Annotated in this window: 27 protein-coding genes and 1 pseudogene (1 of these 28 running past the window's edge); 20 read left to right on the forward strand and 8 right to left on the reverse strand. The window is 40.7% G+C overall.

The features are described from left to right. Positions 1–470 precede the first annotated feature (470 nt). Positions 471–2,147 carry an apolipoprotein N-acyltransferase gene (lnt, locus tag BLU80_RS14755; RefSeq protein WP_091399991.1) on the reverse strand — a complete coding sequence of 559 codons (1,677 nt, stop codon included), beginning with the start codon at positions 2,145–2,147 and terminating at the stop codon, positions 471–473. A 38-nt stretch (positions 2,148–2,185) separates the two neighbouring features. Continuing rightward, positions 2,186–5,062 carry a T9SS type A sorting domain-containing protein gene (locus tag BLU80_RS14760; RefSeq protein ID WP_170831252.1) on the reverse strand — a complete coding sequence of 959 codons (2,877 nt, stop codon included), beginning with the start codon at positions 5,060–5,062 and terminating at the stop codon, positions 2,186–2,188. Positions 5,063–5,925: 863 nt separating this feature from the next. Between BLU80_RS14760 and BLU80_RS14770 the strand changes: the two genes are divergently transcribed. From BLU80_RS14770 to BLU80_RS14820, 11 genes are all read left to right on the forward strand, one after another. Beyond that, a complete protein-coding gene (locus BLU80_RS14770; protein WP_091399999.1) occupies positions 5,926–6,486 on the forward strand; it encodes an RNA polymerase sigma factor in 561 nt (186 codons plus the stop codon). A gap of 68 nt (positions 6,487–6,554) precedes the next feature. Continuing rightward, positions 6,555–8,876: a GH92 family glycosyl hydrolase gene (locus BLU80_RS14775; protein ID WP_091400001.1), complete on the forward strand. Its 2,322-nt coding sequence runs from the start codon at positions 6,555–6,557 to the stop codon at positions 8,874–8,876. A gap of 359 nt (positions 8,877–9,235) precedes the next feature. Beyond that, positions 9,236–10,969: a RagB/SusD family nutrient uptake outer membrane protein gene (locus tag BLU80_RS14780; RefSeq protein WP_244518953.1), complete on the forward strand. Its 1,734-nt coding sequence runs from the start codon at positions 9,236–9,238 to the stop codon at positions 10,967–10,969. Positions 10,970–11,007: 38 nt separating this feature from the next. Next, positions 11,008–11,448, forward strand: a complete 441-nt coding sequence (locus tag BLU80_RS14785; protein ID WP_091400005.1) for a DUF5004 domain-containing protein — start codon at positions 11,008–11,010, stop codon at positions 11,446–11,448. Positions 11,449–11,458: 10 nt separating this feature from the next. Further along, entirely contained in the window at positions 11,459–12,448 is a 990-nt protein-coding gene (locus BLU80_RS14790) for a DUF4961 domain-containing protein (RefSeq protein ID WP_091400007.1), read from the forward strand. 771 nt (positions 12,449–13,219) lie between these two features. Further along, on the forward strand, positions 13,220–15,844 hold the full coding sequence (locus BLU80_RS14795; protein WP_394331869.1) for a SusC/RagA family TonB-linked outer membrane protein: 2,625 nt from the start codon (positions 13,220–13,222) through the stop codon (positions 15,842–15,844). A 3-nt stretch (positions 15,845–15,847) separates the two neighbouring features. Then, positions 15,848–17,617 (forward strand): RagB/SusD family nutrient uptake outer membrane protein, encoded by a 1,770-nt coding sequence (locus tag BLU80_RS14800; RefSeq protein WP_170831253.1) that lies wholly within the window; start codon positions 15,848–15,850, stop codon positions 17,615–17,617. Positions 17,618–17,675: 58 nt separating this feature from the next. Then, entirely contained in the window at positions 17,676–20,738 is a 3,063-nt protein-coding gene (locus tag BLU80_RS14805) for a SusC/RagA family TonB-linked outer membrane protein (RefSeq protein ID WP_091400012.1), read from the forward strand. Between the two features lie 153 nt (positions 20,739–20,891). After that, positions 20,892–22,718 (forward strand): DUF4185 domain-containing protein, encoded by a 1,827-nt coding sequence (locus BLU80_RS14810; RefSeq protein WP_170831254.1) that lies wholly within the window; start codon positions 20,892–20,894, stop codon positions 22,716–22,718. 132 nt (positions 22,719–22,850) lie between these two features. Then, the gene (locus BLU80_RS14815) at positions 22,851–25,238 is read left to right on the forward strand and encodes an alpha-L-rhamnosidase-related protein (protein ID WP_091400067.1); all 2,388 of its coding nucleotides are present in this window, start codon (positions 22,851–22,853) and stop codon (positions 25,236–25,238) included. A 258-nt stretch (positions 25,239–25,496) separates the two neighbouring features. Continuing rightward, the gene (locus BLU80_RS14820) at positions 25,497–27,692 is read left to right on the forward strand and encodes a GH92 family glycosyl hydrolase (protein WP_091400069.1); all 2,196 of its coding nucleotides are present in this window, start codon (positions 25,497–25,499) and stop codon (positions 27,690–27,692) included. A 412-nt stretch (positions 27,693–28,104) separates the two neighbouring features. Here BLU80_RS14820 and BLU80_RS19760 read toward each other — a convergent pair. Both BLU80_RS19760 and BLU80_RS14830 read right to left on the reverse strand, forming a co-directional pair. Continuing rightward, positions 28,105–30,768: pseudogene (locus tag BLU80_RS19760) on the reverse strand (adenosylcobalamin-dependent ribonucleoside-diphosphate reductase). Between the two features lie 108 nt (positions 30,769–30,876). Further along, the gene (locus tag BLU80_RS14830) at positions 30,877–32,733 is read right to left on the reverse strand and encodes a hypothetical protein (protein WP_139188165.1); all 1,857 of its coding nucleotides are present in this window, start codon (positions 32,731–32,733) and stop codon (positions 30,877–30,879) included. 736 nt (positions 32,734–33,469) lie between these two features. Here BLU80_RS14830 and BLU80_RS20150 point away from each other — a divergent pair. After that, complete coding sequence (locus BLU80_RS20150; protein WP_394331870.1) at positions 33,470–33,595, forward strand: glycoside hydrolase domain-containing protein; 126 nt, start codon at positions 33,470–33,472, stop codon at positions 33,593–33,595. 600 nt (positions 33,596–34,195) lie between these two features. On the opposite strand, the gene BLU80_RS14840 is transcribed toward BLU80_RS20150, so the two are convergent. After that, complete coding sequence (locus BLU80_RS14840; protein WP_091400020.1) at positions 34,196–35,926, reverse strand: RagB/SusD family nutrient uptake outer membrane protein; 1,731 nt, start codon at positions 35,924–35,926, stop codon at positions 34,196–34,198. A gap of 34 nt (positions 35,927–35,960) precedes the next feature. Next, a complete protein-coding gene (locus BLU80_RS14845; RefSeq protein ID WP_091400022.1) occupies positions 35,961–39,197 on the reverse strand; it encodes a SusC/RagA family TonB-linked outer membrane protein in 3,237 nt (1,078 codons plus the stop codon). 435 nt (positions 39,198–39,632) lie between these two features. Between BLU80_RS14845 and BLU80_RS14850 the strand changes: the two genes are divergently transcribed. Then, positions 39,633–42,932 (forward strand): glycoside hydrolase family 2 TIM barrel-domain containing protein, encoded by a 3,300-nt coding sequence (locus BLU80_RS14850; protein WP_244518954.1) that lies wholly within the window; start codon positions 39,633–39,635, stop codon positions 42,930–42,932. Between the two features lie 215 nt (positions 42,933–43,147). Here the strand turns inward: BLU80_RS14850 and BLU80_RS14855 are convergent, their stop codons facing one another. Further along, positions 43,148–44,506, reverse strand: a complete 1,359-nt coding sequence (locus BLU80_RS14855; protein ID WP_091400025.1) for an alpha-L-fucosidase — start codon at positions 44,504–44,506, stop codon at positions 43,148–43,150. 541 nt (positions 44,507–45,047) lie between these two features. Here BLU80_RS14855 and BLU80_RS14860 point away from each other — a divergent pair. From BLU80_RS14860 to xseB, 3 genes are all read left to right on the forward strand, one after another. Then, complete coding sequence (locus BLU80_RS14860) at positions 45,048–45,794, forward strand: SGNH/GDSL hydrolase family protein (protein ID WP_211481869.1); 747 nt, start codon at positions 45,048–45,050, stop codon at positions 45,792–45,794. A 248-nt stretch (positions 45,795–46,042) separates the two neighbouring features. Beyond that, complete coding sequence (gene xseA, locus BLU80_RS14865) at positions 46,043–47,548, forward strand: exodeoxyribonuclease VII large subunit (protein WP_091400027.1); 1,506 nt, start codon at positions 46,043–46,045, stop codon at positions 47,546–47,548. After that, positions 47,526–47,747 carry an exodeoxyribonuclease VII small subunit gene (xseB, locus tag BLU80_RS14870; protein WP_091400029.1) on the forward strand — a complete coding sequence of 74 codons (222 nt, stop codon included), beginning with the start codon at positions 47,526–47,528 and terminating at the stop codon, positions 47,745–47,747. Before xseA ends, xseB begins: the two co-directional genes overlap by 23 nt. Before the next feature lie 179 nt (positions 47,748–47,926). On the opposite strand, the gene BLU80_RS14875 is transcribed toward xseB, so the two are convergent. Further along, entirely contained in the window at positions 47,927–50,710 is a 2,784-nt protein-coding gene (locus BLU80_RS14875) for an alpha-L-arabinofuranosidase C-terminal domain-containing protein (RefSeq protein WP_091400031.1), read from the reverse strand. Positions 50,711–51,486: 776 nt separating this feature from the next. On the opposite strand from BLU80_RS14875, the gene BLU80_RS14880 reads away from it, so the two are divergent. The 4 genes from BLU80_RS14880 to BLU80_RS14895 all read left to right on the forward strand — a co-directional run. Continuing rightward, positions 51,487–54,714, forward strand: a complete 3,228-nt coding sequence (locus BLU80_RS14880) for a SusC/RagA family TonB-linked outer membrane protein (protein ID WP_091400033.1) — start codon at positions 51,487–51,489, stop codon at positions 54,712–54,714. Between the two features lie 47 nt (positions 54,715–54,761). After that, the gene (locus BLU80_RS14885; protein ID WP_091400035.1) at positions 54,762–56,291 is read left to right on the forward strand and encodes a RagB/SusD family nutrient uptake outer membrane protein; all 1,530 of its coding nucleotides are present in this window, start codon (positions 54,762–54,764) and stop codon (positions 56,289–56,291) included. A gap of 11 nt (positions 56,292–56,302) precedes the next feature. Further along, positions 56,303–57,406, forward strand: coding sequence for a DUF4859 domain-containing protein (locus BLU80_RS14890; RefSeq protein ID WP_091400037.1), 1,104 nt, complete (start codon positions 56,303–56,305; stop codon positions 57,404–57,406). A gap of 63 nt (positions 57,407–57,469) precedes the next feature. Then, a protein-coding gene (locus BLU80_RS14895) for a hypothetical protein (protein ID WP_091400039.1) crosses the window boundary here: on the forward strand, positions 57,470–57,671 show its 5' end (the start). The gene runs 842 nt beyond the window's last position; the window shows 202 of its 1,044 coding nt (coding positions 1–202); its start codon is at positions 57,470–57,472; its stop codon lies beyond the right edge, outside the window.

Below are 57,671 nucleotides of genomic sequence, written 5' to 3' on the forward strand. Positions count from 1 at the left end.
GGTCCTGGAAGGAAGTTTTGGCAATGAGAAAAATCACTATCATTTAAATAAAATCAAAGCCAGGAACCAGTCTACCGAGACCTGCTGGATCTTCTTTGGCATCCTTACAGCAAACGCATCCATTATCAGCAAAAGAATGCAACAGGCCGCACAGATTAAAAGCACAGCGGCCTAGAATTAACACGCTTATCTTATCCAACCGGGCTAAATAACAGCTCCGATGGTCTTGCTATGTCCCGTCTACAAAAAATCCTCTCTTTAATTCCGTTTTATGGAAAAAAGAGAGGATTTATTAGTTTAATATTTAATATGTGGCAACTCCTTTTAAGAGTTTACAGGAACACCCTACGTATATATTTAAATCCAGCGTCTAGTGTTAGATTGTTTAGCGCTGGTCATCTTTGCTGTACTTATAAATGGTGGCTGGCTCTTTATGGAAGGGAAGCCTTATTTTAACCATTAGCCGTCCGCTATATGCCTTTTTTAATGGCAGTAAAGGGAATACATAGCACTGTAAGTAATAGCAAGGCATAAAAATATAAGGGCAGGTGGGGGTATCTACTGATAAAGGGTTTGATTTGATTGGGAGACACGTCTACTTGATAGACCCTGGGGGCCGCACTCTTTTGCTTTAGCTGGATAGCGCCGGATGCCTGAATCAGGCCGCAATAGCCCATATTGCTATTAATGGCTAAATCTTTTCTACAGCTAACGGCTCTAAGTCTTGCATGGTAAAAATGCATAGGCATTAAATAGGTATGACTAAACCACCCGTCGTTGCTTAAATTACATAAAAACTGAGCACCCTTTTGGACAGCTTTGTATGCCAGTTTGGGATCAGTGGACTCATTGCAAATAAGAATGCCTGCCTGGCCATAGGGTGTAGGTAACGGGCTATTTTCTTTGCTGCTGACAGCCATAAAGCCATCGCTGCTTCTAAAGGGCATAGCAAGTCCTAAAAACGAGTCTTCAATGACCGATAATAATGTCTGTTTGTCATATCTGCCAATTACCTGTGCATCTGGCAATATGCTATAGACTGAATTATGGACAATACGCATATCAGCAGTGGCTGTATTGATGCCAAGTAAATGGGTAATATGCGCTGAAGCTGTGTTTTGTAATATTGCATTAACCAGGTCGTCATTTTTGCTGTAGGTCCAGGGAATAGCAGATTCTGACCAAAGGGCCAGACCTGGTTTTGCCTGCGCGGCTTTTTTACTTAAATCTAATAACCGCTGCGCCAGGGCATTGCCCGTATGGTCATCCCATTTTGTTGCAGGGGAGATATTTTCTGACAGTAGCGCAATTTTAATGACCGGTGTAACGGCACGCTTATTAACGGCTTGCAGCATACCATAACCTATACAAAAATAAAGAAAAATATTGCCCAGTGATAACAGGCCCAATTGCCAGCTTTTATTCAGTAAGCATTCAGCCAATAGAAAATTTATCAGAATTACCATAAATGATAATCCGCTTTGCCCCGTTAAAGAGGTAGGCTGAATCAAATAAATATTTTTAGCAAGCGGCAAGCCAGCGATAAAATTAAACCAGGGAAACCCTGAGCTCACACTACAAAGCGCTGATTCCCAAAGGCAATACAGGCTGGCTACGGCTAAGGCATTCAAAAAAACGAACCGTAGGTTTTTATCTGTTCCGGTAGTTCTCCGTCTTAATACCACCAGGCTTATAGTGGCTACGAGTAAAGCGAAGCTTATTGCAAGAATAACCGTTGACAGCAGATACGCTATCCAGCCATAAAGACTACTATTGCCTGTAAAGCGCGCAGCCCCGGCTACCATCCAGTTAAAAAGGCATAATCCTATAACAGCGCCAAACAAGGCGCCCGTTTTTGCGCCTTGACAGGCAGCTGTTTTATAATCTTGCTTTGCTTTTTTGCGATTAGCCGGTAGCAGTTGTCCACCTTTAAGTACGGCGATAAATAAGGGGGCAAATGCCCCCCATATAAATACCTGATTTAACTGACTAAAGCTGTAAGCAGTGAGCAAGCCTGATAGTACAGTAAGACCTGTGACCGGATGACTAAGATTATAAGGCTTTGCCCGTCCAGCACTTTGCCCATATTGTTCGGGTTTCGTTTGCTGCCCCCTTAAACCGGGTTTATGGCTACTTTGTCTAGTCATCAGTCATTCATTAAAAATATGTTATTGTATACATCAGGTTAGGGCACGATTAGTTTAACTGCCTGACGTACATTATCTGCCGATACTGCTAAAAAGTAAATGCCACTGCTTGGGTAATGATCTAATTGGTAATACCCATTCGCGTTTACAGTTAATCTTTTTTGCTCCAGTATGCTTCCAGACATATTTATTAAGCGAACGTTAAATGAGGTGCCGGTGTAATTTTTTAAGGAAAACCGGATGGCGTCTTTGGCGGGGTTAGGACTGACCAGCAACCGGATGGCATTATCCTCCAACAAACCCATTCGTATTGACCGAACCTGCGATTTAGTTACGGCTATGCCCTCATGATAACTTAGCCGGTAATAATTAAGGCCGCTGGCGGGCGCCTTATCCACAAATTGATAAGTAGCAGTAGCAGAACTACGGTCTGCTGCCATAACACTACCTATGGAAACAAAGTTTTTATTATCCGTGCTTCTTTCAATGATGAACGTCTCATTCGCTGTATTTTGAGCCATTTGCCAGCTTAGTTTTACATTTGATGCACCATATTTTTGCGCCTTGAAATACGTTAGTCCAACGGGAAGTGCGGCAGAGGTATTTACCTGAACGGCATCTGTATAACGAAGCTGGTTGTCCATATTATAAATACCAACCCTATAGTAGTTAAGACCGGTCGCTGGAGTTAGATCTGTGGCTTCATAATGGGCCAGACGGGTCGAGTCTGTACCCGGAACGGACGTAAAAGTGGACCAGTTGATCCCATCTGTGCTGCGCTGAAGATCAAAAGATAAATTGGTTGAGGTGGCAGTAGTCCAGTTTAACGCCACCGTTGAATGAACCAACTGTCCGGTGAGGCTTACCAGTGAATCGGGGGAAGACAGATTGGAGTAAGGGGAGAGCGCTAATAGTTTTGCCCTGGCATATATGGGTAAGTAGGTGGATTTTACGGCCATCTGCATCGCCACAGAGCCTGAACTTCCATTGGATTCATTGACAAATGGATAAACAGAGTAAGTGAAAGTATAATAGCCGTCTTTTGGACTGGGGTCCAAATGACCTTCATAAGCCAATATGCCTTCCTGTGCAGGGATATTATAAATGACCGTTTTATTCCCCCAAGGGCCATATGGTGTAGGGGCAAACCAGGCATCGATCTCGTTGCTTAGATTAGGTACCCCTGACATCACATAGTTGCCTCGTGCTAACTTAAGCACATTACCTGCAGCTACGCCTGCTACTATTTGTTTAGCCTGGCTGTAATCAGTAGACCAGCTGTCATCTGTCTGTAAGTATTCCCAGGGAGTCTGTGAATCAAATTGTCCAATGGGCACTCTGGCTACAATGGTATGCATTTCATAGGTGCCGCTGGACTGCCCAAAATAGATATAATTATATAAGCTGTCGCTTATTATACAATTAGGGCTCACGTCTATGGTGGCTGGTAGTTTGGTTAATCCTGTCGGCGTTAAGTCTGGCAGAGAAAGTGTTCCTACATAACTATTACCCGTATAGTTGCCGCCACTGATTTCTATTAATAAAACCTTTAAGCTGCCATTTTCAATAATGCCGCCACTTTGCCAAAATAGGTTACCATTGCCTGGACTAAAAAGGGAAGTGCTATTAGGGGCTGTGCCTCCATATATGGATTGAAGCTGATTATTTTCTTGTTTTACAATTAAATTATTGATAATATGGCCTGAACTGATAACGTTCGTATTGGGGTTAATATCTCCCATGAAGGAGTCGTTATATACCCAGGCCACAGATCCGTCTGGCAGCAGCACCGGATTATTATTGTCTCCGGATAGCCAGCCATAGGTTTCATTGAAATTATTTTGCCAGTTATAGGTTTGTTGCACATCAATATTGGGGTTTGTTTTTTGATTAATCAGCTCAATATCATCCAGGTAATAAGTAGCCGTGGAATTAAACTGAAACTTTATATTTAACTGATTTTCTGTTATATGAAAAGCATATTGATACATTTGCCAACCGTTGCTGTTGTCATCAAACCTGTCATAAATTTGATAATGATTGGTAACACTTGTCGTATTGGTACTTAAATTAAGGTCTAGCTGGGCATTTCGGGTATCACTGATGGCCCAGAATCTGAGAATATATATTCCGGTATCTTGTAATGTTACAGGAGCCGCTTCCAGGGAAACACTGTTCGCGTTACCAGGGTTGGTTACCTGGACGGCCAAGGCCTTAGCTCCTGTGTGGTACTGTAAATCAGTTTGTGTAATGGCTATAGAAGCTGCGCTGCCGGCACCTATAGTGGAGCTCCAGTTATTTAGATCGTTTTCAAAACCTCCATTTGTAAGTAAGGCGGCAGGTGCAGCCTTAAATGCCGTTCCTGTTGTTGTAAGAGCGGGCAGGGTAGAAGGCGGATCGCCTGCGCTGGATTTAAAGTAATAGGTTGTTCCAGCAAGGATTTGCTCTGTTGGCTTTATACACCATTCGTATTCTCTTTTGGTATCATCTAAGACGGTATCTGTTAGCTGGTCTTGACGGGTAATGATGATGCCTGGCACAAAACTTTGGCTGGTTCCCGTCATTTGCTCCGTCGTTGGATCGCCATGCGATATATAGGCATTATCACCTCCCAGGACAAAAGCATTAATGGCAGAATTATCGGTAATGGTATACCATGGCCCGTCAGTAGAAGTAGCATACTTCAGCGTATGGTCCATGGTTTTGGTATCTCCTGTAGTATTGGCAAATTCTATGCGAAGCCTAATGGCCTTATAATCACTAATACTGACAGCGTTATCCTGGTCAGCCTTCCAGGTAGCGCTGGCCTCAGATCCGTCATTATTATGCCAGCGCCAGTGAGTTTGCGTTAGATTGGCAAAGCTGTAATGAATAGAAATTAAAATAAGTACAATGCAAAGCAGGAACTTTTTCATGGATAATCCAGGTTTTGAAAGTTGATAATAGCGCATCGGTAGCAGGCTTAATAGATATAAGGTTACAGTTTAAGTTGGGGCGGCTCGGAAAATAGCGCTTGAATTGAATATGAAATGCACCGATGCTATTTATACAAGGACACATCTTATACTGTCTACCGCCATTTAGCCCCGGTTATTTTTTTTCGTTTTTTTTAAACAGCCGTTTATAATTGGAAGCAAATTCTGTTTTTCCTGGGTTTGTTTTTGCCTTGCTGAATCCGTGGGAGGCGAGGGGATAAGCCTGGTTACATGTCTTGGACAAATATCTGAAAATTTAATGAAGGATGATCAACCGTTGCCATTTGTGCATCTGACATATTGCCTGGCTAAAAGTGTCACGGTGGGATGTTGTAATTGTTGGAAGTCTGCTAGCCCGTTCTGGTACCTAATGATCGAAGCAGGATTAATTGGCTGGATTTTACTTGGTTTTTTTCATTGGCTTTTAATCGATGTTGACGTTGATATTAATTGGCAGATAATGGCCTGGTCGTGATAAATTTGCAGCCAAATTTTCAGATGCTGCCTGGAACATTCCCCATATTATCAGAGGCAAAAAGCTCAATCGGAAATTTTCAATTATTTTTCTATCTAACTCGCTTTATGTTAACAAAATAAAAAATAAATTTAAAAATTTTTAGATAAATTGTTTGCTAAATCGATTTAATGGCCTAATATTGTTCAGGCTTTCAATAATACCATCAGGATCTGATAAAATAATCAAGGTAAATTAACAATACTTTTATAAAGCAAATGATTAATATTTGCACCATATTTTCTTAAAATAATAAAACTTTTGCTTTCACTAACTAAATGTCTAAGTAATGAACACTTTTAAGATATGTACGGATTTGGAACTGTTTGATGCATTCAAAACAGGCGACAATTTGGCTTTTGAACAAATTTATAACCGGTATTGGAATAGTTTGCTTAGTGAAGCTTACCGGCTTACCGGCTCCAAGGCATTATCCAAAGACCTGGTACAGGATATATTTGTGGCGATTTATCAGAAGGCTGCCAGAATTGAAATTAAATATTCTTTTAAAGCTTATTTATTTCAGACGCTCAGATATAAAATTATTAATGCCAGAAGAGATTATTTAATCCATGACCATTGTCATCAGGATATCTATTATAGATCGATAAGCGAAAACGTTTTTCCAAGTCCGCTTGAAACCAAAGAATTACATCAACATGTCAGGTCTGCCGTCGCAGAGCTTCCCAAAAAATGTAAGCAAGTATTTTTATTAAGCAGGGAGGAGCAGTATTCACATAAGGCTATATCCAGACAACTAAATATTTCTACTTCTACCGTAGAAAAGCATATCGTTAAGGCCCTTAAGATTTTGAAAGTCAAACTTAATTACCAGCAGATCAGATGCTAGTGATTGACCATACTGCCGACTATTACGGATCCTTAAAAAAATGAATCATCTACAATACGTACTCTGTCATGAAGTCTTTATCCTTATTTAGATATACCGGTTTATTATTTGCATGTGTACTGCTGGGCATGATATGTAGCTCCGTATATGCGCAACAGACAGAAGCTGATTTAGTGCAATATGTCAATACCCTGCAGGGGACTGCCTCCAGCCCCGGATATTCTACTGGCAATGTCTACCCAACGGTAGCCCTGCCTTTTGGGGTTAATTTTTGGTCTCCACAAACCGGCCATAACGGGGATGGCTGGAAATACCGGTACGATGAGCTGTCTATCAGGGGATTTGGACAGACACATCAGTGTAGTCCCTGGATGAACGATTATGGTGTTTTTACCTTGATGCCCATAACGGGGCAGTTGATTGTAAATGAAGATAAAAGAGCCAGCAGCTTTACCCACAAAAATGAAAAAGCTGCTCCAGATAGTTATGAGGTTCGTTTTGATAATGGTATAAAAGCTGGCGTTACGCCTACTGAAAGAGGAGCTGTATTTCAGTTTGATTACCCTAAAAATAACCAGGCCTATCTTTTACTAGACGGGTATACGGGTTTAAGCGATTTTCATATAGATCAAAAAAGAAAAGAAATTACAGGCTTTGTGAGAAACGGTCTATTTATCCCGGGCAATTTTAAAAATTACGTGGTTGTACGTTTTAATGTACCCTTTGAATCCTTTGGTAGTTGGGACGGTAAAACGGGCGAAATAACAAAGGGCGCCCTTCAGGTCAATGGGGAGAAAAAAGGTCTTTTTTTAGGTTTTAAAAAGGGAACAAAACTGGAAGTAAAAGTTGCTTCTTCCTATATCAGCCTGGACCAGGCTAAGTTAAATCTGGACAGAGAGATCGGTGTCCAATCCTTTCAGCAAATTAAAAAAGAGGCGCATAAAATCTGGAATGAAAAGCTGGGGCAAATTGAGGTCAAGGGCAAAAGTGAGCCAGATTTGCAGACCTTTTATAGTTGTTTATTCAGATCCAGTCTTTTTCCCTGCAAGTTCTATGACCTGGACGCTAAGGGAAATCCTTATTATTACAGTCCAAACGACGGAAAGCTTCATCAGGGGTATTTTTATACGGACGACGGTTACTGGGATACCTTCCGGGCGAAATTTCCGCTCTATAATATTTTGCAACCTACGATGCAGGGCCGTTATATGAAGGCCATTTTAGCCGTCAAAAGAGAATGTGGCTGGTTGCCGTCCTGGTCTTTCCCGGGAGAAACGGGTGGCGTAATGATTGGCAATCACGCTATTTCTGTTTTAACGGACGCCTGGATGAAAGGCATTCACAGTTTTAACCCGGATACTGCACTGGCCTATTATCTGCACGAGGTCAGCGGTTCCGCTCCTGACGGCAGGTATGGTAGAAAAGAATCTGCCGATTATTTTAAACTGGGTTTTGTGCCTTATAAGTCTGGCGAAGTAGGGTCTACGGCAAAAACCTTGGAATATTGTTATGATGATTTTTGTGCCTACCAACTGGCAAAAGCAACAGGTAACCGTTTTTATGAACAGATTTTTGCCCGTCAACTCTATAACTATAAAAAGGTCTTTAACCCTGCCACTGGTTTTATGGAAGGCAGAGATAGTCTGGGCAGGTTTGATCCAGATTTTAATCCGTTTAGCTGGGGTGGACCTTTTGTGGAAGGTAATAGCTGGCATTATAGCTGGTCTGTTTTTCATGATGTGGCAGGGCTGATTCAGTTAATGGGCGGCAATAAAGCCTTTATTCAAAAAATAGACCATTTATTTAATGGGCCAGATAGCATTATTGTGGGTAGTTATAGAGATACCATCCATGAAATGCGGGAAATGGTGACAGCTAAAATGGGACAGTATGCCCAGGGCAATGAACCTATTGAACATTTACCTTATTTATATAGCTATGCTGGTGCACCCTGGAAAACACAGCTGCATGTGAGAGCTATTATGCGAAAGCTCTTTAATGCAGGTCCCGAGGGCTATCCCGGAGATGAAGATCAGGGCCAGATGTCTGCCTGGTATGTGTTAAATGCGCTGGGATTATATAGTGTGTGTCCAGGGACTAGCCAGTATGTAATTGGCAGCCCTTTATTTGATAAGGCCACGATTCATCTGGAAAATGGCCATGATTTTATCATTGAGACCCACCATAACAGTGCTGAGAATATTTATATCCAGTCTGCCTTGCTTAATGGAGAACCTTTTACAGCGAATTATCTGGATTACAACACACTTATGGAAGGAGGGACCCTGGTTTTTGAAATGGGGCCGCTGCCAAATAAACAAAGAGGAACTGGCACACAGGATTTGCCATATTCTTTGTCAGACCTTAAGCCGCAGGTGGAGAAAAAGTAGATGATCCAATACTTGTAGGGCAATATCAGACAGGTCTTGCAAAAAAATGATAAAAATATAATGGCGGCAATCTATAATAAATGTGTCCTTATTTTAATAACTGAAGTCTGATTAAAAAGAAAAATCAGGTAAGCAGTAAGCTGCACCGGTCCAACGAAAGGAAAGTTGAGAAAAGTAAGTGACAATTATATATAAGATTTTGAGAATCTTATTGGCTTGTAACGGTTTATGGAATTTATGGGTTGCAAACGTAATGGATATTTTAAAAGGAGGAGTAAAAAGCCAATCCTCAAGGAACTAACTGATGAATTTTTAATATTTATAGGTTCATAATAATAACGAATATGAAAAGACAGTGCATGTATAGGATTTTATCCATTGTCGGCTTTTTGGTGATCTTTCAAGCCTGTCAGAAATCCGGATTCCTGGACCAAACGACAACAACGAGTCTGAACGAGGAGTCTACATTTTCTGACAGCGCCAATGCGATGGCCTTTTTAAATAATATTTATTCCAATATGGGCTTCGCCAGTGATCCTAAACGCTTTAATGGAGGAAGCTACGCAGCAGGCCTGGAGGCGAGCTGTGACGAGGCAGAAGGGCCCAACGCCTCTAGTTCCAATGGATTTATTCAATTTGCTACCGGAACGGTCAACCCGACAGTGGTGCCGGATGACGCCTGGCGGGCATCTTATAATAATATTCGGGCCGCCAATCAGTTTTTAAAGCATCTACCGGTGATTCCATTTTCTAATTCCCTGAAACAAACCAGTAAGGCAGAAGCACATTTTTTAAGAGGCTGGTATTATTTTATGCTGCTGGAACATTATGGCGGGGTTCCCATTATTGGCGATTCCATTTATACCACTGAAGATCAAATGCCCCAAACCAGAAATGCTTTTAGCAGTGTTGTGAATTACATCCTTGATGAATGCGATTCAGCGGCGGCTTATTTACCGGTAACCCAAACGGGTTCAAATTACGGCAGGGCCAGTAAAGGGGCAGCATTAGCTTTAAAATCCAGACTTCTATTATATGCAGCCAGCCCTTTATTTAATGATGGTGGCATAGCTAAGGGGATAGATGGCCTGGATTCTATTGTGGCATATCCCGATACGGATCCTACCCGTTGGGCTAAGGCGGCTGAAGCCGCTAGAAATGTAATTGCATTAAATGCCTACTCGCTTTATGTAGATTCCACTACGGTTTCCGGGCAGCTTGGGTATGGATTTATGGATCTGTTTACCAAACGCTATAATACAGAGTATATTCTGGCGCATATGATGGAGAGTAATAAGTATCTGGAATCTTTATGGGACGTTCCCTCCAGAGGTGGGTCTGGCGGTCCGGTTCCATATCAGGAAATGGTGGATGCTTTTCCGATGGCTAATGGATTGCCGATTACGGATCCTAATTCTGGATATGACCCTCAAAATCCATATAAAAATAGAGATCCAAGATTAGATTACAGCATTATCCATGATTCCACACTTCGTATTACCTATGGTGCCAACCAGCCCACACCGGTTACCTTATACTGGAATACGAAAGTATCTCCCGCGGTGGCTGCCAGTGGCGACGCTGTTCACAAGGGCACTGCAACCGGATATTATATATTCAAAATGATAGATCCAGATATAATCAATAATGGCATTGGTACATCGCCGCGCTGTTTACCGCTGATTCGGTATGCAGAAATACTGCTGAATTACGCAGAGGCCCAAAATGAATCAGTCGGTCCGGATAATTCGGTTTATCAGGCAATTGAAGCAATTAGGCAAAGGGCAGGTCTCCGGCCTTACACCTTGCCAGAGGGCATGGATCAAGGCCAGATGCGGGAGGCCATTAGAAGGGAAAGGCGTGTGGAACTGGCTTTTGAAGGTTTCAGGTTCTTTGATGTACGCAGATGGATGATTGCGGACTCTACCGATAATCAGATGATGCACGGAATGGAGGTAGACAGAGGCACAACGGTAAGTTATAACGAGTTCAATGTCCGTAAACACAATTTTAAAAAAGCAATGTATCTGTGGCCCTTACCCTTGTCTGAGATTTCTAAACTCCCCGGTTTAAAACAAAATCCACTTTATTAAAAACATTAGGCCCATAACTAATAAAGAAATCATGTATTATGAAAAGAAACTATTTATTATACCTGTTGCTTTTTTTGCTGGCAGGCTCCATTTTGGGGCTGGCCTGCAAAAGGGAAGTCAATATAGTGCCTAAAGAGGCCAGTAAAACATTAAATGGCAGTTGGCAAATCGTAAAAGCCACCAGAAACGGTACTGATCTGACGGACCGGTTTGATTTTTCAAAGTTCAGGATTGTCTTTAAGGATAGTAGTTATACTTTGGAAAATCCTGTTCCGTTCCCGGTATCAGATAATGGATCTTTTTACCTGGATGATCCTAAATATCCCTTTAAAATTAACCTGGAGCAGACGGGTGGTAATAATCAGGCGCTGGATATGCAATTTCCAATTACTGGTGGAGTCCGAAGTATTATCATCGATTTTTCTCCGGGATGTTCTGAGAATACTTATGAATACACCCTTCAACAAGTAAAACAGTAAAACCAAGATAATGCAATTAATTCAGCAAATTAAAACCGCTAAATGGTGGAAAGTAACCTTACTGATGGCGCTCACCGTGCTGATCATTATCAGCTGTAGTACTTCCATTGACAGCATAGATATGCCAGATAGCGTCAATGCAGGAGAGAGCTTCACATCGACCATTCACGTTACCATACAGACCAATGACAGTCGTAGTAATACTAAATTTATGGTGGCTTTATTAGTGCCTAAAGTGTGGAATGTTACTAAAAACTCCAAAATTACCTTTACCAGCAGTATTACTACAGGCACCCAGACCATGAGTGCCATTGCGACCGGTACAGCTGCGCCACAAGCGAACGGCAGTGACTGGCCCACTATTTTAGCAGCTAAAATTGGGCACGGTGGCAATCTGCTGGCAGGCTGGGAGTGGGTGGCTTTTTACTCTGACAAAGCTTATGATGTTAATTCCAACGATAATATTACCGTTACCATTACTGTAAATACAAAGGTCAGCAGTGATAACCTGTCTTTCAAACTGGGCTATGTCGTAGCCAATAGTTCTGACGGGCTCTCTGACGCCCAATATTATGCCTCTTCATTCCCGGGTTGCTTCCGGGTTTTTGGAGACGGGGATTTAATGGATTATTGTAATCCTCAGTTAGGAACGGTAGATCCGCTTGATGCCCTGGATAACGATATCATTACTTTGGGTTTTGATGCGGGCGTGATTGATACGGGCCTCTCGGATGCAGATGAAGTATATCTCTGCTTAAAAGGGGTAACTGCTACCGGAGACACCCTGGACTTTTGTGGCCAGACGGGCCAGACCAGACTTAGTACTTATGCACTCAAAAAATGGCGCATCGATATCTGGCCCCGTGGTTTTTTCCAATTAACTAAAGACCAGGAGTTAAGCAGTCTTGTCTATTATTTTACAGATAAGACGGGTCAGGTAGTTGTTGGAAAGGACGGGACCCCCGCTGTACCATTTACTTACACGTTTAAATGTCAGTAATATTTAAAGGAGCGGCCCATTATGGAGCTCACTGACTTTAAAGTGATATATATACATCCAATAAATGTCTGACAAACTATTCGGGTAACAACCAGACAATCATCTTGAATCTAATTTATTATGTATAAACAGTATTTTCGGTTTTCTATAAATAGATTTTTAACTAAAAAGGCCATAACAACCTCATTTGTTGTACTGGTGATTTTGGGCAGTTCACCGCTGGTAACCAAGGCGCAACCAGAACTGACTGCCCAAAACAATAAAAATAGTATTGCCAGTACAGATCAGAGAACCGGTAAGGTAACAGATGCTTATAACAAACCTTTGCCCGGTGTTGTTATTAAAACATTGAACGGCCAGGCCTTAGGTGTGACAGATGAAACAGGAGCATTCTACCTGGAGATGACCCCGGAAATGGGAAAGGGGGGTAAGTTAGTTTTTTCTCTTAGGGGATATCAGCAGCAGGTAGTCACGCTTAACAAAACTCAAGGCAATCTGATTCGACTGGAATTGAGCTTTTTACCTGGAAGTAACATACAAAATGGGGAGAAGCAAGCAATCACAGATACGAACCTGGTGGTCCTGGAAAGCGCTACTGCCCAGAAAGGAGAGATGGACGCATTGTATGGCGCTGTACCTGCCTATCGTTTTTTAGGGTCAGCGGCCACTACTACGCATAACGAGCTCAGTTATACCCCGGCTCCAGCATACAGCTACGCCTTACCTGGCAGGCTTGCCGGACTGAATGTGATACAAACCGAGGGCTTTTATATGCCATCATTAGCCGCACAGACTGATGTGGATATTTTTGTGGGTAATATCCCCAGTAATAGCAGCGGCACAGGGCCCACAGATAATAACCAGTTTACCATTCAGCTGCGCGGTCACAGTTCCTCTCAAGGGCAGTCTCCAGTCGTTATAATTGATGGCATTCAAAGAGAAATTTACTCACTGGACCCCGATCAGATTGAGTCTGTCACGGTATTAAAAGACGCCTTGTCTACCATATTGCTAGGGCAGAACAGCGCCAGGGGAGCCCTGGTGGTGAACACATTAAAGCCTAAGGCCGGACCGCCACGCATTGGATTTACGGCCCAAACAGCTATTCAACAGTCCTTACAACTACCGAAACCGTTGAGCGCTGCCAAATATGCTTATTTACTCAATGAAGCCTTGCTTAATGATGGTAAAAAGGCAGCTTATACGGACGCTGACTTTCAGGCCTACTTAACGGGTTCTGATCCATACGGGCACCCGGATGTGAACTGGTATGACGCCCTTATTAAAGATAACCCGCTCATGACACGCTACAACCTGAATATTACAGGGGGCGGCAAAAAGGCAAGCTATCTGGTGGATTTAGGCTATTTGGATCAAGATGGCATGTTTAAGGGATCAAACGATCATACCTATAAGACCAATACCAGTGAGAAGCGCTACAGTATCAATTCTAAAATTAATTTTGAGGTTAACAAGGATTTCAATCTTGGTCTGAACTTAATTGGCCGGATCATCGATAATAACCAGCCGGGCGTGGGTACTTCTACTATTTTAAGTAATTTACTAACAACACCTAATAATGCTTATCCTATTTATAACCCTGACGGTTCCTTTGGTGGGACTTCCAATTACACCAATAACCTGATGGCACAGGTATTGGAATCCGGGTATTTGACCGAGCAGGAAAGGGATATCATGGTAAATCTTGATATGCGTTATAAATTGGACAAATGGCTACCCGGTTGGTGGGTAAAATTAAATGGGAATGTTTCTGTTGAGTCCGCTAGCTTTATTAATCGCAGTAAACAAGTGCCGATCTTCCAGATGAGTTTGGGAGAAGACGGGGATACGACTTATAACCGGTTCGGAAGCACTGTGAATCAAAATAATACCTTTCAGTCGACTTCCTGGGCCAGATATTGGTACGCGCAAGCTTCTACAGGATATGATAAGACCATTGGTCTAAATAGCTTTGGCGCCAAGCTGTTTTATGACCAAAAACAAACGCTTTTTAATTTTGATCTGCCTGCCGTCCTTAGTAATTATGCCTTTCAGGGGAATTATAATTATGCCAGAAAATATTTTGTAGAAGGCGCGTTAAACTATAGCGGATACAGCCGCTATCAAAAGGGCCATCAATACGGACTATTTTACGCCGGAGGTCTTGGATGGGACCTGGCTCAGGAAAACTTCATTAAAAATAATGCACATTGGATTAACCAGTTAAAACTCAGGGGCACTTATGGCAGGACCGGTAATGCCAATGTGGATAAATACGGTTACTATATCTGGAATGCACATTTTGAGAATGTCAATCTTTCTTATCCTATTGGCAGTGAATACCCGGGGCCAATTGGTGTACAGGAAGGACAAACGCTGGCCAATGTTAATGCGACCTGGGAAAAGGCCGATAAACTAGATCTAGGACTGGATATAGACTTATTTAATCACCATTTGCAGGGAAGCTTTGATTACTATCATGAGAAGTATAGCGATATCATGCAAAACAGGGGCAAGAGTATTGCCTTAATCGGCCTTAACTATCCGGCAGAAAATATAGGCCGTGCATTATATAAAGGATTTGAAGGCAGTCTGACTTATCAGAATGCAGCCCATAATTTCAATTACTATATCACTGGTAATGCATCGCTTCAGTATACCAAGGTCTTGTTCATGGATGAGCAGCAGCAGCCATATCCCTGGAATGTACATACCGGCTTACCGGTTGGACAGCGATTTGGTTTGATTGCAGACGGATTTATAGCGTCTGCTGACGAGGCCGCAACCTATGCCACAATTCCTGGGTATACTTTAAGGGTAGGGGACGTGAAATATAAGGATCTCAATGGCGACGGGGTCATTGATCAGTTTGACGCGACAGCCCTTGGCAAAACCGGACCGTTACTGTACTATGGACTAAGTGCGGGATTTTCCATAAAAGGCTTTGAGTTTAATTTTTTAATCCAAGGGGTTCAAAACCGGGATATATACGTGGATAATTTAGTAATGGACGCTGGATTTCAGGGGCAGAATAATGGATATGGCCAGGCCTATGAGCAGATTCAAAACCGCTGGACGCCAGAAACAGCCGGGACTTCACAGGTTGTGTATCCTGCATTAAATGCAGGAGGGAACGGTTATAATTATAATCCGCTTTATTTATCCAGCTCACTTTTTTTACATAATGGGAATTATCTTAGGTTAAAAAATGTAGGGGTTGCGTATAACCTGCCTGCAGTATGGACGGAGCGTTTAAAACTAGGTAGTGTTAAAATATTTATCAATGCGCTGAATCTATGGACCTGGGCAGCTTATGACCAGGTGGATCCCGAGATTTCTTTACCTAGTTACCCTATGCAGCGCATAATTAATACAGGCATCAACATTAAACTTTAAGTCATGCAACTCATTACTGAATATACGAAAGGATTACATCGGCATTATAAATTAGGAAGCCTTGTGCTGATTTCTGCCATGCTGTTTTGTTCCTGCGCTAAGGACTATGAAAATGTTCCCTTAGGGCAACAACAGACCCTGGATCTGACTTTTGATACAAAAGACTCCGCAGGAACCTATGCGATTCGTTACCTGAATCAGGTGTATAGCGATGCCTTGGTAAATGGACATAACCGCGTCTCCGGAGATTATTTAGATGCAGCTACTGACGACGCTCTATCTTCATCCTCAAGTTTATCGGATGTTGAGAAAATTGCCAATGGTGCGTACACATCTACAAATACGAATGCAGATGACTGTTGGGCAAGCGCTTATGCTGCTATCCGGTCAGCCACTGTATTTATTGTGAATATAGATAGAGTTCCATTATTAGAGCAGCTTCCTGACGGCAGGCCTGCAAGGTCGGCCTATAAGGCGGAGGCCCGTTTTTTAAGGGCCTGGAGCTATTTTAGGTTAGTTCGACGTTATGGAGGGGTTCCTTTGTTAGGAGATCAGGTTTATCAATTAACGGACGATATGGAGCTGCCCAGAAGTTCTTTTGGGGATTGTATTGACTATATTGTCAGTCAACTAGACTTAGCTGCTGATTCTCTGCGTTCCCAGACCGAAGTAAATAGTACCAGTTATGGACGCATTACCAAAGAAGCGGCAATGGCTGTCAAGGCAAAGGTATTGCTTCTGGCTGCCAGTCCGCTGTATAATGGAGAGAATGTTGATCCTTCCAATAACTTGACGGGTTATGCCAGTTATGATAAAAATAGATGGCAATTGGCAGCAGACGCTGCTAAAAAGATCATTGATCTTGGATATTACGCATTAATGCCTTCCTTTAGTTCCGTCTTTTTAAACCAGAACCAACCTGTTGGTAGTAATACGGAGAATATATTCTGGAGGCAAGTAGGCAATAATCAAGATGTTGAAAAAAATAATGCCCCAATAGGCTATACGACGGCTGGTGGCAATGGGCGAACAAGCCCTTCTGAAAATCTGGTGGAAGCTTTCCCAATGATTAGTGGACTATCTATAAATGACAATGGTAGTGGGTACAATCAAAGTGATCCCTATGTTAATAGGGACCCTAGATTAGCTGCCACCGTATTTTTTGACGGTCAAAGCTGGATTAACCGGTACGTTGAACTTTTTGAAGGAGGACTGGATAGGCCAGGAGGCACTGTTCAGCAGACGAAGACTGGTTACTATATGCGTAAGTTTATGGGTGATTTTTCCAGTGTCTCTGGGAGCCAGTATTCCAACACTTTACATGACTGGGTGTATATCCGCTATGCCGGGATATTACTGGATTATGCGGAGGCCTTAAATGAACTAGGTGGCCCCTCATCCGATGTTTACCAGATTTTGTTTGACTTAAGGCATCGTGCAGGCATTGAGCCTGGTGATAACGGTTACTACGGATTGTCTACTTCTTTAGATCAGACCAGTATGCGGGCCGCTATTCATAATGAACGCCGAATAGAAATGGCCTTTGAAGAGCAGCGTTACTGGGATTTAAGACGCTGGAAGGAGGCTTCAACAGTTTATAGCCAACCTGTTTGGGGGATGGATATTCAGAAGACGGGCAGTGGCCAGCTATATTATAATCCGGAAATAGTATTTACCCCTTCATTTGACGCTTCAAAAATGTATTTCTATCCCATACCTTATAACGAAGTGGTGAAAGATGAGCAAATGATACAAAATCCTGGCTGGAAATAAGCAGCGGACTAGCACGAAAAAAATTATTACCACAGAATTTATAAATATAAGTAGATTCATGAAGAAATTATTATTTATCCTTTTACTGGCAGCATTTCAAATTGGCTTGTGTTATGGCCAGGGCAAAACCGTAAGGGGCATTGTCAGGGATTCGCTGGGGCCGGTACTGGGTGCAACGGTTAATGAGCTATCCTTTCCTACCAATATGGTGACGACAGATTCAGCAGGTGCATTCCAGCTAACACTGAAGTCATCCTCAGATTCTATTATGGTCTCCTTGGTTGGTTATGAAAGCCAGCAAATTGCTTTACAGGGAAGAAGTTCAGTAAATATCACATTACATCAGACACCCACTGCCTTAAATGAGGTGATTGTCATAGGATTTGGCAAAACCAACCGTATTACCAATACAGGGTCTGTCGCTACTATTAAAGCCGAAGAAATAAGAAGAATACCCACATCAAGCGTTCAAAATACACTGGCAGGACGTATGCCTGGCTTTTTTGCCCAGCAGCGTTCTGGTCAACCAGGAAAAGATGCTTCTGATTATTTTATCCGTGGTGTCAGTTCACTGAATTCAGAAGGTAATAAACCTTTAATTATTGTAGATGATATTGAGTATACCTATGAACAGTTGGCTCAGATCAACGCCAATGAGATTGAGAGTATCTCCATTTTAAAGGATGCGTCTACAACGGCTATTTATGGCATCAAAGGAGCCAACGGGGTATTAATTGTAACGACCAGAAGAGGGGCGCTGGGACGTCCGCAATTTAATTTCAGGGTGGAGACAGGTCTTCAGACCCCAGTTAGAAAACCTGACTTTTTAAATGCGTATCAGACGGCACAATTAGTGAACGAAGCCTACGAAAATGATGGTTTAAATCCCCAGTTTACCGATGAGGATCTGCAACATTTTAAATCAGGAGATGATCCTTACGGTCATCCAGATATTAACTGGTATGATAAGATAATCCGCCCTTCTTCCTTGCAACATAATGCTAATTTGGATATTTCCGGGGGCTCTCAGGCTGTCAAATACTTTGTTTCTGGTGGTGTATTTAGTCAAAACGGGAATATTCAGGATTTTTCCACGGGAGAAGACGGCGTGAATACCAATTATTTTTACAGAAGATATGACCTGAGAAGTAATCTGGATATCCAGGCTACACAGAATTTCAGCCTTAGATTAGATGTTACGGCCAGATTCGGGGATATTAATTCGCCCTATAATCAGAACGTCACCAGTAATCTATATGATTTTTCTAAATATCATCCTTATTCAGCGCCTTATATCAATCCTAACGGCACTTATGCCTATGCCTATGATACGGAGGATCAACTGCCAACGCTGAATGCGATGCTGGCTACGGGCGGGTACAGCCGTCAGCGGAGCACTGACTATAATGCGCTGATAGGATTCAAAGAAAAAATGGACTTTATTACAAAGGGTTTGTCTTTGACAGGCAGATTGGCTTACGCCGGCGTTGAGGTCAATTCTTTAAACCTGGCCAGACCTTACGCCTTTCCGCCTTCTTATCACTATGATCCACTCACGGATTCCTATAGTTTAAATACGGGAACTAGTTCTGGAGGATATACACTGACTGAGTACCGTACAATAGGCAATACAGATAAAAAGGACCAGAGGGTAAATATGCAGCTTTATCTAAATTATGTACGTAATTTTGGTAAGCACCATTTTAATTCTTTGCTGCTATATAATCAGGAGAACTATACGAATTACCAGAGTGCAGCTGCACCGCAGAAATTCAGGGGCTTCTCTTATAAAATAGGTTATGATTATGATCAGAAATACCTCATCGATTTTAATGTGGGTTATAATGGATCAGACAGGTTTGATTCAGATAAACGTTATGGCCTATTCCCGGCCATTGGTGTGGGTTGGAATTTAAAACAGGAAAAGTTATTTGAACATATGTTAAAAAACTTCAGCCTGTTTAAACTACGGGCTTCATATGGGGTAGTCGGGTCAGATGTGGCTCCTGGGGATCAATACCTGTATCAACAGGTATATGTACAGGGCTCAGGTTATAGCTTTGGGCAATCGCCTCAGTCTCAATCTACAGTATATGAAGGCTCTTTAGGCAATCCTAATGTAACCTGGGAGAAAAAAAGGAGCTTTGATGTAGGGCTTGATATCAATACTTTAAATAATAAGCTTTCTATTACAGCCGATTATTTTCATGACTACCGCTATGATCAGCTGGTCACCAGAAACGATATCCCTTTAATACTGGGCATTGGCGTTTCTCCAACCAACGTAGCCAGAACGGTCAACCGCGGCTTTGATGGACAGGCTACTTATCATGATAAGGCCGGCCAGGTGGACTATAGTATTGGTATTGTCTGGTCCTACGCCAAAAACAAGATTTTATATGAGGCGGAAGCCTCGCCAACCTACCCTTGGCTGGCAGTCACAGGGCATTCTATTGACCAACCGTTCGGCTACAAAACCCTTGGTTTTTATACCCAGGCTGATATTGATAATCCAGATGTTGCTAAACCCACTACCGCCATCCCAGTCCAGGCAGGTGATTTACGCTATAAAGACTTAAATGAGGACGGCGTTATTGATGAAAATGATAGAACCGCTATAGGAAGACCTAATTTGCCTAATACCACATTTGGGCTACCTATTAAAATCGGATATAAAGGACTGGACATCAGTATATTATTTCAGGGGGCTTTTAATTATAGTCTGTATTTAACAGGTACCGCTATAGAGCCTTTTCAAAGTCAGTTTCAGCCCATTCACCTAAAAAGGTGGACGCCTGAAACGGCGGCTTCGGCCGAGTTTCCCAGACTTACCAGTAACCCGACCACGGTCAATAGCCCAGCGGTCTATGCTTCTGACTTTTGGCTAATTAATGCTTATTATGTGCGGCTAAAGACTGTTGAACTGGGGTATCAGTTTCCTAAAAAATTATTGCCGTTTAAAATCAATAATGCCAGACTATATTTAAGTGCTTATAATCTGGCAACAAAAAGCAATATCAGCAAAAAATACCAACAGGATCCGGAAGTACAATCTAATAGTGCGGGGGATGCCTATCAAAACCAAAGGGTCGTAAATTTGGGGCTTCAGATAGGATTTTAGATTGGGAAAAGGCCTTTTTAAGGCAATAGCATATAAGGGATGTAAACTATGAATGAAAATCAGCGAGAAATAATTAGTCCACAAAAAATATATTTTTTAAGTCACAACTGGTTTAAACTAATAAGCCAAAGCTTAATAGCTGTCATTGTTAGTATGCCAGTTACGCTTAAGGCAAATGGAAATGACGGCTATAAAATAGAGCGCAATGACAGTTTGTGTCAATATGTGAATAATCAGACTCCAAGCCCGGCCTTACCTGATTACGGAGCTTTTAGCTTACAATTAACCGGTTATATTATTAACAAAAAAAGGTCTAGTGTCCAACCCGGCAATCGTCAAAAGGAATTTTTAAGTGTTTCTGGCAGCCTCTTGCAAAATGAGAAATACAAAGCCCTGCAAAAAGTTTCGGTAGACCTGCTATCGGAGAACAGCTCTGTTGATAATAGTAGCATACAACCAGCTGATCTCAATATAGTCACTACATACCCAAAAACTCAGTTAGCGGACTGGCAAAAATGGCATATTATTTATAAGAGCAGCACTGGTGGGCAGCGCTTTTACCAGATCCGTAACGCTTTTAGTGGGCAGATGCTTGGTATCTCTAAAGCCTACAGCAGCGGCAGCGCTAATAACAGCAGTAATAATGGCCAGGAATTACAATTAGTCCAGACCCGTGTCACCGCGCAAGCTGCTGATAGCAGCTTATGGCAAATATTACCTTACCCTGCAGCAAAAAGTCAGGACAACCCCGACGGATATATACTGATTAATAAAGCCACGGGGCTCGCTATAGGAACAGACCATAAAATAATCCATAGTGAACAAAATAAAACAGCACCCTTAGCCTTTAGCTTTGTAAATCCTGGCGATGCGACTAGTCAGATAGCTATTTGGAAATTATCCCCATTAGGCGCTACTGCATACAGGGATGACGCTGTCGTTGGCTTTTTTGAGCGAAATGAAAAGAGTCTGGGCTCAGTGGCCTTCGATCAGGGAAATACCATCCAGTTGAACTGGGGCCCTAATAAGGGTAAAGTACTCTGGATAACAGAAGATGCCTGGGATGGGGAGCAGTTACAAGATAACCATCAGTTTAGTTGTAAGGATTTTTTCAGGTATCGTAATTCGGTATTGATTCAGCCATCGGCTTCTGACTGGAACCCGAATCATACTTTAAACATTACCAGAAATGATAGCAGGCAACATATGCCCAGGCAAATTTGTGATTTAATTGAAGGATCGGAATTTGCATGGCCGTCTGTGGGCATTGAGTTGGGAAATAAAGTGTATTTGCAATGTGCAGAGGGAGACGGGCTTGGCCCATTAAAATCTCAATCACTGTATGAACTGAGCGAGACGGGCGGGCTAGAGTGGCCGGTTAAAAGACTTATGCCAGGCCAGATGACCATCGAAACAAGAATTAATTATTCTGCAGGAATGATAGATGGTGGCGATGGATTTGTATATGTTTTTGGTTTTCAGGGAAAGGGGTATGGATATAGCTTAAATCTTCATGTTGCCCGTTTTCTAAAAACGGATCCCATGCAATGGCGTTTCTGGAATGGCAGAGCCTGGGCGCAAAAACCTGCAGTAGGAAGTGACGCCAGCATTGCTACAGGCAAGGCTACCGTGTCCGTTGCCAAGGTAAATGGTAAATACGTAATGATGACCATGGATCAGGGTTTTGTCTGTGATTCTATCCGTAATATTTATTTGGCGACAGCCGATAGTCCTACAGGGCCTTTTACACCACTTAAAAAAGTGTATGCAATCAGAGAGTTTCTCTATGGCAAATTTGCCAGGTATTATACACCTGTTATCCATCCGGAATTTGATAATGGCCGCAAGGAATTACTTTTAACCTATTGCCTGAACTTTTCCGGATGCGGGGTTCCCGATTGCAAGGACGGCTATCTGGATCCTTATTTTTACCGGATAAAAGGCATCCGGATTCCTTATTCGATCTTTGGCCTTCCGTAACACGAAGGATTCTTCTTAATAATTTTAATTACCGGGAGCTATCACAACACTTCAACTTTAAATTTAACTATGAAAAACCGGACTGTTATAAATACAAAAATTATTTACTGTTTTTGCCTGGCAGCATTAATAATGGGAGCTATCAGCGTTGTAGGTGCACAGGAGACGAAGACCAATGAAAATGGGCTATCAATATATGGTAATCAACCTTGGGCAGCTAAATGGATTGCTCCGGCCGGAATCACAGGCCATGAATACGGGGTCTATCACTTTAGAAAAGTCATAGAACTTGCCGCAAAACCTGACGCTTTCCCTATCAACGTATCTGCAGATAACCGCTATAAACTCTTTGTCAACGGACACCTGGTTTCTCTAGGACCTGCCAGAGGGGATCTGCATTATTGGAACTATGAAAAAGTGGACTTGGCCCTTTATTTAAAAGCAGGAAAAAATGTGCTGACGGCACTGGTCTGGAACGAAGCGGAATACAGTAATGAAGCCCAAATGACCAACCGGACAGGATTTATTATGCAGGGCAGCGATAAAAATGCCACTATCTGTAATACAGATAATTCCTGGCGTTGTGTAAAGGATCCGGCCTACAGTCTACTGCGACAATTTTTTATTGCAGGTCCTGGTCAACTGGTAGATATGCACCTTGTCATTAAAGGCTGCGATGAACCTGACTTTGATGACTCCAGCTGGCCTACAGCACAAGAGATAGCTAATGGGAATCCTAAAGGGAGCTCTGATGGAGGCTGGATGCTGGTGCCGTCCATTATCCCGCAAATGGAACTACGCTATCAAAGAATACCTGAACTCAGAAAAGTAACCGGGATGGATAAAAATAGGACTACTGCATTGGAAGGTTTCCCTGAGAAGAAAAGAAGTATCACCATTCCTGCCCATAGTACGGTTACTTTATTGTTGGATCAGAGTTATCTGACAAACGCCTATTTTACCTTGAACTTTTCAAAGGGCAACAACGCCAATATTGCTATCGGTTATGCTGAGACGCTTTATCTTAATCCGGATCCAGACAGAGATCGAAATAGTCTGTCCAGCCATCCGGCCAAAGGCAACAGAAATGAGATTAGTGGTAAGTTTTTTACCGGAATGACAGATAGCACCATATCTGATGGCAGTAATAATCAAAACTTTACCACGCTGTTTTGGCGCACCTACCGTTATGTGGAGCTGAGGATTTACACCAAGGATGAGCCATTAGTCATTGAAGATGTATATGGGACTTTTACAGGGTATCCATTTAAGCAAAATGCCCGTTTTAGCTCAAACGTTGATAGCTTACACCAAATCTTAGATATTGGCTGGCGTACCGCCAGGCTAGACGCCATGGAAACTTATATGGATTGCCCTTATTATGAACAACTTCAATATATTGGCGATACCCGTATACAGGCAGAAGTTTCTTATTTTAATAGTGGAGATGACCGCCTGGCCCGTAATGCGCTTAATCTGATGGATCATTCCAGGCTGCCGGAAGGAGTTACCATGAGCCGCTGGCCGAGTCATGGTACGCAGATTATTTCTACTTTTTCGCTCTGGTATATCGGCATGCTCCACGACTATTGGATGTATAGGCCTGATAGCAGTTTTGTGCAGCAAAAATTACCTGGTACCAGGCAGGTGCTGTCGTTTTTCCATCAGTTTGAGGGCAAGGATGGCTCATTGGTTAATTTACCTTACTGGAAATTTGTGGATTGGGTAGGAGGGCCTGGATGGATGATGGGTGAGGCTCCTAAAGGATCAGACGGCTGTTCTGCCATGTTGGATCTGCAGCTGTTAAAAGCTTATCAGTGGGCCAGCGCTATGGAAGACAGGTTGGGAATGAAGGCTTACGCCGATTTATATCAAGATAGGGCAAAGCGATTAATCCAGACAATTAAAATCAAATACTATAATAAAGAAAAAGGCTTATTTGCCGATACCAAAGAACAAAATACCTATTCACAACACGTAAATGCCCTGGCCATATTAGCTGGACTGGTAGATAAAGCTGATCTAAAGGCCTTTGGTAACAAGGTATTAAAGGACAACAGCCTGGTACAATGCACCATTTATTTTAAATATTACCTGAATCAGGCGCTGGTAAAAGCTGGATTAGGCGACGATTATTTAAATTGGCTGGGTATCTGGTGGGATAATATTAAACTGGGACTAACTACCTGGGCGGAGGATTCTAATTTACAATATGCCCGTTCTGATTGTCACGCCTGGGGCGCTAGCCCAAATATAGAATTCTACCGCACTGTGCTAGGCATTGACTCGGATAGCCCCGGTTTTAAAACAGTTCGTATCACGCCTCATTTAGGGAAGTTAACCCAGGCCGGAGGTGAGATTCCCCATCCGGCAGGCACCATTAAAGTGGCCTATCATTTAAAAGCGAATGCCAATAAGTGGCAGGCCGATATTGAACTTCCTCAAGGTATTACCGGTCACTTTGTATGGGCAGGCAAGAAAATGAGCTTAAAATCAGGAACAAACCATTTTGATCTCTAGCATGGGGTTAACCTAATTACAGGGCAATACTAAAGCAAAACTTAAGGGTTTGCCGGGAAACGCAGTGCCTGTTATTTTTGATGGGTACTATTGGCCTGGGAGATTTTGGGCGTATTGATATAAAATAGGACCGTTTGATTAGGATAGAGGGTAAGCCGTAAAATTTTAAGAAAAATAATGCATTGTAAACAACAGTTGATTAATATTGGTGTAAGAGCAAAGCTACACCTGATAAATTTGAATAATAAAATTGGGAATATGGAAGTATTCAGTAAGTCTGTACAGCTCTTACTGGGCGTATGCTTAATAGGGGGGAGTTTGCCGGCTCAAAATACCCACCAGTCAAATCAACAAGTCCCGGCTTCCAATACAATAAATTATGCCAGCTTAGTCAACACCAGGCTTGGGAATGCAAATGCAGGTAATACCTATCCGGGCGCTACCTATCCGTTTGGGATGGTGCAGTTTACCAGGACTTACTTTGATAAACAGCAGGGGTTTATTGTAAATCAGCTCAGTGGTGCCGGCTGTGATCATATGGGGAATTTTCCCGTACTACCTTTAAATGGGCGGTTAAGCATCTCTCCAGACAATATTAAAGACCTAAGGGCGGATATTCAAAAGGAAAAAGGTTCGGCAGGTTATTATGAGGCGACCGTTAATAAGAATATTGATGTAAAGCTGACTGTTACCCCCAGAACAGGGTTTGCCCGGTTTGTTTTTGACGCAGACAGTACGACGGCTACCATTATTATTGGTGGCGGCGTAGCCTCCACACCACTTGCAGCTTCCGCTCTTGCCATAAGAGGTAAAAACAGCGTGGAAGGTTATGCCGATGGGGGCTCTTTTTGCGGGATAAAATCGGCATATAAGGTCTATTTTGTAGCAGAATTTAACCAGGACGCCACAGCGGTAGGTACCTGGAAGGGGAACGAACTAAATCCTGGGGCAAGATTTGTGGAAGGACAGCATACGGGTGCTTATTTTAGTTTTGATATTAAAAACAGTAAGGAAATATGTTATAAAATAGGCATTTCCTATGTTTCGGTAGAGAATGCCAGAGAGAATCTTACAGCAGAGAGTGCGGGCTGGGATTTTAATAGTTTTAAGCATCATGCAGAAGCTGCCTGGAATCATTACCTGTCCAAAATTGAAATTGAACAGGATGAGCAGGATGATCCAAGCCGTAAACAGCAGTTTTATACCCATCTTTATCATAGTTTTATCCATCCAAATATCTGCTCTGATGTAAACGGAGAATACATGGGGGCTGACAATAAAGTCCACCGCTCTAATCGTCCAGAATATACATCCTTTAGCAATTGGGATACTTACAGAACACAGATCCAACTGTTAAGTATCCTGGCGCCGGAGGAAACTTCTGATATGGTCTATTCCCTGGGAGAGTTTGCTGAACAGGCGGGTGGCGGCATGCCACGTTGGGTACTGGCCAATAGAGAAACAGGGGTCATGCAAGGAGATCCGTCTTCTATATTAGTAGCCAACGCCTACGCCTTTGGGGCCAGGAATTATGATGCCCGGAAACTACTACGGATTATGGTGCATGGCGCAACAGATTCCACGGCTCATGCACAGGGCTTTTTAACCAGGCCCGGATTAAAGCAGTATCTGGAAAAAGGCCATTATGACGCCTCGATTCAGCTGGAATATAATAGTGCTGATTTTGCCATTTCAAGGTTTGCGCTGGGCGCAACGGATGACCAGTATCTAAGCGGAAGCTTACAGGGTAGGGCTCAGAGTTGGAAAAACTTGTTTAATCCTGCCAGAGGATGGCTGCAGTCCAGAAATCCGGATGGTAGCTGGAAGCCGTATTATGAGGACTGGCGGGAATCTACCTTTAAAAACTACTTTTGGATGGTTCCATTTAATTTACGGGGGCTTATCGATATTATTGGCGGTGATAAAGTGGCTGAAGCCAGACTGGATTCTTTATTTGTCAGGCTAGACGCCAATTATGGGCAAGAGTGGTTTGCCAGTGGCAATGAGCCTAGTTTTGCCATTCCCTGGGTATATAACTGGGCCGGAGCTCCGTATAAGGCGCAAAATGTCGTACACCGGATAATTAAGGAGTGTTATTTTAATGGTCCGGGCGGATTACCAGGCAATGACGATTTAGGCGCTATGGGCGCGTACTATGTTTTCTGCACAATAGGTTTATATCCAGAAGTGCCCGGCGTGGGTGGCTTTTCAATCAATAGTCCCTTTTTTAAAGCCGTTAAACTGCATTTACCCGGTGGGACAATCAGTATTAGTGGCGGTAGTTCTGCAAAACCTTATATTCAGTCTTTAAAAATTGATGGTAAGCCTTATTATAGCACCTGGATTCCATGGAAGCTGTTAAAGGGTGGTGCAAATCTGCAGTATCAGCTGGGAAGTAAGCCTGATAAAAAATGGGGAATAGCAGGCAAACCAACGCCGCCTTCTTTTGATTAGTTATTTGGAACTTAACTAAAAATTTTAAAGGATTATGTATTCCAACGCAAACGGCATAGTTTAAGTTCTTCATAATTGCGAAAGAAGGATTGCCGAAAAGATGATCCATAAAAGGCTGCTACATTTGCATAGCGATATATAAAACACCTGTTATATATCGCAGGCTGTTACTATATATGCCTGATCTGGACTCCAGCCAATCATTTGTATAGCCTGATTAACGATCTTACCGCCATCAGATATTGCATGATACTGACTGTATCAGGCTTCGCAGGTGCGAATAAAAAAGCCTCTAAATATACACATATGTGGATTAGAGGCTCCCGGACGTTTCACTCAAATGGATGACACTATGTGTTTAAAGTGAGGAATCTTTTCTCCAAAGTTGAAATGCGCTGCATGTAATTAGTTTTTATTCGCATTTGGAATGACCGCAATCCTGACAGATTAAACAACCTTCCCGGTATTGTAGATGATGTCCCCCGCACTGTTGACATTGGCCCCCCATGATTTGAGTATGATTAGGTATAAATCTTCTGAGTGCTCTGGCTATACCATTTTTCCAGGTATTTATATTGTCGTCCTTTAACTGTAATCCATTTACCAGCTTTACGACCTTTTCTATTGACATGCCATGTCGTAAAATGCCTGAAATAAGTTTTGCGTAATTCCAGTACTCAGGGTTGAATTTATGAGACAGGCCCTGAATGGTGATTTTGTAGCCTTGTTGATTTTCGTATTGAAAATCATATCTGGATGGGCCGTCTGTCTGGTGGACTTTAATAATAACGCCTTGTTTTACCCACTTTGGAAGCAGTATGCCTAGGGTGTCATCAGCAATACCTGTAAATATTTCATAAGGTTTTTGATCGATTAGTCCGATAAAGGCAATCCATTTTTCTTCTTTGTTTTTAAAGTGTATGACTGCAGCCTGAATTATTTCAGGGCGTTGCAAGGGAAAACCGGGTGAAGTCTTGGGCGAAATATGGGCAGTAGGGGGATTAGGGGAGGTAGCTGCCATGCTATTGGGAGGGTGACCGCCGGTAGCTGCTGCTACTTCTTTTTTCTCCTCTTCTGCCTCTTCTTCCTTTTTCTTATTATTATCAATACCCATGAGCACCCCATAGCGGCTCCCTTCCCTGTAAACAGTGATGCCTTTACATCCAAACTGCCAGGCTTCCATATATAAATCGCCAACGAGCTCTTCATTCACAGTTTGCGGCATATTGATGGTAACGCTGATGCTATGATCCACCCATTTTTGGATGGCCCCCTGAAGTCTTACTTTGGCCTTGTAATCTACGTCACTGGAGGTAGATTTATAATAGGGAGATTGGCTGACCAGATTGTCCAGTTCTTGCTGACTATAGTTTTTATTAGTGTCATGACCGGATATCATCATCCAGTCTTTAAATTTATGATGAAAGACCCTGTAGGTTTCCCAATAGTCGCCAAGTTCGTCTTTAAAGTGCGTGATGGTGTTTTTGTCACCAGGATTGACTTTCCTGCGCCTTTGGTAAACAGGCATAAAAATGGGCTCTATACCAGAGGACGTCTGGGCCATAAGGCTGGTAGTGCCTGTTGGGGCAATGGTGAGTAAGGCTATATTTCTGCGCCCGAACTGGCACATTTGTTCATATAAGGATGGGGCTTCTATTTTTAAGCGATTTATAAATGGGTTTTCGCTTTCACGGCTGCTGTCATAAATGGGAAAGGCCCCCCTTTGCTTAGCTAACTCAACGGAGCTGGTGTATGCATTAAGGGCTAATAGCCTGTGGATTTTGGTCGAAAAAACAATACTCTGCTCACTGCCGTATCGCAGGTCGAGGGCGGCTAACATATCCGCCTCTGCGGTTATACCAAGACCTGTTCTGCGCCCCTGCATAGCTTTTAACTGAATGGTTTCCCATAATTGTTGCTCCACCTGTTTAACTGCTGTCGGTTCTGGATCTTCTTTTATTTTCTCCAAAATAGCGGCTATTTTTTCCAGTTCAAGGTCTATAAGATCATCCATCAGTCTTTGGGCCTTTTGGACATGGTCGCTAAATAAGTTTTCATTAAAAGAGGCTTTTTGGGTAAATGGATGCTCGACCTAGCTGTATAAGTTGATGGCCATTAACCGGCAGGAATCATAAGCGCATAAGGGTATTTCTCCACAAGGGTTGGTGCTGAGTGTTTTAAACCCTAAATCAGCATAGCAATCTGGAATTGATTCCTTTATTATAGTATCCCAAAAAAGGATACCCGGCTCAGCACTCTGCCAGGCGTTATGGACGATTTTCTGCCAGAGCATGCCGGCATCAATTTCTTGTCGGCAAACCGGTGTCTTTGCGTTTACGGGATATTGTTGCGTAAAGGAAGTCTTGTTTTTTACGGCCTGCATAAATTCATCTGTTATGCGTACAGAAATATTAGCGCCCGTAATTTTTTCCAGGTCTGTCTTGGTATCTATAAATGCTTCGCTGTCAGGATGTTTAATTGAAATCGATAGCATTAAGGCGCCTCGCCTGCCATCCTGAGCCACTTCTTTTGTAGAATTTGAATAGCGTTCCATATACGGGACGACACCTGTGGAGGTGAGGGCGGCATTTTTCACACGGCTTCCCTTTGGCCGGATGCAGGAGAGGTCATGGCCTACGCCACCTCGGCGTTTCATTAACTGCACCTGCTGCTGGTCTGTTTGTAGTATAGCACCATAGGAGTCGGCGTGGGTATCACTGCCGATGACAAAACAGTTAGATAATGAACTAATTTGAAAAAGATTACCGATACCTGCCATGGGGCTGCCTTGCGGGATAATGTACTTGAAATGGGAAAACAGATGAAAGATTTGCTCTTCCGTCATGGGGTTAGGGTATTTTTGTTCAATGCGGGCAAACTCAGCGGCCATCCGGTGGTGCATATCATCCGGTGATTTTTCATAAAGATGACCCATTGAGTCTTTGATGGCATATTTATTTATCCAAACCCTTGCGGCTAATTCGTCCCCTTTAAAATAAGCTAAGGTGTTTTCAAATACCTGCTGATGGGTATAAATGTTGCGTTGCTTTGCTGCTTCTGAGATATCTGTACTCATGTATAATTAATTTAATATGAAGGGTATTACAGAGAAGGAGTTGGTGATAATGATGTTAGCGGTCTCTGGTGTAAATAGAAAAGTAATTGGTCATTTCCTCTATGCTGGCTAAGCCTGCAGAACTGAAGATGTCGAGGGCATACTCGGGCCACAATGCTTAATTGATTGAGTAAGTTCCGCAGCAGCGATATCTAATTGGATGATAAAAGCCGCTATCTGAGACTCATTGTAGTCATTTATGATCGTTGCTTTTTTTCGGTAATAGGTAATAGCCTCCTGAATTTGCATATAGAAATGCTGGATAAATTTTTTCCTTTTTTTGTCCGGGCTTTGGAGCTCTTTTACTTGGTTCCTTAAATACTCAATATAAATATATAGTTCGTTAATAAAGAAATGCGGTCTATTTACTTCTGTAATTATATTTGTTTTTCCATAGATATGACCTACCATTTGCTGTAAGGAAACGACTTTAGAAAAATAAATAATATTGGGCCCGGGACAGATGGCTACAGCCGTCAGATTATTTAAAAAAGGTTGTTGATATTGGATTGGCGCAGCGTTGCTTAATCCAATACACAGGCATTCCTTATCCATTATCGATTTTTTGGCGGTCTCATACTCCTGGGAAGGAAGATGTAAGCTTTTTAATTGGTTGAGCTTCAGCTGCTGGTATTTTACCGATGCTGTGCAGATGGGTAATTTTGTAAATTCTGTATTATTAACTAAATGCCTTTCTGTACAGGGGCTACCTGGACGCTTTTGGGTTATTCTGCTATGTTTTTCCAAATCGGAACTAGTGCCTTTTAAATAATAAAAGGGTACTCCCAGCGGGGAATTCGGGCTGATTTGTATGGAAGATTTTTGCGCCTTTTGTAATAAGGTAAGGGTGGGCAGATCGACCGTTGTAGCTTCGGGAACGAGTAGGAAGGGGGTGCCCCAACCTGCAGCGTCTAAACCGTAATGGTTTTGAACAAACAGATGCTCTTTATTTGTGGCAATGCCGCCCTGATAGGTTATTTTTATTGGATGTGGAGTCTGGTAAGTCGGACAAGATTTTGCTGCTAAGGCTTTATTATATAGGTCAAACAAGGTGGCACATAGCTCACTGCGTTTGCTTTTAAACTCCTCCAGCGTTGGCCCTATTAGGTTGCCATCGCCCACAAAGGCGTGACCGCCGCAGTTTAATCCGGATTCAATCCTGAACTCACTGACCCAGACGCCTTTTTTAGCAAGATATTTCCCCTGAATTAATGCAGATCTGTAATCACTGACTTTAAGTGCTATTTTTTTATCAAATTTACCTGGGGCTTTAGCATCAAATTGTCTGCATTTTTCCAGGTAATTAAATAATCTCGGGTTGAGCCCTGCTGAGAAGATTATAGTAGAGTTGGTCAAATCACTTTTTGCGTAGCCTCTTAACGCTGATACGGCGTCTGAGCTGTCTTCTATGACCGCACCGTCCTTGGTATAATTATCCTTATCCACTTTGGTCATAATATTTACATCAATGCTGCCTGCTCTGACATTGGCCTTTAATATTTGTTTGAGCCCCTCTTTTTCCAAGGTGTCGTTTGAGGCTTGCATATAGCTATATAACATACTTAAGTCGCTTTTGTTAGGCAGCATTTCAAAATATTTGACAAGATCAGAGCCTGCCTCGAAGATTGATTTTTTGATTTTGTCAATTTGATTATTGACGACTCTGTTGATAAGGTTTAGATAATCTGTAATTCTATTTTCCCGGCTATTTCCCTGTTTGGTAGGGATGGGGATAAAGGGCTCTTCTATGGCGTTGTAATAATATTTACGCATGGTTTCGATGAGTCTGTCCTCCATAATGGATATCGCGGAACTAATACCGAACTTGGCTACTTTTAATGGTGAATCTATGGTGAAGGCCAGACCCATAACTGGAATATAGAATTGGTGTGGTGGAAGTTGCATTTTGTATATAGGTTGTTGCATCTGCAGATAAGAAATTTAACTTTAGTGATTGAAAAGCAAAACTATTAAAAAAGGATATCCAAGTCTTTTATTAAGATATGATTTTGGTCATATGGTTGATTTTATCCAGAGCGGTTGCGTTGGAGTTGCTACATGGAGATTAAAAGTCTTTTTGTGTCTTTAGTAATGCGTAGTGATCTTGGGATTTCCAGTGTTCGGCTTCTGCCTGTAATCCATTCAGATGCTGGAAAAAGGAGGAAAATGTTGCAAATCAGTTGTCGCTCAGACCCCATGAGGCTGAATAAACATGCGAAGCGTTGCTGGTATATTGCTTTAATGGGCCTCAATTTAAAAGTGCATGGCAATGTTTTGTATCGGGAAATTAAAACGACTAAGTCAGGTATATATATTGCTGTTTTTGCAATGTTTCGATTTCCGGGTTTGCTATAGGCGCAACGGATGACCAGTATCTATACGGAAACATACAGGGGAGGGCTCAGAGTTGGAAAAATTTATTTAATCCTGCCAGAGGGTGCAACAGTCCAGAAATCCGGATGGCAGCTGGAAGCCGTGTTACGAGCACTGGAGGGAATCTATCTTTAAAAACAACTTTTGGATGAACCCGATTAATTTATGGGGGCTTATTGATATTATTGGGCATGCGTAGTTTGCCAGTGGCAATGAGCCTAGTTATGCCGTTCATCGGGTATATAACTGGGTCGGATTACCGTAAAAAACATAAAATATCGTCCAAAGTATTATTAAGAAATGCTATTTTAATGGTCAGGACGGATTATCAGGCAATGATGATTTAGGCGATATGGATTCTTACTATATTTTTTTCACGATAGGGAAGTACCTGATGTTGGTTGATTTTTTATAAATAGTCCTTTTTTTTAAGCCATTAAACAGCCTTTATCCGACGGAACAATAAGCATTGCTGGCGGTAGTTCCACAAATCCATTTGTTCAGTCTTTAAAAATTGATGGTAAGCCTTTCATAGTACCTGGATTCCATGGGAGCTGTTAAAGGGCGGTACAAATTTGCAATATCAGCTGGGAAGTAAGCCTTATCAAAAGTGGGGAATAGCAGGCAAACCAGTTCCGCCGCCATTTGATTAAGTGGTCAGGCATTTATTGTTGAATGGCGTATTTCCCCTTATATGGTGCGATGCGACCCAACTATGGCCAAGGGGGCCGTCCAAAATGATTGCAGTCAATTTGAATAGTATCTGCCACTGTATTATTAAGCCCCGTCTTTGAACACAAATCAATCGTTTGCATAGCCTTATTAACGACATTGCCGCCAAAAAATATCACTGTGAATAAAGGTTCATCTTGTTTTTTTAACCTTCCTTTTATTTTAGTAGCTTGTTTGGGTAGTTTTCCTGTTTAATTAAAATCGGGACCTCTTATTAAAAAGAGTGTCCCGATTTCCATTTTCATATAATAAACTAGTCCTTTGACAAGTCATTTTCTTACCCTTACTGACCTGCAATATTTTGGATTAAGACACCACCTGAGCGGTCGATTTGCTCCTGCGGTATCGGGAAGATCTCATCCTTGTCCTCAAAAGTAATGGTCTGAGAGGCAGAGACATATTCCTTCTCAAAATTCTGATAGCTTTCTATTACAGATTTTGCCAGGCCCCAACGAACCAGGTCATAGAAACGGTGACCTTCCAGCGCTAATTCTAATCTTCGTTCTGTCTCGATGGCAGACATGGCATAGTCTTTACTGGCAAAACTGGGGTAGGGTTTTATCAAGTAATTAGCAGCGTTTTTGCCGTCTATTTTAAGTGCCGGCAGTGAAGCGGCTCTGTTGCGAACGTCATTTACCCGGTCAAGTGCGTATCCTAAGTCGCCTGTTTGGGCGGCACATTCAGCTGCCATCAGATAAACGTCTGCCAAACGAATGATATTAACATTTAGGCTGGTGATTTCTTCAGTACCTGATACTGTATTGCCGCCAAAATCAGCTTTGTCAATCATTTGTTTTTTAGAGACAAACGGTCCTCCAAAGGCTGCTTCACGAATCCATGCATCTCCGGGAAAGATGCCCCAGTCTTTATAAGGAACCCCTCTTCTTCCTACGGTATAATCCAAGCGAGGGTCAACTCTAAGTGTCTGATCCACCTTGTAGTTTTCCTTAGCTGCTCCCGATAGCCCTAAATCAGAGACATATGGATCGGTCCTATAAGCAGTTACACTTAACGGCAAACCATCGGCTCCAGTTCTATAGGCATTTACCAGATCAACAGATGGTTGGAAAAATCCACAGCAACTAATGGGAGCTGTACCGTATAATCCAGAAAGCATATCACCGACATTGCCATTATCTCCCGAACCGTCTGGATTGATAATATGCTGAGCGGCAAAAATACTACCAGGTCCATTTTCTTTGTTCACATCAAAATTATCAGTAAAGGCAATGGTACTCAGTGCTGGTTTCTTGGAGATAACATCTTTAAATAGCACTAAAGCTTCACTGTATTTTTCTTCATACAGATACAATTTACCTAGATAGGATTCTGCTGCGTATTTATCTACTCTTCCGGCTTCGCCATTGGGTTTGTCGAAGCTTAAATTGTCTACTGCAAACTGAAAATCTGCCTCAATTTTTGGCGTGACGTCTACGTCATTGGCAACTTTTGCCGCTTCCGCTGTTTCGGTAATAGATTCATCTATGTAAGGAATTTCGTTGCCGAATACCCTGGTTAAGAAGAAATAATAATGTCCTCTTAGAAATTTGGCCTGGGCTTCAATTAATTTAGCCTCGTCATCAGTAAACTTATCATTTTGATCAGTAGCCTGAAGGGCAGTTAATAATTTAAGTGTCAGGTTACAACGGATTATTCCTTCATAATAATTGGTCCACATGGTTGGTAAATTGTCATTACTAGGAATAACCTTGTGTAACTCAATGTCATTCATTGGAGATTGGTCTGCATTGCTACTGCCTTTATGAGCATCATCAGCCGCAACTTCACCGAATAGCCATTGGCTGGGAGCAGAGGAATAATTGCCCCAGGTTCCGTTAATATTGCCATTTACCAAGCCATAGGCACCTATCAAAGCACTATTGACGGCATTTGTTGTCAATAACTGATCTTCGGTAATCTGCGCCTTAGGCGTTGTTTCCAAAAAGCCCTTTCCGCAACCAAAAAGTGCGAATAGGAGGCAAAGTGGAAGGATTATTTGATTGATCTTTTTCATAATTAATACGAGTTTAATGGTAATTCAATTAAGCTTAGAAAGTGACATTCAGACCAAAAATGAACTGACGAGAAGCGGGATATACCCCTAAGTCAACACCTGGTGCAGAGAATGTGCTGGAGAACTGGCTAACTTCTGGGTCCAGGCCAGAATAACCGGTAATGGTAAACAGGTTGCTGGCACTGATATAAGCCCTGAGGCTTTTAACCTCTTTGTTTTTAAACCAGTTTTCTGTTGGGAATGTATAGCCTAACTGAATATTTTTCATCCTAAAATAACTGCCGTCCTGGATATAATAACTGTTGGATTCTAGCTCCATGGCAGAAGGGTTTCTGTAGGGAGCAGGAACATGACTTCCAGTATTTGTTGGGCTCCAGGCATTAAGAAGTCTTGTGGAGACAGCTCCGTCAAAGGCGCTGAAGTCCGTATAGTACCTGGTAGCATCAAATATATCGTTACCCTGAGATGCATTAAAGAACATGGACAAATCCCAGCGTTTCCAGGTGGCATTAAAAGATAAAGAGTAAATGAAATCCGGATGTGGGTTTCCAATTATTGTTCGGTCATTCGCATCAATTACTCCGTCGTTATTAATGTCTGCATATTTCTGACCACCAACTCTGGCTCCGTCATAAGAAGGGGTGTTGGCAATGTCTTCCGTACTTTGATAAATGCCTGTTACCTTATAACCATAAAATGCTCCAAATACTTCCCCTGCTCTGAGAATAGAAGTGTTGATGCTTCTAAAGGAACCATAAATCTGTTCCGTGACTGTGGGAGCTAGCTCTACGAGTTTATTGATATTTTTGGATATATTAAAACCAAGGTCAAATTTAAATTCATCTTTTCTGGCATTTTGATGGTAATGATAGTTTACGCCAAGTTCAACCCCTTTATTGGTCATGGAACCAATGTTTACATATGGAGATGATCCGCCTCCAACGGCTTGAGCCGGTTGTGGAACAGGATATAGCATATCGGACGTCTTCCTGTTATAGAAATCTAATGATCCATCAAAACTATGGTCTAATATGGTAAAGTCCAGACCTGCATTCCAACTTTTAAGCTCCTCCCATTTAACATCCGGGTTACTATAGCTATTCGACCAGATACCGCTTGCCAGGCTAGTACCTTCGACTGGATAAGAGGATGTGTTTTGAGATGCTTGGAAGGTTGTTAGATACTGAAAGGATGGGATACTTTGGTTACCAGTAGCGCCATATCCAACACGCAGTTTTAGGTCGTTGATCCAATCTGCACCTTTCATAAAGTTTTCATTGGAGATTCTCCAGGCCAGACTGGCTGCCGGAAAATTTCCGTAGCGGTGATTGGGGCCAAAATTTGATGATCCGTCCCTGCGAATGGTGGCACTCAGTAAATACTTATCTGCGTAATCGTAATCTGCTCTGGCGAATAAGGAGTATAAGGAAGATTCATAACCACTAGATCCACTGGATTTGTTCGTACTTGCGGCATCCAGATAATAATAATTGATATCGCCGAATATAAAGAAACTGTTTCCTGAACCGCTAAGAACTCTGCCTGTACTGTTGACAGCTTCGGTACCCGCAAGTAATGTCAAATCATTTTTTTCGGCAAAAGTATGCTTATACGTGAGTGTATTTGTCCAGGTCCATTCAGTTGCATAACCTTGTGACTCATTCAATGGGTTATTGGTATAGTTACCCTCGGAAAATTCTGGGTTGGGATATCCAATACTAAGATTGGTGTAGTTGTCATAACGCAGACCATAGGTAGTCTTTAAATTTAATCCTTTTAGGATTTCTAAATCGGCGTATGCGCTACCAAAGAATTGATTATCGGTATTAATGTTGTCTTTAGCTCTGTATAATACGGCCAGCGGGTTTTCTGCATTTCCCAGCATGGAACCTTTAGTGCCGGCAAAATTGCCCTGGATGTCATAGACGGGGATTATGGTCTGGATGCGATAAGCCCAACCAATAGGAGAGCCTTCTCCCTGGTAGCTGCCTGCAGTATTGGTGTTTGTTGAAAAACCATTAAATTTCGAGCGTGAATACTGCATGTTTTCTCCAATGGTTAAATGGTCATTTAATGTCTTAAATTGCGAGTTTGCCCTAACCTGTGCTCTTTCGAAACCTGTATAACGAATCGTACCGTCTTGCTTAAAATAACCTCCACTGATTGCATAATTAGCGTTTTCTCCACCACCCAAAATGCTAATCTCATGACTTTGCATAGGTGCTTTATGGGTAATTACGTCAAACCAGTTAGTTCCCTGCTGATTAGCTTTGGTTATCTGGTAAAATGTAGAGGCATCCTGAGAATAACGATATTTGGAAGGATCGGCGTCTGCGGCTGTAACTTCCTGGCCTGTTTTTGAACCTGCCAGCAAATATTCAGGCAAAGTAGGTTGGTCCCCAGTTCCATAATTAGTACCTACAGATTTTCCATCAATAGCGATACCTGCATTTTTAACGGCAGCAAAAAGATAATCTGCATACTGTTGCGGATTCATATAATCAGGGAAGGTTCCCTTGTTGGGCGACTGAATCCCATAATAAGAAGTGATTGAAATTCTAGGGGGACCCGTTTTCCCTTTTTTGGTTGTGATGATTACAACGCCGTTATTTGCTCTGGAACCATAAATAGAAGCAGCGGATGCATCTTTCAAAACCTGCATGGATTCAATGTCCTCAGCACTTAACCAACTGAGTTTTCCTGTATAGGGCATACCATCAATGATGAATAGCGGGTCATTGTTGTTAATGGTACTAAAACCACGAATGCGAATCTGCGGAGTAGCGCCAGGGGAACCGTCATTAATGATTTGGACACCAGCAGCCTTACCCTGCATCGCTTCTACAGGGCTGGCTGCGGGCTGATCCTTAACTTCATTCATGTCAACTACCGCCACTGAACCTGTCAGGTCTTTTTTCTGCATGGTTCCATAACCAACCACAATGACATCGCTTAGGTCAGAATTTGTGGGCGTAAGTTGCATGTTGATTACCGGATCATTGCCGACGGTAAAACTGGCTTTTTTATAACCTACAGATGAAAATTGCAGCACATCACCTGTTGCTGCCTGGATACTGTACTGACCATTTTCGTCTGTGGTCGTACCTTGATTCTTGCCCAGTAATTCTACTGAGGCGTTGGGAAGGGGAGCTCCCTTTTCTGATGTTACCTTTCCTGAAACGGTTTTGCTTTGCCCAAATGCCTGGAGGCTAATGGCAAAACAAAAGGTTAGTAGGAAAAGTAACATGGCAGTGGGGTTAAATCTTTTCATACATTACAATGTTTTAAAGTGTACTGATTTTGATGCAAATGCATCTCTAAGGTATGTTAACATTATGTGTTAATGAAAAATAAAAATAATAGGCGCTGTGTAAAATGTGCTTAATAAAAAAATCATTTATTGCTTAAAATAGTTGTTTTAGATATAATTAAAAAATGTAATATAAGTAATGCATTCTTGATTATACTTTAATTTACTTGTTATTATTTAACAATTGCATTGCTTTAATAAGTCTGATTTATCTGCTTAATAATTGTTAATTTTCCCAAGAATTATTGTGGAAAAAAAGATGATTTTTGTTTTTATGACTTTCAGAAATTTTCATGAATTGTAAATAAAATATCAATAATCTGATAAAAAGTATAGATTTTTTAACTTGCCTGACATTTCTATTTTTTATCATTGATTTTAAAAATAAAAGCTAGCATGCATTCAACTTTCTTGAAATTATCAGGCTCAGGGGGAGGCTCTTTAAACAGGTTTTATAACAAGCTTTCTAAATTAAGCTCTGTCTTTGTCTGGGGCTGTTTATTATTTCCAAGTATTCATTTAATGGCTCAAAATACTTCTTCAGCAGGGAGTCATCTATTTTCCAGTTCAGATACGGCAGCTGTGCCATCCGAAATTCAGGATCCGGAATGTTTAGGTATTAATAAAGAACCTTACCATGCAACTTTAATGCCTTATAAAACCACCACAGAGGCATTAAATGCGAATAGAATGGCCTCAAGTTATGCCTTGAGTCTGAATGGAATCTGGAAGTTTAATTGGGTAGATTGGCCTCAGAAAAGACCAGTTGATTTTTATAAGGAAGATTATGATGTGTCAAAATGGGCTGATATCCCGGTACCTTCAAACTGGCAAGTTCAAGGATATGGGACACCTAATTACAGTAATTATAATTATATCTTTCAAAAGGATTTTCCAAATGTTATGTCAACACCATCAGTAAGTTTTACTACTTATGAGAAAAGAAATCCAGTAGGAAGCTACCGCAGAGTTTTTGAATTACCGGATAATTGGGATGGCAGAGAAATATTTGTAACATTTGATGGGGTGGACGCAGGCTTTTTTCTTTGGGTGAATGGTAAAAAGGTTGGTTATAGCGTTAATAGCCGTAATGCTGCTGAATTTAACCTGACAAAGTTTGTTCATCCCGGGAAAAATATGATTGCAGTAGAAGTTTATCGTTTCACAACTGGCAGCTATCTGGAAGATCAGGATATGTGGCGTTTGAGCGGCATCTTTAGAAATGTTACCCTTTGGAGTAGCCCTAAGGTGCATGTCAGAGATTTTTTTATAAAAACAAAACTGGATAAAAATTATCAGAATGCAACTTTGGATTTAACGGCAACGGTAAAAAATTACAGTGATAACCAAATGAGCTCCAGAAAGCTCTCCTTAAGCTTATTTGAAGGAGATATATTAGTAAAAGGAGTAAATGCCACAATCGATGTTCCTCAGTTAGCTCCGGGAGAGGAAGTGCAATTGCATTCAACAGTATCTGTCAACCGTCCTAAAAAATGGACCGCGGAGACGCCGATATTATATACTTCAGTTTTAAGGCTGTCTACAAAGGAAAAATCTGACAAGAATAGTAAAACAGATGGCGGAAATGGTGAAATTTTGTCTGCCAGAACTGGATTCAGGGATATTAAAATTCAAGGACGCGAGTTATTGGTTAACGGGGTGCCAATCAAACTTAAAGGAGTGAATCGTCATGAAAATTGGCCAGATGATGGTCATGCTGTGACAGAAGCGCAGATGATCCGAGATATTGAGCTCATTAAGCAAGCGAATTGTAATCATGTAAGGACCTGTCATTATAGTGATGATCCTAGATGGTATGAACTTTGTGACCAGTATGGTTTGTATCTGGTTGCAGAGGCTAATTTAGAATGTCATGGTGCGTGGGACGAGTTTAATGAGGACCCAAGAATTAAGGCTGCCATTATTGATCGGAATGTAGCCAATGTTGAGAATTTTAAAAATCACCCTAGTGTTATTATCTGGTCACTGGGAAATGAGTGTGGAAGCGGCGGTACAAATTTCAGAGCAGTGCTTTCAAAAATCAGAGAAATCGACCCGACCCGACCTACACATTATCAAGGCTTTGGTATTGGGGATAAAAATCCCGCAGATATTGACAGCGAAATGTATACAAGCATTGACGGAGTAGAAAATCATGCAAAGGATAAAACGCTGACTAAACCATTTTACCTTTGCGAATATGCTCATGCCATGTTCAATTCTATGGGATCAGTAGATTTATATAATGACCTGTTTGATAAATATCCTGCACTATTGGGTGGTGCTATCTGGGAATGGCAGGATCAAGGAATTTATAATAACAGAGATCCTAAACATCCCATAACTGCTTATGGAGGTGGTTTTGGGGAAGTACCCAATGATCATTATTTTATTCACAAAGGGGTTGTATTCTCAGATCGGAGTCCTAAGCCACATTACCCTGAACTGAAACATGCTTATCAATGGGTAACGATCAAGCTAAAAGATACATCCAAACAGCTTATTACGATTAAAAATCGTTATCAGTTTACCAATCTGGATCAACTGACTGCAACATGGTCTGTTGCTGAGGATGGTAAGCAAATAGCCAGTGGCCCTTTAAATATAGGGAATCTTGAACCAGGTAATGAAAAAGAAATAAAGGTTCCTTATCAGTTGGAACCAATTCCAGGTAAAGAATATTTTGTCCGAGTGGCTTTTCAACTTAGTAAAAACGAGTTGTGGGCAAAGAAAGGGTATGAGGTTGCCAGTCAGCAATTTGAGTTGGGGATTCTTAAGCAACCAATTAACAGGTTAATCTCCGGACAGTTAAAAGTTCATGAGGATGATCAAAATATTACAGTCAATGGTCCTGATTTTGGCCTGATGTTGGATAAAAAATTAGGGGTATTTACTCAAATGCAAAGTCATGGAGAGGACCTGTTAGAGGCGGATGCCAAAGGTCCTTATCTACATTTGTGGCGTGCACCACATAGAAAAGATGATATGTGGGCTTATCCTGAGTGGCAAAAATATGGTCTGGATGATTTAAGATGGTCTGCCTCTGATGTTAATGTCACTGAGATCGGCGCGGGAAAAATAAAACTCGATGTAATGCTGCTCGGAAAAGGAAAAAGAGATTTTACAGTTACACATCATGTTATTTATACGGTTACTGCTAATGGAAAACTTACTGTTGAAAATCAGGTTCATTTCAGTAAGCAGGATATTCCTCTTGGAAGGTTGGGCATCCGTTTATTTTTAAACAAAAAACTGGATAATGTAGAGTATCTGGGCCGTGGGCCAATGGAGAATTATGCAGACCGTAAATCTGGTTTTGATATAGGTGATTACAGTAGTTCCGTTATGGAGCAAATGACAGGTTATGAAAAGCCTATGGACTGTGGAAATCATGAAGATGTAAGATGGGTATGCCTAACCGGTAAAGCTCTACATAATGGTTATGGCTTAAAAGTTTTCCATGTCGGTGAGGATTATTTACAGTTTACGGCTTTACCCTACAGTGATGAACAGATGACGCCTGTAGAGTATAAAATAGACCTTCCTAAATCCAATGCAACCGTGCTGGTAATTGCGCATAAAACGCTAGGGGTAGGTTCCTATGGATGCGGTCCTAAGCCCTTGGATAGATTTATTCCGAATTCACAGGATGCCAGTTTTAGCTATGGTTTGGATTTAGTTAATCCTGTGAAGTAAATGGATTAGGAAAGAACAGTGAAGGGAGATTTTTAGTAAGGTTACCATCTGGACAATTTAAATGTCTTTGACCTGAATATTAATTATTATACATCTGTAAAGAAAACAAAGAGCCAGTGTAAGTTCGAAAATTCAAACCTTGCACTGGCTTTTATTTAGTAAATATTGCTGATTTATATATTACTTATTCCGTTTATAACAAGTATCTTAAATGATTATTGCAAAAATAATTCAACTACCGGAATATCATATGGAGGACGTACTTTGGGCATATTGAGTATTAAGTCCTGTCCCTGCTGCGTGTATGTTAATTCTGAAGCGTCATTTAGGAGCTGGGCATATTTGATTTTACCGGTATAACCGGTTAGTTTCAGTTTGCCGTTTTCTGGAATATCGTATAAGCAAATATATAGCCTCTTTGTAGTAGGATTGTAAGTGAGTTTTGTGCCATCTGGGACCTGGTAGCTATCCGGTGCAAATGTGCAGCCATAAATGGCTCTGTTATTAGCATGCATCCAGTAGGCTATACTGTCCAAATGGCTGACCGCGCGATAATCGAATTCTCCCCTTGCCGTCGGACCCACATTTAATATCAAATTTCCTCCATTTGAAACTGATGATATTAATAAATCCAATAATTGATGATTCGTTTTCCATGATGTCTCATCCCTATAATAACCCCAGGAGCCAGAAAAGGTCTGACAAGTTTCCCAGACCTTGCCTCTGTATTTCGCCAAGGTTTGTGCACTAACTTGTTCAGGCGTTTCAAAATCGTAACCATCGCTATAGTCATTCAAATCCAGTCTATTGTCCACTATAATTTCCGGTTGAAGTTGACGAATCATTTTAAGAAGTTCTTTGGAATGCCAATCTTGATGCCCTTTACCGTTTTTACCAGGGAAAGAAAAATCTAACCAGAGAATATCAATTTTTCCATAATTCGTAAGAAGCTCTCTGACTTGATTAAAAAGGTACTTGCGGTACTTTTCCATATCGCGGCCCTGATTAATCTTAGCATAAGCCAGGCTATCCCCATTGTCAATGCGTTGCGGATGGTTCCTGTCAATCGTATAGTCGGGATAATGCCAATCCAGCAAAGAATAATAAAATCCTACCTTAATCCCTTCCGCTCTAAATGCATCAACGAACTCCCGGACTAAATCTCTGTGCGCTGGCGTATTAGTTGCTTTATAATCAGTGTATTTGGAATCAAACAAGCAAAATCCTTCATGGTGTTTAGTGGTAAGAACTGCGTATTTCATGCCAGCAGCTTTTGCTTCTTTAGCCCATTTTTTTGGTTCAAAATGATCTGGATCAAAATTGTCAAAATATTTTTGATATTGTTGAGTAGTTAGTCTTTCTCTGTTTTTAACCCATTCATGCCTGGCTGCTTCAGAATATAACCCCCAATGAATGAACATGCCAAATCGAGCATCGGTCCACCATTGCAAACGGTGGGACTTTTGTTGAGCAGTTTCATTGAATAGCTGTTTGGTCGTGTTTTGAGCTCGACTAATAAAAGAGACTGTCAATAAGAAGGCAATTAGGATACAAGGAATATTCTTTTTTTGCATACGAGTTTTGATTAATTAATTAAATAATATTGTTTTTATATCCAAGTTTTTATTAAAACCAACAGGTTCTAACATTCGTGTAGGCGAGATGATACTCAAGTTTTCTGTATAGGGTTCTGATCAATTATAATCCAGAGTCTTGTATTGAACCCAATAGCTTAAAAGAACCAAATAAAAATAGGGTATATTATTATGTTCAGATGATGATAAATTGGCTTTCAATTAAGTTATTTTAACCAATTTCCTTTAGCGTGGTTATCGAAATGTAGAATATCGCTTTGCTAAGAGAAAACGATTGTGGAATTTGGAGCTGCAATTACAATGATTTGTTAATGATAGGAGAACTTGCGGGAAAATAATTATTTTAATGTTTCAAAACAGGCGATTTGTGCTTCATTTTTTTGGAGTTTCAATTACTTGTTTTGAAAATTTGAGGAAATTAAAATTTTATAAAATTAACCGGAAACAGTGTGCTCAATTTCTATCAGCGTATATGCAACTTTAATGAAATTGAGTGAACCTATCTTCAAAAATGATGGCAATGATTAAAACAAAGAAATCAATTTTTATCGCCGAAAGTCAAAAGGCTTCTCTTTCATTTGCAAAGTTGTTGGCTTTTGGTATGCTGACACTCGGACTAGGTCTATTTAATGGAAAGCTCCTGGCTCAAAAAGGGGACTGGGCAAATTTTCATAAGTATGAGGCTTCTAATCAAATTTTAAAGACGCAACCTAAAAGTGAAAGGAGCGTTGTTTTTTTAGGTAATTCTATTACGGAAGGTTGGTATAATACGGATAGCAGTTTTTTTAAAAGTAATCATTTTATTGGGAGGGGTATAAGTGGACAGACAACTTCTCAAATGCTGATCCGTTTTAGAAAAGACGTTATTGATTTAGCTCCCAAGGCGGTGGTTATACTGGCAGGAACGAATGATATTGCTGGAAATACCGGAGATATTACACTTGAGAATATCCTTGGTAACCTTGCATCAATGGCAGAATTAGCCAAAGCTCATGGCATTAAGGTCTTTTTGTGCTCATTGACACCTGCCTTTGACTATCCATGGAGTAGAGGGAAGGACCCTAACGTAAAAATTCCTAAGCTGAATAAAATGATTCAGGATTATGCCAATAAAAATCATTTTACCTATGTCGATTATTTCTCCAAACTAGCGGATAGTCGTAACGGACTACCTGAAAATCTAGCAAAAGATGGGGTGCATCCGACTCTAGAAGGTTATAAAATTATGGAAAATATTGTGACTCAATCACTTGGGAAAGTGCGTTAGCAGGATTCATGATGTTTGATTCTGTAATAAATTAATAATCAGAGATTTTAGCCAGCATTAAATAAGTTTTATTTTGCTGGCATTTTTGTATTATTTATTTCGGGCTATTTAGGCATTATAAAGTCCAAAGCCATAATTAAGGTTACAAAGTCGACTTGTTGTACTTTTGTAATAAGAAGCACATGAGTATGGGAGACTCCTTTATTTTGTAATAACCAGCAAATTGTGCCTGAATTTAAGTAGAAGTCATGCATGATATCCTTGACAATGGCGGAAGATTGCCAAAAAAAAATGGTCCTGATACCACCGCACAAAACGGTGGGGTGAGTTTTATCAGACTGTCTGATCTGGCAGCTATTGTAGGTCAGGTCCTGGATATGCGGTTTAGCCAGACGAGTTATTGGGTCTTAGCAGAAGTCTCGGGGCATCAATATAAATCACAGAAAAATTATCATAGTTTTGAACTAATTGAAAAAAAAGAGGATTCTGATGGATTGATGGCTAAGTTTTCGGCGAAGGCGTGGGGGGTGGGAGCTTCAAAGATTCAGGAATTTGAACAAAAGACTGGCCAACGATTCACAAGTAATATACAGGTGCTAGCCAAAGTTAAAGTAGTCTATCATCAGCAGTATGGACTTGCTCTAGATCTAATAGATCTGGATGCAGCTTATACTGTTGGTAAATTATACGAAGCTAGACATTTAACTCTTTTAAAACTGGTTACAGAAAATGATTTTATTGAAAAAACGTCGGAAGGCTATTGGTCAAAAAACAAGTCCATGCCGCTTCCTGTCGTCATACAAAGACTAGCCATTATTTCTTCCTTAACATCAGCTGGGATGGAAGATTTTATACATACTCTTGAAAAGAACCCTGAAGGGTATACTTTTAAAATCGATAAATATTTGACAGTGGTTCAAGGGGTAGATAATGCAGATCAGGTTGTCGATCAACTAGTTCAGATTTTTAAATCCAGCAAATCCTATGATGTCGTTTTATTGTTAAGGGGTGGAGGTGCTCAGACTGATTTTATTTTATTTGATCATTATTCATTGGCAAGGGCTATTGCTAAATTTCCTATTCCGATTATTACAGGTATTGGTCATCAGAAGAATGAAACTTTGGCAGATTTGATGGCTCACACTGCGACCAAGACCCCCACCCAGGCAGCTGAATTTATCTTGCATAATAATCGTCTTTTTGAAAGAACATTATTAGAATTTCGCCAAGATATCGTATTAAAGTCCCAGGTAATAACTTCTTTTGCAGGCAGACAACTAATTCAATTAAATAGTAAAATAATAAATAGGACAACTGAATATTTACAAAGACAAGAAAGGCTGCTGTTTAAATGTCAGTCCAATTTTACTCAATCAGTAACTACAATCACTCACAATCGAAGTCAGCTTTTGCAGCAAAGGAAGTTGAATATCTTCAATGCGGCCAGATCAATTTTGAATTTTCAAAATCAGCAACTAGTCAGGCAACAGGAGAAAATAAGATCTTGGCCTAATTTAATCTTTAAAAATGAGCAAAATAAGATAAAATTTCTGCAAAACAGCATTGCATTAATGAGCCCAGAGCGGATACTTCAAAAAGGTTTTGCTTTGCTCAAAGTGGATGGCAAGATCGTCACTGATTCAAGTAAATTGCAAATAGGTCAATTAATAGAAATTAAAACCAGCCAAGTAAGTCTGAAGGCTATTGTTCAACAAAAAAATGAAAATCAGGATGGAACAGAATTTAACCTATAGTGCCGCGTATGCGGAATTGGAAAATATTGCTCAGGCAATGGAAAATGATTCCATTTCTATTGACGAACTAGCAGTGAAGGTCAAAAGAGCGGCCGAGTTAATAGAATTTTGTCAAAATAAGCTTCGTTCCACAGAAAAAGAAGTGGCGACGGTTATGTCCAGTATGGAAGAAGGGAAAAGTCATCCTTTATCTAAATGACAACCGGGACATTAATGTAAGAAGGTTGCCATTAAACTATATAACCAATCATCTCCTTTGTTGCGATCTTTTTGAAATAATGTAATTACTCATCGAAATAATTTGTTATCCGAAGTGCATAACAATTACGGAAGAATTGTTATGCATCACCAAAAGCAATGCTTCTTTCCTGGTTTGTCTTATGGTATGTTTTGAATACGAATTATGTTTATAGAACAGGCAGGTATGCTAATTATGGGATTGCTTGACTTTATATCTATAATTTTACTGTGGGGTATAAATTCAGTAGGCTGATTAAGAGAATTTTCAGCGTCCAAATCTGGAGCCGATAAAGTAGTTAATCTTGCTGATTTGGGTAATCTTTTAATCCTGGACAGTTCCAATTGAACCGTTTTAATCGATGCATCTGCATTTACTAATTTGATAATTAGGTCCCCGCTAGCATTATCCTTGCCCGCCAGGGCAAACATCTTTTTAGGTTCCTGGTAGGTCATTAAGAGCTTTCCATCTAGATAGCAAGAAACGGAATCTGGCATGACTTTCAGTTGGATATTATACCATTGTCCAGCTTTTATTGGATCAGACAAAGGTTGTTGGGTGATTAAATCTGCCACGTCATATCCATTTGTTACTTTTTCAATAGTGGCATGCGAATTAACCCAGGATCCAATATGTGCTCTGTAAAAACTATTTGAATCTTTTATTCCAAAAGGTATAATAAATGCGTTCGTCCCACTTAATTTTCTTGCATTGACGTCTAGTGTATAGGTGTCAAAACTATGATTTTTTAAAAATGCTAATGTTTGCGGTCCTTGAGCTGTTTCACTAAGGGAACTGTCTGATATGTCCCATTGTCCTCTTAATAAATTCCATTCTGTCGGCCTATTTTTAAAGTCACTTTGATAGAGAATATGTTGATTTTTATCTTTAATAACAAGATCTTTATATTCTGTCTGGGTATCCCAGGTGGCAAAGCCAATGGAGCCTTTAAACAAAGATTTGGATGCAGAATTTGATTTGCTGACAAATTCAGGTGTTAAGTTCAATTCTGTCTTCAGGTTATAACTTGGCCTGTTCTGTTCAAAGAGTTGCAAGGCATAATATGAAATTCTTGCGAAACTATTACCTCCATTAAAATTGATCAGATTGACTGGCCAGTTGTCATCATGGACATCTGCAAGCAGAGGCGCATAGCTGCTCATGGTGATCAAGTCCCCATTTTTTTCCATACCCATCATATACACTGCATCGGAGAGCGCCGCACCCATATTTCCTTTACCAACGCCACTATTAGTTGCAAATTCTCCAACATAGATCTGGTATCCTTTTCTTGGGTATTGATCAAAATGATCATAATGACTCATAGACCAATTAATAGCCTTATAAGCATGTTCATCAGCAATATCCAAATGTTGCATGCTGTCTGTTGTGTAGTGGTTCATATCGCCCAGTCCCATGGAGGCAATAATTTGAATATTTGGGTACTCTTTATGGATTGCCTTATAAAAAAGGTTATAACGTTTAGCATATCTGGGTCCGGCTTGTTCATTTCCGATTTCCACATATTCTAATGGGTAAGCAGCAGGATGACCATTTTTAGCACGGAGGCTTCCCCAACGACTGGTAGTTGACCCTATTGCATATTCTATGGCATCCAATACATTTTGGATATAATGTTGTAAGCTATCATCTGGAGCAAACGTGCCACTGCGCATTTCACAAGATACGCCAACATTGGCTACAAACAGGCCCTTAGCGCCAATCTGTTCGCAAAATCTCAGATATTCGTCATACCCAAAACCGTTAGTACTCCAATAACCCCATGGACTAAAAGTCTGCGGCCGATTAATTAAAGGTCCAATGGTGTTTTTCCAATCAAATGCACTTTCTATATTCATTCCTTCCACGTAACATCCCCCCGGCCATCTTAAAAAGGCGGGATGCAGATCGGCAATTTTTTGAGCAAGATCCTTTCTTAATCCCCCTGGAATATTTTTATATGTATCACGAGGGAAAAGGGATACAAAGTCAAGCAGGAGATGTCCCGGATTATCAAATAATAAAGCAAAATAACCATTGTTTACTGTTTGATCGGAAAATAAATTACAGTTGTATGATTGCCATCCATTTGTTTCTGGGTTGATCTGGATCTCCTTTTTTGCTACTAATTGACTATCCTGACTAAACAGACATGCCGTTATTTTTCCTGCATAATGAAGGTCTGAGAGTTGATTGCCAATTGATTCTCCATTTAATTTCGTGCATGCATAAAAACTTAAGTTATAAGAGGCTCCTTTTTGAAGATAAATTCCGTGATAACCATTATTTATTATCCCAGGTAAAGAAGTTGGCGATACTCCATTCAATTTCGAAATTTGTATTTCCATATTATGTGCAGAGCCTGCACTAAGCGGATTGTTTGTTGAAAGCCTGATTTGTATTGCTGATCCAAATGGTTGTTGTAAAAGCCATCCGGGAAATTCTCCTTTAGCAGGGTAGGGTAGTTTCCAATCCGATACTGCACCATCTCGCATGCCAAAATGTGGCGTTCTATTAGGCACAATGTATCCATCCTCATAGGTACAACCTGCTGGAATTTGTGCATCTTCAAAACCTCTGTTCTGAAGCATTTCTGCATATAACCCGCCGTCACCTCCATGTGAGATTTCCTCAAAAAAAGCACCATATAAATTTGGAGAGATTTTATGCAATTTCTGTGATAAATCAATATGTAAGGTTGCATCGACCTTTTGTCCATTTGCTTTATTTATATGACAAAACATTTGAAGAAACACCAGCGCAGGAACAAATCCATATTTGAATGTAGTGTTTATAATTAGATTGAAATATTTGTTGATTATTATTGATGTTCTCATTTTTGATAGGTGTAGACAACTATTTATTCTTGTTTCAGAAGGATTGTTAAAGCATGAATTTGTTGTGGTTTTATGAGCTTGCATCATAGTTGTTGTTTTTTGAGGATAGTTGGAAGGTATTATTTCCCCATTTGGCAGCCATTATAACTAATGGTTGGCTAAGATTTTAATTGCTATGAAATCTATTTTTTGGGAGATACTTATTCAAAAATAGGACAAATTTTTTATTGACAAAATAATTGTTGTGCGATATTTAATGAATAGTTGTTTTTTATACAACTAATTGCAACAGGGGGATTTTATTAAAAAAAATAGGCTGTATTTATGCTGTTTTATTTTTTCAACAATCAATTTACGGTTTCAAATAATGGTTCAGTTTTTATTCTTTTTTCTTCATTTATAGTAACCCAGTGGTTTGTTTCTTTTGCAATTGGTTTACAATTATATAGGGGAAATCGCCAACCATTAGTGATAACGTTTACACATATAATGAACTGGAATTCAGTTTGTTGATAAAAGTCTATCAATTTTATAGGTTGTTATTTGCCAGCATATTTTTATTATAAAAGGTTAATATCTGTTGACTTGTAGTTAAAAATCGAGAATGCTGTTAAAGATAATAAAACCAATTTTGAAGTATTATTAAATGTAAATAATACATATAAAGAGAGAATATTTTGAGCCGTCTCTTTTTATTTTATACCGAATCATCATGAGAATTAAACCGAAAAATGAATTATTTATTTATATGAGGATCCAGAAGTTCAAGCAGTTTTATTGAATGTGATAATGTTTGTTTCAGGAATTGTTTCTGCTTTTACCGGTTTGCCATTTATTATATCATTAAAAAAATTTAGGAGCATATGAGCACAAAATTATTGTCCAATTTTTTCAAACAGCGGATCCAGCTAGCGCTACTTCCGATTTTGTTTTTGATGTTTTTTGCGCTACCTGCCTGGTCTCAGCAGCAACGAACGATTTTTGGGACAGTTCATTCATTAACAGGGGATCCACTTGTGGGAGTTTCTGTGGTGATTGTTGGTGAAAGGGAAGGAACGCAGACCGATGAACGTGGCCAATTTTCTATTTCGGTTAAACCGGAAGCGAGACTGGTTATTACTCATGTAGGATATGATAAAAAAGAAGTAATCGCTAAGGATGGAATGGATATACAGCTAGTGGCCAATAGCTCAGATCTTTCTCAGGTTATGGTAGTGGGATATGGTACACAATCCAGAAAAAAGGTTACTGGTGCAATCTCTACAGTGAATGGAGATGATATTAAAAATACACCAGCAGTAAGCTTTGATGCAATGCTGCAAGGCCGGATCCCGGGGGTCACCGTTCAAAACAGCTCAGGAGAGCCAGGATCAAAATCCAATATTGTTATCAGGGGGTCCACGAATATGGACTATGGTAACCTAAATGGAGGCAACACGCAGCCTTTATATATAATTGATGGGGTTATTTATGATTTGAATAATATGCAGGGCTCTTATGATCTGGCCAATCCATTGAGTGTAATTGATCCCAATAGTATTGAATCAATTGAGGTTTTAAAGGATGCTTCAGCTGCAGCTATTTATGGCGCAAGAGGGGGTAATGGGGTTATTATCGTTAAAACAAGGAGGTCTCAAGCCAAACATCCCATGGTGACGTTAAATGTATATGGCGGTGCAACAACTGGTCCGCGTTTAATAGATGTGATTACAGGCAATGCTGAACGTAGTTTGAAATTGGGTCTCTTAAATGACCAGCTTCCTTATACAGATATTTATAACGGTTCAATACCTATTCAGTTGACAGACAGTCTAAATACTGCCTTCAATAATGATGTAGATTGGCAGGGAATGATGCTTAGGAAGAATGCTTACGTTAATAATGAAGAATTAACCGTTTCCGGTTCTTTTGATAATAAAAATACCTATCGTTTCGGATTGAGTCATTATAATGAACAAGGAGCAGTAAGGGGGTATCAGGTGGAGAGAATAGCACCTAATTTAGATCTTCAATTAAATCCGGTTGCCAAACTTTCTGTCGGACTGTCTTTGCAAATGTCTAAGGAAAAGCGGCAGCATGGTGGTAATATCAGTGGCAATCCTTATTATTTTTCCACTTGGTCTTTCCCTACTTCTTTTGCTTATTTGTCTGATGAAACTGTTGCCTTGTATAATGGGACTGCCAATCGTTTTGATGATAATAATATTTTTATATATAATGCTAATTTGCGTCTGACTGATACTTTAACCAAGGATTTGCACCTGACTACCACAATGGGATTGAATAGTTATCAGGATAAATATGCCTATTTTTCTCCGGTAGAGCTTAATGGCGTCCAAAATACTGCATATGATATTAGCGCCAATAATCCCAATTGGACCTGGGAAACATTTGCACAATATGATAAACATTTTAAGGGGAATAATCTAACATTGGTTGGCGGATTTTCTGCTTATCAAGCCAAACAATATTATGCGTACATGGATGCTGCGGGGATTAATGTTTCTGGAATTTACACCTTGCAAACCGTACCCCCAGGATCTAATCTTTATGCATATTCTACTATTCAGACAAAAACCACCCAGTCTTATTACGGCAGGCTTAACTATGACTATAATAGTAAATATCTATTTACGGCTTCTTTTAGAAGAGACGCAAGCTCTATATATAGCCAGGATTATAGGTGGGGAACTTTCTATGCGTTGTCTGGTGGATGGAATGTATCGGATGAAAAATTTTTTGAACCTTTAAAGAAAACCATTAATTCCTTAAAATTGAGAGCGAGCTATGGTGTGACTGGTCAGGACCCGGGTAGTTGGTATGCTAAATACCAACAGCTGTATGCTGATGCGAGTTTCCTGGGTGCTACTACAGGTAGTGTTGGCGGATCTTCAGATTGGTCATATCTGACCGGAACACCTTCCACTTATAATGGTACTACTGTGGTAACTCCGTTTCCCTATAATGACAATTTTGCGAGTAGCTCATACAAATCCAGTTCTGAGGTAAGGTGGGAAAAATACCCGCAATTGGATTTGGGTATTGACTGGTCTATGTTTAACAACCGGATTAATTTTGTATTAGACTGGTATCAAAAAGATGCCATAGATAAATACTTATGGGCAGTCCCTGCTGAATCTACCACCGGTTATGCTTACTATTCAGGGAACTATGCTAATGTTCGCAATCAGGGGTTGGAGTTAGCTATTAATTCTACTAACATGAGTCCAAAGGCAGCCTTTCAGTGGAATACCAATTTTAATATCTCCTTTAATAAAGGTTGGGTAACAAAACTACCTAATGAGGGAAAAGACATGCTTTTCGGAGAGTCATGGTGGTATAAAACCCTGTCAATGGGCGAACCGCTGTTTACGTACAGGGATTATGTAACAGACGGGGTATATGCGACGGAGGATGATGTGCCCACTGACCCTATAACAGGTAATAAAATGACTTATTTTGGCGCTACAGTTCATGCGGGAGATTCCAAAATTATCGATCAGAATGGAGATTATAATATTAATCTGGATGATAAAGTTAATACGGGCAAATCAATGATGCCTACCGTTACTGGAGGGATAACCAATACTTTTTCGTATAAAGGGTTTAGCCTTTCTGTATTTGCTAATTATGCTTATAGAAATTATCTGATTAACGGAACAATGTCGGATGCCCTAAATGGCAGTGGTTATGCATCTTGGGGTGCTGTCGCTGGTCCTGCAGGCTTGTATAGCCAGATTCTGAATCAATTCTGGATGAAAAATGGGGATCAGACAACATATCCCAGATTAGTCTATGGGTCTGGTTCCAGCTCTTTGGATCCATGGAATGTCGCAAGGGACTATTTTCTTTACAAAGGAGGCTATTTTAAAATACAGCAAATTCGATTAGGATATACTTTACCGAGTAAATTTGTGCAGCGATTGCATATGAGGAGTGTCAATGTATATTCAGTATTTGATAATGTTCACACATTTAAACAGTCCAAAGGGCTAGTAGATCCAACCGTATTTGATTATACTACCGGGTCAAGCAACGCAACTTATCCGACGAGTTTAAAATTTACCCTGGGCTTATATCTTAATTTCTAATTTTTATTACCAGGGTCACATTATTTGAATCTCTAAAAAAAACTACAATGAAACTTAAAAATATTTTAATCGCAACAATCCTTTCAGGGAGTTTAATAACATTGACATCCTGTCATAAGTTTTTAGACCAGGATCCCATCAGTACAGTAACGGATGCGACTTCCTGGAAGAGCGATAACGATGCTAATTCTCAGGTAGCAGGATGTTATTCCCTGATCCGGTCTGCGTTAAATGCAGCCTGCTCATTTTATAGTTACGGGGATCTCCCAACAGATTATTGGGGTACAATTAATGATTATGATTATAATCAATTGTATCAGATGAATTGGGCCATCTCTGTGTCCTCTGCCAATACTTATGATCCTAAATTAAAACTGAGGATCTGGACTCCTTTTTATTCCAGTATTCAACAATCTAATCGATGTATCTATTTTTTAAACCAGATGTCAGATGATGCATTTGATGGTGATAATGCAACAGAAAAAATGGCTAGAAAAAACAAATACATTGCGGAAGCGAAGTTTTGCAGGGCCTTTAATTATTTTTATATGGCTAGAATCTGGGGAGACGTGCCGCTGGACACTACCTATGAGGCAGATATCTCCAATATTAGTTCTGACCCAAGGGTCGCCCAGGCGGATGTACTAGCTTCTGCAATCAGTGATTTGGATTATGCAAGGCAATGGCTGGATTATAAGGATGCCTCCTCAACAGATAGAGTGGTCCGAGCAGATAAAGGGGCTGTTTTTGCCTTGCTTGCCCATATTTATGCCTGGCAAGGTGATTATGCAAATTGCAAACTGGCCTGTGACTCTGTTATACAAAATGGAGGTTATGCCTTAATAGGAGGGAATAATTTGGATCAAATCTATAAAGGGCAGTCTAATGAAGGAATCTTTGAAATAGCTCAAAATACAAGTGCTGAAGCGATGAATGCAACTTCATACAGCTCAAGTATCGCCTATTATACGCTTGCAACCCCGTATATTGAAACACAGGCGACTCCAAACTGGCAAATCAACACCAGCACTTTATTTAAATTGTTTGCTGATACCTTGGATGCGCGGTTTACTAATGAGTTTACCTATGTTAATTCAGGGTCTACCAAATATTATTTTAGTAAAAAATATTCTAATGTATCCACTGTTTCTGCCAATGGGGTTAATTATTATCTATTGGAAAACAATATAGTTGTATTTAGGTTAGCTGATATTTATTTACTGAGGGCGGAGGCCTACGCTGCGGGTACAACGCCTAACTTTAGTATGGCCCTGGCCGATGTTAATGCCATTCGTTCCAGAGCTGATATTGAACCACTGCAGGCCAGTGCCGTTACAACTCAAAATGCCTTGTTAGATTCTGTGACCGCAGAAAGGGGAAGAGAACTGTTTTTGGAAGGAAGTCGGTTTTACGACCTTGTACGAAATGAAAGAATTACCGGGGAGAGTAAATTTCCTTATATATCTAAAGCTGATTTTAAAGCGGGTAAATATTACTGGCCTATTGATCCATCCCTTATGACTTTAAATCCTGCCTTGCAACAGACAGCATTCTGGAAACAACTATTAACTTATTAAAACAAAGAGACATGAATAACCGAACAAATCAAAAAAGCAGCCTGTTAATTTGGCTTTTAATGCTAGGTATGGCTTGTGCATTGCTAGGGGTCTCCTGTAAAAAAGATACCTATATTACGGACGGCGGATTAGCAGAAGCAAATAGCCCTTTATCCACCTATGATTACCTGGCTGCAAATCAATATCATTATTTTGATACCTTAATTCAGATTATTGATCATTTAGGGTTAAAAGATTCTGTTAATCAGGCAGGTACTTTCTTTGCCCCCACGGATTTTGCCATAAACCGCGTAATGCAGGCTAATAATATGGCATCGCTAGATGATTTATACAGTAAAATTACCTCCAAGTTTTTAACACAATATATGTCCAGCGATAACAATCTGACTTTAGATAATGCATCAACCTCCGTTACAACTTTTTCCAATTGGGCAGGGAGCACTGCAGGATTTTCTAAAGTAGCCGGATCTTATTATGTGGCGAACTCTACGTTGACCTATTATACTTTGGAATATATAAAAATTAACGGAGCTCTGGACGGCTCAAGTGCGGCTGAACAGGACGATGAAGCTGATGCGGTATTAACCTGTCAGACTACTGGTATTAAGACAGCATCCGGAACTAATTTGAATGTACTAGCTAATTCAGTGGCTTTAGACCTGGCATTACCTGCCCAGCCATCTAAAACTTTTAAATTTAATCTGGATGTGGTACAGAATGGAGATTATTCATCCACGGCATTGCAGCTAGATAGTGCAGCCATCGCCAGTTATTTCGGAGTTCCTGCCAATAAGATTAGTGATATGCTGGTTTCTGGTACAGATAGTATTGCCTATTATAATCTGCAGTCAGATGGAACTTATAGTAATGAATATACTGCAAATATGCCCGGATTTTGGATGGGTAGTAATGGAGACGTTGTAAACTGGGGTGATGATGCATTTCTATATGGAGAGCTTGACCCTTATGCTTATATTCTTAGTGTGGGAGCCTACCCGGATAACCCAGTAGTAGGGGATACTTATACAATCCGCCCTGCAATAGTGTTGACAAAGGCAGATGGGTCTACCCAGGCGGCTATCTTTAAAATTAAAATAACGATTGTATCTCCTTGATAATGTTTCTATTATAAAACAAAATTGGACGATACAATTTTCCACCATCATAAACAACGAAAAATGTTTAAGAGAATAAGAAACGGTTTAAAAAAGGGTATACCCAGACAAGAAGGTCTCTTGAAGGGTAAAATTAAATATATGGCTATTGTTTTGGCAGGGAGCCTGGCGGCAATTGCCGGTTGCCAGAAAGTCGTGCATGGCTATTTAAGTGATGATATATACTATCAGGTGAATCCTTTTGATGTACAACAGGGAGTGACCA

The sequence above is a fragment of the Arachidicoccus rhizosphaerae genome (genome assembly GCF_900107765.1).
GTDB lineage: Bacteria > Bacteroidota > Bacteroidia > Chitinophagales > Chitinophagaceae > Arachidicoccus > Arachidicoccus rhizosphaerae.

What these genes read in the sequence shown, in the direction of transcription:
- lnt (WP_091399991.1), bottom strand. Translation starts at nt 2,147, where the DNA reads ATGACTAGACAAAGTAGCCATAAACCCGGTTTAAGGGGGCAGCAAACG.
- BLU80_RS14760 (WP_170831252.1), bottom strand. Translation starts at nt 5,062, where the DNA reads ATGAAAAAGTTCCTGCTTTGCATTGTACTTATTTTAATTTCTATTCAT.
- BLU80_RS14770 (WP_091399999.1), top strand. Translation starts at nt 5,926, where the DNA reads ATGAACACTTTTAAGATATGTACGGATTTGGAACTGTTTGATGCATTC.
- BLU80_RS14775 (WP_091400001.1), top strand. Translation starts at nt 6,555, where the DNA reads ATGAAGTCTTTATCCTTATTTAGATATACCGGTTTATTATTTGCATGT.
- BLU80_RS14780 (WP_244518953.1), top strand. Translation starts at nt 9,236, where the DNA reads ATGTATAGGATTTTATCCATTGTCGGCTTTTTGGTGATCTTTCAAGCC.
- BLU80_RS14785 (WP_091400005.1), top strand. Translation starts at nt 11,008, where the DNA reads ATGAAAAGAAACTATTTATTATACCTGTTGCTTTTTTTGCTGGCAGGC.
- BLU80_RS14790 (WP_091400007.1), top strand. Translation starts at nt 11,459, where the DNA reads ATGCAATTAATTCAGCAAATTAAAACCGCTAAATGGTGGAAAGTAACC.
- BLU80_RS14795 (WP_394331869.1), top strand. Translation starts at nt 13,220, where the DNA reads ATGCCATCATTAGCCGCACAGACTGATGTGGATATTTTTGTGGGTAAT.
- BLU80_RS14800 (WP_170831253.1), top strand. Translation starts at nt 15,848, where the DNA reads ATGCAACTCATTACTGAATATACGAAAGGATTACATCGGCATTATAAA.
- BLU80_RS14805 (WP_091400012.1), top strand. Translation starts at nt 17,676, where the DNA reads ATGAAGAAATTATTATTTATCCTTTTACTGGCAGCATTTCAAATTGGC.
- BLU80_RS14810 (WP_170831254.1), top strand. Translation starts at nt 20,892, where the DNA reads ATGCCAGTTACGCTTAAGGCAAATGGAAATGACGGCTATAAAATAGAG.
- BLU80_RS14815 (WP_091400067.1), top strand. Translation starts at nt 22,851, where the DNA reads ATGGGAGCTATCAGCGTTGTAGGTGCACAGGAGACGAAGACCAATGAA.
- BLU80_RS14820 (WP_091400069.1), top strand. Translation starts at nt 25,497, where the DNA reads ATGGAAGTATTCAGTAAGTCTGTACAGCTCTTACTGGGCGTATGCTTA.
- BLU80_RS14830 (WP_139188165.1), bottom strand. Translation starts at nt 32,733, where the DNA reads ATGCAACAACCTATATACAAAATGCAACTTCCACCACACCAATTCTAT.
- BLU80_RS14840 (WP_091400020.1), bottom strand. Translation starts at nt 35,926, where the DNA reads ATGAAAAAGATCAATCAAATAATCCTTCCACTTTGCCTCCTATTCGCA.
- BLU80_RS14845 (WP_091400022.1), bottom strand. Translation starts at nt 39,197, where the DNA reads ATGAAAAGATTTAACCCCACTGCCATGTTACTTTTCCTACTAACCTTT.
- BLU80_RS14850 (WP_244518954.1), top strand. Translation starts at nt 39,633, where the DNA reads ATGCATTCAACTTTCTTGAAATTATCAGGCTCAGGGGGAGGCTCTTTA.
- BLU80_RS14855 (WP_091400025.1), bottom strand. Translation starts at nt 44,506, where the DNA reads ATGCAAAAAAAGAATATTCCTTGTATCCTAATTGCCTTCTTATTGACA.
- BLU80_RS14860 (WP_211481869.1), top strand. Translation starts at nt 45,048, where the DNA reads ATGATTAAAACAAAGAAATCAATTTTTATCGCCGAAAGTCAAAAGGCT.
- xseA (WP_091400027.1), top strand. Translation starts at nt 46,043, where the DNA reads ATGCATGATATCCTTGACAATGGCGGAAGATTGCCAAAAAAAAATGGT.
- xseB (WP_091400029.1), top strand. Translation starts at nt 47,526, where the DNA reads ATGGAACAGAATTTAACCTATAGTGCCGCGTATGCGGAATTGGAAAAT.
- BLU80_RS14875 (WP_091400031.1), bottom strand. Translation starts at nt 50,710, where the DNA reads ATGATGCAAGCTCATAAAACCACAACAAATTCATGCTTTAACAATCCT.
- BLU80_RS14880 (WP_091400033.1), top strand. Translation starts at nt 51,487, where the DNA reads ATGAGCACAAAATTATTGTCCAATTTTTTCAAACAGCGGATCCAGCTA.
- BLU80_RS14885 (WP_091400035.1), top strand. Translation starts at nt 54,762, where the DNA reads ATGAAACTTAAAAATATTTTAATCGCAACAATCCTTTCAGGGAGTTTA.
- BLU80_RS14890 (WP_091400037.1), top strand. Translation starts at nt 56,303, where the DNA reads ATGAATAACCGAACAAATCAAAAAAGCAGCCTGTTAATTTGGCTTTTA.